Genomic DNA, 57,671 nt, shown 5'->3' with positions numbered 1-57,671 from the left:
ACACTGCCGATCCCTCCCTCGCGCCTGAATGCAAACGCGTCGGTCACGCTCGACGAGGCTGTGCTGACCGCGCTGGCCAAGCCGATCGAATACCGTTTCGCCAGCGCCGCGGAGTTCGGCACGCTGTTCGCGCAGGGCATCGTGGACAGCCTCGCGCTGACCGGGGATGCCACGCTCGGCGACGCCCTGCCGGGGCTGGCCATGGGCATGCCGATGGCAGGGCTGGCTGGCGCAGGCGGCCGGCTGGCCGCCCTGCGGCGCCAGCACACCGTACCGCCGGGTGGCACGTTCCCCGGCGGGCGCAGTGCCGCGCGGCCGATCTCTTCGGCGCACAAGCCACGGCTCCTGGTGGTGGACGACGAGGAGCGTATCCTGAGCGCGCTGAAGTCGGTGTTCCGCACCGACTACCACGTATTCGCAACCAGTGATTGCGAGCGCGCACTAGCGTTTATTGCCAAGTATCGCGTGAATGCCATCGTCAGCGACCAGCGCATGCCGGGCATGACCGGCGTCGAGCTGTTGCGTCGCGCGAAGGAGATCGCGCCTGGTTCGATGCGCATCCTGCTGACTGGCTATGCCGACCTCGCGGCGATCGTCGGCTCCATCAACGACGGCGAGATCTACCGTTTCGTCGCGAAGCCCTGGGACAACAACGAACTGCGCTCGATCGTGCGCGAGGCGGTCGCGGTGTCGATCGAACTGGCCGACCTTGCGCCCCCGCCGTCGGTACGGATGCAGCCCGACCGGGCCCTCCTGGTCGTCGACGAGAACGGCGAACTGTACCGTTCCACGCGCGAACTGATGGCCGACGTCGCGCCCGTACGGCAGGCGAGCGGCACGGAAGCCGCGCTTGGCGAGCTGGCTGCAGGCGACATCGCGGTCGTGCTGTTCGACATCGATGCCGGCAATCCCTCGGACAACGCGAACCTGATCAAGACGCTGAAGCAGGACCACCCGCAACTGCTGACGCTGGTCGTCACCGAGGCATCCGATTCGGAACTGATGATCGGCCTGATCAACGAGGCACAGATCTTCCGCTTCATCAACAAGCCGGTAGCACTGAAGAGCCTGCGCGGGCACCTGATCGCTGCGGTGGAGCGTGCGCAGCAGTTCGAGCAGGCCCCGCTGCTGGTCCGGCGCCAGGCACCTGAACCGTCCGCGGCACCGAGGCTGGCATTGCCGGGCCACTGGCTCGAGCACGTCCGCGCACTCGGCGAACGCCTGGGGCTGCAGCGGCGCAGGTCCTGACGCCGGCGGTCAGCCGCCGGCGAGCCAGTCGCGGCCGGTCAGGAAGTCGGTATGCAGCCGCGCCTCTTCGGTGCCAGGCTCGGGGTGATGGTCGTAGCGCCACTCGACCTTCGGCGGCATCGACATCAGGATCGATTCGGTGCGCCCGCCCGACTGCAGGCCGAACAGCGTGCCGCGGTCGAAGACCAGGTTGAACTCGACATAGCGGCCGCGACGCAATGCCTGCCAGCTGCGTTCCCGCTCGCCGTACGCCAGCCCGCGCCGCCGTTCGACGATCGGAAGGTAGGCGGCGGTGAAGCTGCTGCCGACCGACCGGGTCAGCGCGAACGCACCGTCGAAATCCGGCGCCGACAGATCGTCGAAGAACACTCCGCCGATCCCGCGCGGCTCGTTGCGGTGCTTGAGGAAGAAGTAGCGGTCGCACCACGCCTTGTACTCGGCATAGCGGCCCGCGCCGAACGGTGCAAGCGCATCGCTGCAGGTACGATGGAAATGCACCGCATCGGCCTCGAAGCCGTAGTAGGGCGTGAGGTCCATGCCGCCGCCGAACCACCAGACCGGCTCGCCCGTGGTGTCGCCCGCCACCGGGTTGGCGATGAAGAAGCGGACGTTCATATGCACCGTCGGCACATGAGGGTTGCGCGGATGCAGCACCAGCGACACGCCCATCGCCTCGAAGCCGCGCCCGGCCAGCTCCGGCCGACCAGCACTGGCCGACGGCGGCAGCCGGTCGCCCGTCACGTGCGAGAAGTTCACTCCGCCACGCTCGAACAGCGCGCCACCTTCGATCACGCAGGACAGACCGCCACCGCCACCCGGACGCTCCCAGCCATCCCGGCGGAACTCGCCGCCGTCGGCCTGCTCGAGTTCGGCAACGATACCGGCCTGCAGCCCGGTGAGGAAACTCTTGACCTGCACTGCATCGGCTGTCGACATGATGGTTACCCCTGCGTCGGGCCACCGGTGCGCCCTGCCGCACGGTGCCCGATATCCCGCCTGAACTGCGCGCCCGCGAAGCGGATACGTTCGACGGCTTCATAGGCGCGGCCCTGCGCCGCCCGGATGTTGTCGCCGAGCGCGGTGACGCAAAGCACCCGGCCGCCCGAGGTGACCACGGCGTCGCCCGACAGGGCAGTGCCGGCATGGAACACACGGCAGTCCGCCTGCGGTGCGGGCAGCCCGGTGATCGCGTCGCCGGCGCGCGGCGATTCGGGATAGCCGGCCGCAGCCATCACCACGCCAACGGCGACGCGCCGGTCCCACTCTGGCTCTGCCTGGTCGAGGCGACCGGCCAATGCGAGTTCGATCAGGTCGACCAGGTCGGTCTTCAGGCGCATCAGGATCGGCTGCGTCTCGGGATCGCCCAGCCGGCAGTTGAACTCGAGTACCTGCGGAGAACCGTCGGCGCCGATCATCAGGCCCGCGTACAGGAATCCGCTGAACGGGATGCCCTCGGCCGCGAGGCCGGCGATGGTCGGGTTGATCACTTCGCGCATCACCCGCGCATGCAGTTGCGGCGTGACCACCGGTGCGGGCGAGTACGCGCCCATGCCGCCGGTGTTCGGCCCGACGTCCCCGTCGCCCAGACGCTTGTGGTCCTGGCTGGTCGCCAGAGCCACCGCGCGCTCGCCATCGACCATCACGATGAAGCTCGCCTCTTCGCCGGCGAGAAAGCCTTCGATCACTACCCGGGCGCCGGCATTGCCGAGCGAGCGCCCGACCAGGAAGCGATCGATGGCCGCATGCGCCTCGGCGACGTCGGTGGCGACCACCACGCCCTTGCCTGCCGCCAGTCCGTCCGCCTTCACGACGATCGGCGCGCCGACCGAGTCGACATACGCATGGGCCGCCGCCGGATCGTCGAACGCGGCGTAGGGCGCGGTCGGGATCCGGTGGCGCTGCATGAATGCCTTCGCGAACTCCTTCGAGCTTTCGAGCTGCGCTGCCGCCGCGGTGGGCCCGAAGATGCGCAGGCCGGCGGCCCGAAACGCGTCGACCACGCCGTCGGCGAGCGGGGCCTCGGGACCGACCACGGTCAGGCCGATACCCTCGCGGCGAGCGAAATCGACCCACTCGGCGACCGAGTTGATCGGCACGTTGGTGACGCCTTCTTCGTGCGCGGTGCCGGCGTTGCCGGGTGCGACGAACACGCACTGCAGCCGCGGCGAGGCGGCGAGCTTCCAGGCCAGCGCATGCTCGCGGCCGCCACCGCCGATCACCAGCACCTTCATCGGGCCACCATGGTGGAGGGATAGACCCGGCACGGCGCACGTGCGGGGCGGGGAAGACAGCGGCGATCGTTCATCACGCGCAGGATCGTAACCGATTCGCCACGCGCAGACACGCGTCCTACCCGTGATTGCGGGCGACCGGGCCGCGGATCAGTGCCGGAAGTGGCGGATACCGGTGAACAGCATCGCGACGCCCTGATCGTCGGCCGCAGCGATCACCTCGGCGTCGCGCACGCTGCCGCCGGGCTGGATCACCGCTCGCGCGCCCGCCGCGACCAGCGCATCGAGGCCGTCCCGGAACGGGAAGAACGCATCGGACGCGACGCAGGAGCCTGTCAGATCGAGCCCCGCCTCGCCGGCCTTGTGCCGGGCGATACGCACGCTGTCGATACGGCTCATCTGGCCGGCACCGACACCGAGCGTCTGCGCGCCACCGGCGAACACGATCGCGTTCGACTTCACGAACTTCGCCACCTTCCAGGCGAACAGCAGGTCTGTCAGTTCGGCGGGCGTCGGCGCGCGCCGGGTGACCACCTTCAGCTGCGCGGCATCGTGGCAGGGCAGGTCGGTTCCCTGTACCAGCACGCCACCGCCGACGCGCTGCAGGTGCACGGTGTTGCGCACCGTGCCGTAGCCGGTCTCGAGCACGCGCAGCGAGGGCTTGGCTGCCAGCACTGCGAGCGCGGCCGGCAGCACCTCGGGCGCGATGACCACCTCGGCGAACTGGCCGGACACCGCCCGCGCCCCCGCTTCATCCAGCGCCCGGTTGAACGCGATGATGCCGCCGAATGCGGAGGTCGGGTCGGTCGCGAATGCGCGGCGGTAGGCCTCGGCCGTATCCGCACCCACCGCCACGCCGCAGGGGTTGGCATGCTTGACGATCACGCAGGCCACCGCGCCGGCGTCTGCCTCGAAGCCGCGCACGCATTCCCAGGCGGCATCGGCATCGGCGATGTTGTTGTAGGAAAGCTCCTTGCCCTGGCGCTGGACGGCGCCCGCGATGGTGCCGGCAGTCACCGACGCCGCGCTGCCGAGATCACGGTAGAACGCTGCCGCCTGGTGCGGGTTCTCGCCGTAGCGCAGCCGCGAGACGCGGCTGAACGAGAAATTGATCTGGGCGGGCCATGCATCCCCATCGCCCCCGGCCGCCACCCTGCCCAGGTAGTTGCTGATCGCGCCATCGTAGGCAGCGGTATGCGAGAAGGCCTTGCGGGCGAGTTCGAAGCGCGTGGCATCGGACAGCACGCCGGAGGCGGCCAGTTCGTCGAGCACGCAGGAATAGTCGCCGGGATCGGTGACGATACCGACATGCGGGTAGTTCTTGGCCGCCGCACGCACCATCGCCGGCCCGCCGATGTCGATGTTCTCGACCGCCTCGTCGAGCGTGACGCCGGGCCGCGCAGACACTTCGCGGAACGGATACAGGTTGACCACGACCAGCGAGATGGGCGAGATGCCCGCGCCGTCGATCGCGTCACGATGCGCCGGCAGGTCGAGGCGCGCGAGGATTGCGCCGTGCACCTTCGGATGCAGCGTCTTCACGCGCCCGTCGAGCATCTCGGGAAAGCCGGTGAGCTCCGCCACTTCGGTCACCGCCAGGCCGGACGCCCGCAGCGCCGCGGCGGTTCCGCCAGTGGACACGAGTTCGTAACCGAGGCTGGCAAGCCGGGCGGCGAACGCTTCCAGCCCGGTCTTGTCGGAGACGCTGAGCAGCGCGCGCCGCGGATAGTCGGAGCCAGCCACGTTACGGCCGGGCCCCGTCGAGCCCGTGTTCCTTCATCTTCTTGCGCAGCGTGTTCCGGTTCAGCCCGAGGATCTCGGCGGCACGACTCTGGTTGCCGTCGGCGAGTTGCAGCACCGATTCGATCATCGGCCGCTCTACGCAATGGATCACCATCTCGTAGATGGCATGCGGCTTCTGCCCGTCGAGATCACGGAAGTAGCTGTCGATCGCGCGCCGGACGGTACGGCTGAGTTCGCTTTCTTCCTTCATCGATGGATTTCCTCCTGGCGGACGCGATCGCGCCCGACGGACCTGCGGTGGTTGTTGTAGACCGGCCTGGACGCGGGTGCCGCCTGCCATGAACCGCACTGTTCTCGCGCCTGCAACAGCGCGCACCATGCCTGCACTGCCGCGCGCTGGACGGCGATGGTCGATGCCTGGTTGACCTGGTCGCGCAGCACTTCGCCCCCCGGCATGCCATGGACATACCAGCCGACATGCTTGCGGGCGAAGCGCACACCCGCCTGCTCGCCGTGAAAGGCGTGGATGTCGTCGAGGTGCGCCAGCACGATCGTGCTCCACTCGCGCGCATCCGGTGGCGGAAGGTGCCGCCCGGTCGCGAGGAAATGCGCGATCTCGCGGAACAACCATGGCCGGCCGAACGCGCCACGGCCGATCATCAGCCCATCGGCGCCTGTTGCATCGAGCACCGCGCGGGCACCCTCGGGATCGACGATGTCGCCGTTGGCGATCACCGGGATGCCTACAGCGGCTTTCACTTCTGCGATGGTCGCGTACTCGGCCTCGCCCTCGAATGCATCGGCACGCGTGCGCCCGTGCACCGTCAGCGCCTGGATACCGGACTGCTCGGCGATGCGGGCCACCGGAACGGCGTTGCGCGAAGCACGATCCCATCCAGTGCGAATCTTCAGGGTCACGGGTACCGGTACCGCAGCCACCACGGCTTCGAGGATGCGGGCCACGAGCGGCTCGTCGCGCAGCAGCGCGGAGCCCGCCGCGACATTGCACACCTTCTTCGCAGGGCAGCCCATGTTGATGTCGATCAGTTGCGCGCCGAGGTCGACGTTGCAGCGTGCCGCATCGGCCAGCCATTGCGGATCGGCGCCGGCGATCTGCGCGACGATCGGCCCGGTTTCACCGGAATGGTCACTGCGGCGCCGCGATTTCGCCGTCTCGCGCAGGCGGGGATCGGCCGACACCATCTCGGACACCGCGAGCCCCGCTCCCAGGCGGCGGCAAACGCTCCGGAACGGACGATCGGTGACCCCGGCCATCGGCGCGACGACGAGTGAAGGCGATATGTCGTGGGGACCGATGCGCATGGCGTCACAGGCTGGATGGAGCGTTCGGAAGCGGGAATCGCCAACGTGACCGGAAACTGCGCTGGAGGCGATCAAATGCCGGCCAGCGCACCGTCGACGAACCTCGGGGGAGGGGATTGTAATGACTGCGCGCTTCGATGCAAAGCCGCACGCGTCACGGCGGCCCGGCATCCCGCCGCATGCCCGCCTGTGGTAGCGGGTGGCGGCGCAGCCACGGCGCGCCGTCAGGACGCGCCGAAGACCAGCGTGTCGAGTGCGCGCCGGCGCACCGCGGGCAGTACATCGATGGCGGCGAGACCAAAGCCGCGCAAGGCCGCGGCGACGGGATTGTCGATTGCGGTCAAGCGCGCGATCGCATCGGTCGCGGCGACGGTCAAGCCGCGGTCGACCCGGCGCGAACGGGCGAAGGCAGCGAGCGAGCGCGCCAGGGCATCGCCTTGCGCGGTCACTGGCGGATCGCCGAGGGGCCACGCGGAGGCGAGCCCGAGTGCATCGCGCACGCCAAGGTTGAAGCCCTGCCCGGCCACCGGGTGCAGCATCTGCGAGGCATTGCCGATGGGCACCACGCGCGGATCGGCCGCGCGACCGGCGCGCCGCAGCGCCAGCGGCACGCGTACCGGCGCCGTCAGCCAGCGCATCGCGCCAAACCCGGGGCCGGCCGCCTGCTCGAGTGCCCGCGCCAGCGCGGCCGGACCCGCATCGAGCAGGTCCTGTGCAACCTCGGGCTCGACGATCCAGACGCAGGAGAAGTGCCCGGACCGGGGCAGCAGCGCCAGCGGCCCGCTTCCGGCGAACCGCTCGAACGCACGTCCGGGCGTAAAGCGCTCGCAGCCGACGTCGCCGACCAGAGCGACCTGTCGATACGCCCGCGCGATGCGGGACGGTGCGGCACCGCCATCGACGCCTTCGGCACCATCGGCCAGCACCACGCAGCGTGCACCGACGCGGTAACCGGCCTCGCCCTCGGGCGCGAGCACGAGTTCGACCGCCTCCGCGACGGGATCGACCGAGGCCACTGGTGTCTTCCACTTGATGGGAATCCCGGCGGCCTGAAGCGCATGGCTGCAGGCGAGCGCGAGGTCGCCGTAGTCGACGACGAAACCCAGCGCCGGCGTGTCGAGGTCTTCGCACGTGAATTCGATGCTGCCGAAGGCGCCCCGCTCGCTGACGCTCACGCGCGTGATCGGATCGGGACGCGCGATGCGCGCCCATACGCCCAGCCGTTCGAGGGCAAGCCGGGTGCCCCACGACAACGCCATCGCCCGCCGGTCGGGCTTGCCGGCGGCCGGTTCACGGGCGTCGAACACTTGCGCACGCACGCCGCGCGCGGCCAGCGCCAGCGCGGCGACCGCACCAACCGGCCCGGCGCCGACGATCGCCACCGGCGGCGGCAGCGCTGGCGTGGCCCCGGGCATTGCGGCAGACGGCTGAAGAGCCGGCGGCCATGTCCCACCCGGCAGGCGCGTACCGCCGGTCACGGCCGCTCGCGCATCCATGCCTCGATGTCGTCGATGCGCTTGGGCGCGTCGGCGGTGATCACCTCGTTGCCCGTGGCGGTAACCACGACGTCATCCTCGATGCGGATGCCGATGTTCCAGAAGGCCTCTGGAATCTTGTCTCCCGGGCGCACGTAGCAGCCGGGCTCGACCGTGGTCACCTGCCCCGGCTCGAGCAGTACCCACTGGCCGTCGCGCTTGTAGTCGCCTGCGTCGTGCACGTCGAGCCCGAGCCAGTGGCCGGTCCGGTGCATGTAGAACCGCTTGTAGTCGCCCGATTCCAGCACGCGCTCGACCGGCCCTTCACACAGCCCGAGGTCGACGAATCCGTCACACAGCGCCGACACGGCCGCGTCGTGCGGCGCCTGCCAGCTCGCGCCCGGGCGCACTGCGTCGATCGCCAGGCGCTGCGCCTCGAGGACGCATTCGTAGAGCGCGCGCTGCGCGCCGGTGAAGCGCCCGTCGACCGGGAAGGTGCGCGTGATGTCGGACGCATAGCCGTCGAGTTCGCAACCGGCATCGATCAGCAACAGGTCACCGGTGGCCAGCTTCGAAGCGTTCTCGACATAATGCAGCACGCAGGCATTCGCGCCGCCAGCCACGATCGACGTGTACGCAGGTGCCTGCGCCCCAGCGGTGCGGAAGGCATGCAGCAGTTCCGCTTCCACCTCGAATTCGAAGCGGCCAGGGCGCGCAGCGCGCATCGCCCGCCGATGGGCGTCGCACGAGATCGCTGCGGCGCGACGCATGATCGACAACTCCTGCGCATCCTTCACGACGCGCATCCGGTCGACCAGCACCCGCACCTCGCCGAGGGTGGCCGGGGCGGCGACACCCGTGCGGGCCATCGCCCGCACCTCGTTCAACCAGCCCGAGACGCGCGCGCTCCAGGCCGCGTCCTCGCCGATCGCGCAGTAGAGCGCCGGCTGGTCCGCGATCAGCCCGGGCATCCGCGCATCGAGTTCCGACACCGGATGTGCCTCGTCGAAACCAAACCGCTCGCAGGCAGCCTCCGGCCCGTGGCGCAAGCCGTCCCACAGTTCGCGCTCCGGGTCGCGGGCACGGCAGAACAGGATGTGCCTCGGCGATGCTCCACCCACGATAACGACCACCGCGTCCGGTTCCGGGAAGGCAGTGAGGTAGTAGAAGTAGCTGTCGAAGCGATACGGATAGTGCGTATCGCGGTTGCGCGCGCGCTCGGGCGCAGTCGAGAGCACGGCAACGCCCTCGCCGAAGCACCCGGCGAGGCGGGTACGGCGCTCACGCGCCGCACGCGCGAGTTCGGGCAGGGGGATCGGTTCGAACGGCGGCATGGAGGGTGTCAGAGCGAGAGGAGCTTCCATTATAGGGAGGGCGCAGCCTGCTGACCGGCCCGTAACCGTCGGTCGAGGTCGCCCAGCCGCTCGGGCGTACCGATGTCCATCCAGCCGCCACCGAAGTGCTCGGCCGACAGCGCTCCGCGCGCCCTCGAGTCGAAAAGCAGGGGCGCCAGCGCGGCGCGCGCACCCGGCACCACCCCATCGAACAGCCGCGGCCGATAGACGCCGATGCCGGCGAAGGTATGCTTCGGCGCGGTGGCGGCGCCCGGCGCGGTATCGTCGATGACGCGGCCGTGCAGCAGCCGGAAGTCTCCCGCGGGATGATGCACCGGGTTGTCGACCAGCAGCAGGTGTGCGTCGCAGGCCGGATCGGCAAGGGCCGCGCCTGCGCGCTCGATGAACGGGCCGAATGCAAGGTCGGTCCAGACGTCGCCGTTGACCACCAGGAACGGCTGCTCGCCCAGCAGCGGCCGGGCCAGCGCGATGCCACCAGCCGTCTCGAGCGCCGTGCCCTCGTGGGACCAGCGGATCTGCGCGCCCAGTCCGCCGCCATCGCCGAGCGCCGCCTCCAGCATCCCTCCGAGATGGGCCGTGTTGATGACCAGCCGGCGGCAGCCCGCCGCCACCAGCCCGTCGATCAGATGCACGATCAGCGGCCGCCCCCCAGCCTCCAGCAGCGGCTTGGGGAGATTGTCGGTGAGCGGCCGCATGCGCTCGCCGCGGCCGGCGGCGAGGATCATCGCGATCATCAGGGCGGTTCGTGCGCCGGACCGGTCTCGTCCAGCCAGCGCGCGAGTGGGGCCAGGTCACGGTAGCGCGCGCAGGTGCTGCGCAGGTAGCGGCGTACCCTGGGCATCGAATCGAGGTAGCCGCGCTTGCCGTCGCGCCACGCCAGGCGCGCGAAGATGCCGAGCACCTTCAGGTGGCGCTGCACGCCCATCCATTCGAAGTCGCGATGGAACTCGCCGAAATCGGCGTTTACCGGCAGCCCGCTGCGCCGGGCCTGGTCCCAGTAGCGCGCCAGCCAGTCGAGCAGCAGCGCCTCGTCCCAGTCGATGTAGGCATCCTTGAACAACGAGGCCAGGTCGTAGGTGATCGGTCCCTCGACCGCGTCCTGGAAGTCGAGGATGCCGGGATTGGGTTCGCTGCACATCAGGTTTCGCGAGTGGTAGTCGCGATGCACGAACACACGGGGCTGGGCAAGCGCCCGATCGAGCAAGCGGGCGCCAACGGTCGCGAGCGTAGCGGAGGCGGCAGCATCCGGCGACTGACCGAGATGGCGACCCAGATACCACTCCGGGAACAGGTCGAGTTCCCGACCGAGCAGCGCCCGGTCGTATGCGGGCAGCCGGCCGCGTACGTCGATACGCTGCATCGCGACCAGGGCCGCGATTGCATCGGCATGGAGCGCATCGACCCGTCCGGCATCACGCTGTACGAGCACGTCGAGGTAGGTCACCCGGCCAAGGTCTGTCAGCAGCAGAAAACCCTGATCGAGGTTCTGTGCGAGCACTGCGGGCGCATTGACGCGGGCCTCGGCAAGCATCGCGGCGACGTGGACGAAGGGGCGACAATCTTCGTGCGCCGGGGGGGCGTCCATCACGATCAGACTGCGCCCGTCGCGCGGGTCGGCGAGTCGGAAGTAGCGCCGGAAGCTGGCATCCGCGGACGCGGTCGCCAGTGACACCGGGGCACCGAGCCCGAGCGCGTCGCCCGCCCAGCGCGCGGCTGCAAGCTGCCGCTCGTCGGGGAGGGTCTCGGGGGGTACCGCCGCAGGCTTCAGTCCGGGTTCGTGCACGGCTCGATTATCGCGCAGCCGCCGGCCGACTGCCGGCGGCGCAGCCTCGCCCGCGTGCCGGAAGCCGGATTGCCTGCACCTCCGAATTATGCGAAGGTAGATCGACATCCAGAGTACCCCTTCCCTCCTTTCACTGACTGCGCATGCGCCGGTTTCCGCCGCGGCTCATCTGTGCGGCACTCCTCGCCACCGGTTCCGCCTCGGGCTTCGCCCAGTCGTCGGGTCAGTCGCCTGGAGTGGACCTGCGCATCGAGTCCGATCTTGTCCGTATCCCGATCGAAAACAAGGATCCGGTCCCGCTGTTCGTCGATGCCGACGTGATCCGCGGGCGTGGACGCGACGAAATCGAGGCTGAAGGCGACGCGATCCTGCGCAGGCGCGGGCAGGCCGTGTTCGCCGACTTCCTGCGGCACAACGCCGCCAGCGGCGACCTGACCGCGCAGGGCAACGTGGTACTCGTGCAACGCCGGAACGAAGTGCTCGGCCCCTTTCTGTTCCTCAACATCGACCGCTTGAGCGGGTTCATGGACAACCCCGTGTACAGGCTGCCCGAACTGGGCGGACGCGGTACGGCCGAGCGCATGTTCTTCGAAGGGGAGGATCGATTCCGGGCAGAGCGTGGCCGATACACGACCTGCGGACCGGAAAGCGAAGACTGGTACATCCGCGCCGACGAACTGCTGATCGACCAGGCCCGTAACGTGGGCATCGCGCGCAATGCCTCGCTGGTATTCCAGGGCGTCCCGATCTTCTATGCGCCGGCGCTGTCGTTCCCGCTGGCCAGCGAGCGCAAGTCGGGCTTCCTCGCGCCGACCTTCGCGCTGTCGGGCCGCAACGGTGCGGAACTGGGGACGCCCTACTACTGGGCCATCGCGCCCGACATGGACTACACGGTCACGCCACGACTGATGGCCAAGCGCGGCATGCAGGTGGGCAACGAATTCCGCTACCTCGGTACCGCTTACGCCGGGGAGGCGCGGGCTGAATTCCTGCCCAACGACCGGATCATGCAGGACAACCGGTACCTGCTGGCCTTTCGGCACACACAGCGGGTCGGGGCAGACCCTCTCGGCGGCAGCTGGACCGGCCTGGTCAACATGCAGAAGGTTTCGGATGACCTGTACTTCCGCGACATGGCCACGCGCATCGCGCTGACTTCGCTGACCAACCTGAACCGCGACGCGATACTCAGCCGCAACGATGCTTTCGGCACCCTCTTCTTCCGCGCCCAGCGCTTCCAGACGCTGCAGGATCCGCTGGCACCGATCACGCCTCCCTACGCGCGGTTGCCGCAGATTTCCTACGTCGGCAACCGGCTCGATGTGTTCGGCAGCGACCTCGGGCTGAACAGCGAGTACGTGAGTTTCAGCCACCCGACACTGCCCAACGGCCAGCGGCTGGTCGTCAACCCGAGCATCACGCTGCCTTTCCTCAGCACGTTCGGGTTCATCAAGCCGAAGGCCGCGCTGCACCACACGCGCTACGCGATGGATCCGCAGACGACCACCCTCGGCGACGCTACCCGGACGCTGCCGGTCTTCAGCCTCGACAGCGGCGTGGTCTTCGAGCGCGACTCGTCCATGTTCGGGCGCAACATCACGCAAACCCTGGAGCCACGGCTGTTCTATTCGTACATTCCGTTCCGCGACCAGTCCCGCCTGCCGGTGTTCGACAGCGCGTTGCCGGACCCCAACTTCGTCACGCTGTTCCAGGAAAATCTCTACTCCGGCAGCGACCGCATCGCCGATGCGAACCAGGTGACGGCCGGGCTGATCTCGCGCGTCATCGACCCGGACACCGGCTCGGAACGGCTCCGGCTCGGCGTCGCGCAGCGCTTCTACCTCGACAGCCTGCAGGTGACGTTACCCGGAGCGCCCGAGCGCGGTCGCTCGAAGTCCGACCTGATCGGTTCGGTCACCGGGCAGCTGTGGCGCGGCTGGACACTGGACGCCGGCCTGCAGTACAGCTCGACGCTGTCTACCGTCGAGCGCTCGGTGCTCGGCGTGCGTTTCATCCCGGAACCCGGCATGGTGTTCAACGCGTCCTACCGGTACTCGCGTACCCAGCTGGAGCAGATCGATCTGTCCACGCAGTGGCGGCTCGGCCGCGGCTGGTCGACGCTGGCGCGCTACAACTACTCGTTCCGCGATGGCACCATTCTGGAAGGGCTGGCGGGCTTCCAGTATGATGATGATTGCTGGAGCTTCCGGTTCGTCGCAAACCGCATCGCCGTCGCCACCCAGCAGGCGAATACCGCCTTCCTCTTCCAGGTCGAGCTCGGGGGGTTGTCGCGGGTAGGCTCCAATCCTTTCGAGCTGCTCAGGCGCAGCATTCCCGGTTACGTCGATTCCGAACTGAACCGGACCCAGCCGGTCACGACCGTCCCCTACCCGTTGCGCTGACGCGCGCGCACCACAGCTGCCACCCCCATGTCACGCCGCCTGCCGACACTCCTCTCCGCCCTGCTGCTGGCCGCCGTGCTGCTGGCCGCACCGGGCGCCGCCCCTGCCCAGGGGCCCATGCCCGCGCGCGTGCTGACCGTCGACCGCATCGTCGCGGTGGTGAACGACGAGGTAATCACCCAGTTCGACCTCACGCTGCGCACGAAGCTGGCCGTCGCGCAGTTGTCGCGCCAGGGCACGGCGCTCCCTCCCGCCGAGATACTCGAGCGGCAGGTACTCGAGCGCATGATCTCCGATCGAGTGCAGCTGCAGCTGGCGAGGGAAACCGGCATCCGGATCGACGACGGACAGCTCGAGAAGATCCTCTCCCGCATCGCAGCCGAGAACAAGATGACACTGCCGCAGTTCCGCGAGGCGATCGAGCGCGACGGCATGGCATTCACGCGCTTCAGGGAAGACCTGCGCGACGAAGTGCTGATCAGCCGGCTGCGCGAGCGCGAGGTCGACTCGCGCGTCGTCGTCACGGAATCGGAGATCGACAACTTCCTGAAGAACAGCGCAGCCCAGGGCAGCAACGACGAACTGAACCTGGCACACATCCTGGTGCGCGTGCCGGAAGGCGCGTCGCCGGAGCAACTGGCCGAACGCCGGGCTCGCGCCGAGCAAGCGCTCGGCCAGGTCAAGGCGGGCACCGACTTCGGACAGGTCGCTGCCGCGTTCTCGGACGCACCCGATGCACTGAAGGGCGGCGTGATGGGCGCGCGGCCGACCGATCGCTGGCCGACCCTGTTCGCGGATGCGGCACGAAGCCTGAAGGTCGGCGAAGTGAGCCCGGTGCTGCGCAGCCCGGCCGGGTTCCATATCATTCGCATCGTCGATCGCAGGGTCGGCGGCAACAGCGTGCTCGTCCAGCAGACGCGCGCGCGCCATATCCTGATCCGGGTGAACGAGCTCGTCCCGGAGGCCGACGCGAACCAGCGCCTGCGCGGGCTCAAGGAGCGCATCGAAAACGGTGCGCCGTTCGGCGAACTGGCCCGCCTGCATTCGGACGATGGCAGTGCCGCCCGAGGCGGCGAACTCGGCTGGATCTCCCCCGGGGACACCGTGCCCGCCTTCGAGCGCGCCATGGACCAACTGAAGGTGAACGAGGTGAGCGATCCCGTACGGAGCGATTTCGGCGTTCACCTCATCCAGGTGCTCGAGCGGCGCAGCGAAGACCTGTCCAACGAGCGACAGCGACTGGGAGCCCGGCAGGCCTTGCGCGCGCGCAAGGCCGACGAGACCTACCAGGAATGGGTGCGCCAGATACGCGATCGCGCATTCGTCAACCTGCGCCTCGAAGAGCGCTGACCGACCGGATGGCCGCATCCCCAGCGGGTCCGGGCGGGGCACCGCCAACGATCGCACTGACCTCCGGCGAGCCGGCGGGCATCGGCCCCGACCTGTGCGTAGCGCTTGCATTCGCGCCGCCGCCCGGCGCCCGCCTCGTGGTCTTCGGCGACCCGGAAGTCCTGAAGGCGCGCGGCCGGGCACTCGGCCGACCGGTGGCGGTGCGGGAGTGGCGGGCGGGCGAGGCGACCGATTCCACGCCGGCCGGAACGCTCGACGTGGCGGTCGTCCACGCCGCCGTGCCGGTCGAAGCGGGGCGGCTCGAGGCCGCCAATGCACACTATGTGCTGGAGACGATCACCGCCGCAGTGCGGGGCTGCCAGTCGGGCCATTTCGATGCGCTGGTCACCGCGCCGGTGCACAAGGGGGTGATCAATGACGCAGGATTGCCGTTCACCGGGCATACCGAAATGCTGGCCGAGCTCACCGGCACACCCCAGGTGGTGATGATGCTGGTCGGTGGTGGCCTTCGCGTCGCGCTGGCGACCACCCACCTGCCGCTGTCCGCCGTGCCAGGGGCGATCACCATCGCGTCGCTGACGCGCACGCTGCAGATCCTGCACGCGGCACTCCGGCGCGACTTCGGCATCGCGCGGCCGCGCATCCTGGTGTCGGGCCTGAACCCGCATGCCGGCGAGGGTGGACACCTGGGCCGCGAGGAAATCGACGTGATCACGCCGGTGATCGATGCGCTGCGGGCGGCAGGCACCGACGCACAAGGCCCGCTGCCCGCAGACACCCTGTTCAATCCCGACCGCCTGCAGGGATGCGATGCAGTCCTTGCGATGTTCCACGATCAGGGCCTGCCAGTGCTCAAGTACGCGAGCTTCGGCGCCGGCGTGAACGTCACGCTGGGCCTGCCGATCATCCGCACGTCCGTCGATCACGGTACGGCACTCGACCTCGCCGGCACCGGCCGCGCCCTGGACGGCAGCCTGCGCGAGGCAGTGGCGCTGGCCATCGATCTCGCACGGCACCGGAGGAGCACCTGACCCTGGAACAGCACCGCGCGCGGCGCCGTTTCGGCCAGAACTTCCTGGTCGACCGGCATGTGATCGAAGCGATCGTGCATGCGATCGATCCGCGGCCGGGCGATGCGCTGGTCGAGATCGGCCCCGGCATGGGCGCACTCACTGGTCTGCTCGCCGCGCGCATCAACGCGGCCGGGCCCGGCCATCCGCTGCACGTGATCGAACTGGACCGCGACCTCGCGCGCAGCCTGCACGAACGGCTGCCGGGCGCGCAGATCGAGGTACACGAAGCCGACGTGCTTGGCTTCGACTTCACGACACTGCCCGAACGGCTGCGTGTGGTCGGCAACCTGCCCTACAACATATCGAGCCCGATCCTGTTCAGGCTGTTCGACGTGGCGGCGAGGCTGCTCGACGTGCACGTGATGCTGCAGCGTGAGGTCGTGGAACGTATCGTGGCGACGCCCCAGGCCGGCGACTACGGACGCCTGTCGGTGATGATGCAGTACCGGTTCGAGGCCGAACCGGTACTGGAAGTCGGCCCGCAGGCCTTCCGCCCGGCGCCGAAGGTGGACTCCAGCGTGGTTCGGCTGGTCCCTCGCGCGACAGCCACGCTTGGCGCGCGCGACATCGGCGTGCTGTCGCGGGTGGTGCAGGCAGCCTTCGGTCAGCGCCGGAAGATGCTGCGCAACACGCTGCGTGGCTGGTTCGATGCCGAGAGACTGGAGGAACTCGGCATCGATCCGAAGGCACGCGCAGAGGATCTGCGGGTCGCCGACTTCGTCCGCCTGGCAAATGCCGCAGGGACCGGCGCACCGTCGGCCTGACCGCGGGCCACCGTCGTGCGGATGCGCGCGGGATGCTCAGCCGATCGAGCCGTGCTGGATGAACTCGATCTTGTAGCCGTCGGGATCCTCGACGAACGCGATGACCGTCGTGCCATGCTTCATCGGCCCGGCCTCGCGGGTGACCTTGCCACCACGCGCACGTACGCGGTCGCAGGCCTGTGCCGCGTCGTCGACCGAAACCGCGACATGGCCGTAGCCGGTACCGAGATCGTACTGCGCGGTATCCCAGTTGTGGGTCAGCTCGAGGACTGCGTGTTCGCGTTCGTCGCCATAGCCGACGAACACATTGGTGAAGCGGCCTTCGGGATAATCCTTCCGCCGCAGCAGCTTCATGCCGAGCACGTCGGTATAGAACGCGATCGAACGATCGAGGTCGCCGACACGGATCATCGTGTGCAGCAGTCGCATCTCAGATCTCCACCATCTCGAAGTCTTCCTTGCGGGCGCCGCACTCGGGACAGGTCCAGTTCGGCGGGACGTCGGCCCAGCGGGTGCCAGCGGCGATGCCTTCTTCGGGCGATCCCGCTTCCTCGTCGTAGATCCAGCCACACACGAGGCACATCCACTGCTTGAACGGGGTTCCGACTTCGGATTCTGCGGACATGTGTGTACTGACCTCGAGGAAGAAGGTTGAACGGCTGGCACCAGACCGGACACCCCGCCAGACGAGGGCCGCACGACGGTCGGGCGCGACGGAAACGGAACGGAAGGTAGCGAACGTCTACAATACAAGTTCGCATCCTGAGTGTACCCGAAGGCCCGTTCACCAATGTCCGACGCAGTGCCCGAAACGCCCCCGATCGTGCTCGTGTTCGCCGCCAATGATCCCAGCGGTGGCGCCGGCATCCAGGCCGACCTGCTGACCCTGTCGAGCATGGGCTGCCATCCGCTGCCGGTGATCACGGCACTGACGGTGCAGGACACGCGTGGCGTCGAGGACATGCTGGCGATAGACGCCGACTGGGTGGCCGACCAGGCGCGCTGCGTGCTCGAAGACATGCCGGTCAGCGCATTCAAGCTGGGGGTGCTGGGAAGCATCGAGACCATCGCGGCGATCGCGGAAGTCGTCGCCGACTATCCGAATATCCCGCTGATCCTCGACCCGGTCCTTGCCTCGGGCCGCGGCGACCCCTTCGCCAACGAAGAGATGATCGCGGCGATCCGTGAACTGCTGCTGCCACAGTGCACGATCATCACCCCGAACAGCTACGAAGCGCGCCGCCTCGCCGCCGACGACCGGGAAGATGAAGACCTCGATCTCGCGCGCTGCGCGAAGCGCCTGCTCGCCGCCGGATGCGAATACGTACTCATCACCGGCACCCACGAGAACACCGTGCAGGTCGTCAACCGCCTCTACGGCGAGCAGGGCGAGATCCGGACCGACGCATGGCAACGGCTGCCCGGCAGCTACCACGGATCGGGCTGCACGCTGGCTTCGGCACTGGCAGCCACGCTTGCGAATGGCCTGCCGGTCGAGGAAGCCGCGCGTGACGCCCAGGAGTACACGTGGCAGACGCTGAAGGCCGGGTTCCGTCCCGGCATGGGTCAGTTCGTCCCCGATCGCCTGTTCTGGGCCCGCGAGACCGACGAAGACGCGACAGCCGACGACACTGCGGGGGACACGGAGGGTGCAACCCGAGTCGATGCGACGGACGCCGCCGGTACCGGGGCAGTTGCGGACAATGCCGGCGGTGGCCTGCCACCGGCACGGGCCACGGCCCACTGAACGAGGCTGCGGCCACCACCATCCTGCAACAGACGACCGACAGGCGGGCACCGATGCCCTTGCACCTCCCAGGCCTCTATGCCGTCACCCCTGACGATCCATCGGCAACGGAACTGCTCGACCAGGTCGAGCGATCGCTGTCTGCCGGCGTACGCCTGCTGCAATACCGGGCCAAGTCGGCAGGCGATGGTGGGGTCCGGGCCCGGGCCGAGGCAGCGCGCGCGATAGCCGCCGCCTGCCGGGCTGCCGGCGCTCGGCTGATCGTCAACGACGATCCCGTGCTGGCGGCCGAGGTCGGGGCGGACGGAGTGCATCTGGGGCGCGACGATGGCACGGTCGCCGAGGCCCGGGCGCGCGTCGGCCGTGCACTGGTCGGCGTCAGTTGCTACGACTCGCTGGAGCGTGCCGTACAAGCGGAAAACGAGGGCGCAGACTACGTCGCCTTCGGGGCGATGTTCCCGTCGCGCGTGAAGCCGGCGGCGGTCCGTGCATCGCACGAACTGCTGAGTCAGGCGCGCGCACGGCTGCGGATACCGATCGTCGCGATCGGCGGCATCGACCTCGGCAATGCCGCCGGAGTGCTGCGCGCCGGCGCCGATGCAGTAGCGGTAATCAGCGCCCTCTACGCGGCACCCGACATCGGCACCGCCGTGCGCGATTTCAACGAACTGATCGAGAACGAACACCGGACGCGGCTGGCAGCGGCGCCGTCCGGAACCTGCCATCCCTGAACGGAGCCCAATGATGCGACCCAACAGCGACGCGCTGTTCGAGCGTTCCCAGAAACTGATCCCGGGCGGCGTGAACTCGCCAGTGCGCGCGTTCCGCTCCGTCGGCGGCACGCCGGTGTTCTTCGAGCGGGCGCTGGGTGCCCACGCCTGGGATGTCGACGGCAACCGCTACATCGACTACATCGGATCATGGGGCCCGGCGATCCTCGGCCATGCCGATCCGGTCGTGCTGGCCGCCGTCGAGCGCGCGGCGCGCAACGGATTGTCGTTCGGCGCACCGACGGCCGGCGAGCTGAAGCTGGCCGAGGCGCTTGTCCAGGCGGTCCCTTCGATCGAATCGGTGCGTCTGGTGTCCTCGGGCACCGAGGCGACGATGAGCGCGATCCGGGTCGCCCGCGGCTTCACCGGGCGCAGCCGCATCGTGAAGTTCGAAGGCTGTTACCACGGCCACGGTGACAGCCTGCTGGTCAAGGCTGGCTCGGGCGCACTGACGCTGGGCCAGCCGAGTTCGGCCGGCGTGCCGCCGGAACTGGCGCAGCACACGCTGGTTCTTCAGTACAACGACATCGACGAGGTACAGCGCACGTTCCGCGAGATCGGTGACACGATCGCCGCCGTCATCGTCGAGCCGATCGCCGGCAACATGAACATGGTGCTGCCAAAGCCCGGGTTCCTGCAGGCACTGCGTGAGGTCTGCACCCGCCACGGCTCGGTGCTGATCTTCGACGAGGTGATGACCGGCTTCCGCGTGGCCCCGGGCAGTGCGCAGGGTCTCTACGGGATCACGCCTGACCTCAGCACGTTCGGGAAGGTGATCGGCGGCGGCATGCCGCTGGGGGCGTTCGGGGGGCGGCCCGACGTGATGGCCTTCGTCGCACCGACCGGACCGGTCTACCAGGCGGGCACGCTGTCCGGCAACCCGGTCGCGGTAGCCGCCGGGCTCGCTACGCTGCAACAGGTGCTGGAGCCGGGCTTCCACGACCGTCTGGCGGCGACCACCCGGGCGGTCTGCGAAGCGTTCGTCGGCGCCGCGGAGGGAAGCGGAATCCCGCTGTCGGCGCAGTCGGTAGGCGGCATGTTCGGCCTCTACTTCCGCAGCGAGCCGCCGACGAACTTCGCCGAGGTGATGCAGTGCGACAGCGCGCGCTTCAACACCTTCTTCCACCAGATGCTGGGGCACGGGGTCTACCTGGCGCCTTCTGCCTACGAAGCAGGTTTCGTGTCGATCACCCACAGCGCCGAAGATATCGCTGCCACGGGTGCCGCTGCGCGCGAAGCGCTAGCGGCGATGGCGAAGCACTGACGCTGGCAGAAAACAGACGGGCCTCCCGAGGGAGGCCCGTTGCAGGCAGACGCCTCGGGGACGATCAGCGCACGCCGGTAAGCCCGGACACGTACTCGGCCAGCGCCTGCATCTCGCGGTCGGACAGCCGGCTGGCGATCGTGCGCATGACCTTGTTCATGTCGTTGCCGCGTTCGCCCGCACGGAATGCCCGCAACTGCGCAACGGTGTATTCGGCATGCTGGCCAGCCAGCCGCGGATACTGCGCCGGAATGCCTGCACCGTTGGGCGAGTGGCACCCGGAACAGGCCGGCAATCCGACGGCGGCGTTACCCGCGCGATACAGCTTCTGCCCGATCAGCGCCAGTTCCTTGTCGTTCGCCGGGCGCGGCTTGACCGGCTGCCGCGCATAGTAGGCGCCCAGGTCGAGCATGTCCTGCGGCGACAGCGCAGCGACCATGCCCTGCATGATCGCGTTCTTGCGCTCTCCGGACTTGAAGTTTGCCAGCTGCTTGGCGGTGTAGCCGGCGTGCTGGCCGGCCAGCGTCGGGTTGGCAGGCATGCCACTGTTGCCGTCGGCACCGTGGCAACCTGCGCAGACGCCCGAAGCGATCGTCTGGCCTTTCGCCGGATCACCCCTGGGTGCGGCTGGCGCCTCCGCCGCCGCTGCTGCAGCCTGGGCGGTACTGCCCGGAAAAACCGATGCCAGCGCTGCGCCTGCCATCAGCGCGGCGATCGCAAGATTCCTTGTCATTCGTGACTCCCTGCCGGACACTCATCAATCCGGTTTGCGTTAATTACCTGTAACTTTCGATTTTAACTTGACCGACCCTTCCGGCGCCAGTCGGATCGGCGAAAGCGATCCTGTCGATGTCCGTATTCAGCAAGACGGTGTTCCGCGAAAGCGCTGCCGAAATCGAAAAACTGCCCGCCGACGGTGGCCGCGAGGTCGCTTTCGTCGGCCGGTCGAATGCCGGAAAATCGAGCACCATCAATGCCCTGACGGGCATCGGACGGCTCGCCTTCGTGAGCAAGCAGCCCGGGCGGACCCAGTTGATCAACCTGTTCGAGGTCATCCCCGGACACCGGATCGTCGACCTGCCCGGCTACGGTTATGCAAAGGTCGCGAAGGACATCAAGCGCGACTGGGGCATTCTGCTCGAACGATACCTGCAGGAGCGCCAGGAACTGGCCGCACTGGTGGTGATCATGGACATCCGGCACCCGCTGACCCCGCTGGACATCCGGCTGATCGAGTGGATCGCTCCGCGCGGACTGCCGCTGCATATCGTGCTGTCGAAAGCCGACAAGCTGACCCGGCAGCAGCAGGCTCAGGTCGTGCGCGAAGTGACCGCTGCGCTGGCGCCCCTGGCACCGCTGCCGGTAAGCGTGCAGGCGCTATCGAGCCCGAAACGGCTGGGACTTGACACCCTCGCGTCGGCGGTCGCCGGCTTCCTCGGTATCGAGGAGAAATCGCCCGTGAGCAGCAGCGAACTGCGAGCGACCCGCAAGCCGGCGTCGGGGCCTGTACCGAAGCGACCACCGCGCCGCGCCTGAAGGGGCAGTCGGCAGCGCCAGCAAAAAAAGCCCCGGCGCGAGGGGGCTCGCGCCGGGGAAAACATGCCTTAAGGGGGTTAAGGCTCCCGCTCAGGGAGGGTGCGGGAGACGAACAGCGTCGTCGTGGATTGAGACCGTGGCCGCGGCTGGAAGTTCCCGCCGTGCTGCACATTGCCGCTGTAAGCCGCGGCGGGCAGAATCCCGGCTCCGCTCCCGTCGCCGCAACGAGGTCCGCAATATGTCCATCCCGAATCGTCCCGCGCCCGCCAACTCACCGGCTTTCCCGACGACGCGCATGCGCCGGATGCGGCACGACGCGTTCTCGCGCCGGCTCATGCGCGAGAACTGGCTGAGCACCGACGACCTCATCTATCCGGTCTTCGTGCACGACGGCCATGCGCCCGCACAGCCGGTCCCGTCGATGCCCGGCGTCGAGCGGATCAACGTCGAGGGGCTGCTGGCGGTTGCAGGCCGCTGCGTGGAGGCAGGCATCCCGATGATCGCCCTGTTCCCGGTGATCGAGACCGCGCTCAAGACGCCGGACGGACGCGAAGCGCTCAACCCGGCCGGCCTGGTGCCCCGCGCGGTCGCCGCGCTGAAGGCGCGCTTTCCGCAACTCGGCGTTATGACCGATGTTGCGCTCGACCCGTACACCAGCCACGGGCAGGACGGCCTGATCGACGAGTCTGGCTACGTGCTCAACGAGCAGACGGTCGCCGTACTGGTAGAGCAGGCGTACGTCCACGCACACGCCGGCGTCGACGTGGTCGCACCGTCGGACATGATGGACGGGCGGATCGGCGCGATCCGCCGCCGACTGGACGACGGCGGCCTCATCCACGCGCGCATCCTCGCCTACTCCGCCAAGTACGCGTCTTCGTTCTACGGGCCGTTCCGCGATGCGGTCGGCTCGGCGGCCACCCTCGGCGGCGGCTCGAAGTACACCTACCAGATGGATCCCGCGAACAGCGACGAGGCGCTGCGCGAGGTCGCCCTGGACCTCGCGGAAGGCGCCGATATGGTGATGGTGAAGCCGGGCATGCCCTACCTCGACATCGTGCGCCGGGTGAAGGAGACGTTCGGCGTGCCCACCGCCGTCTACCAGGTCAGCGGCGAGTACGCGATGCTGAAGGCGGCAAGCGCGAACGGGTGGCTCACCGAAAGGGCTGTCGCCATGGAAGCGCTGCTGTCCTTCAAGCGCGCCGGGGCAGATGCCATCCTGACCTATTTCGCGCTCGACGCGGCCCGCTGGATACGGGAAGGGGACTGAGCCGGCTCAGAGATCGAGCTCGGCCTCACGGCTGCGCCGTTCGCGCTCGATCCGCATCAGATAGCGCTGTATCTGCTGCTGAGCGGACTCCGGCAGGGCGACGAACATGAATCCGGCGCGCGTCGCGTCGGTGCCATTGCGCAGGCGCACGTCGTTCACGTTCCGCAGTTCGAGCTCGACCGAGAAGGAACTGCCGGCGCCGATCCGCACGCTGGCACCGGGGAAGCGAGTACCGATCGCGACCCGGTCGGCAGGCAACTGCACATAGGCGGAAATGCCGCCGATACTCAGATCGAGGCCCTGCAGTTCCAGCGTCTCGGTGTCGCGCAGCGGCAGGCGCACGTGGACTGGCTCGCTCGCACTGCTGCGCGCCCGGAAGAACTCGCGCCGCTGCAACTTGAGCAGTTCCGCCGGCAGCGGAATCGAGAAGGCAGGTGCACCGTCGTACTGAATATCGCGCACCTGCTTCACGCTGAACTGCACCTTGACCTTCTCCAGCGCGCTCACCAGCACGATCCGGTCGCTTTCCAGCAGTCTGGCGTTGGTCGCTTCGTCCGAACCGCGGTCGATGACGATACGCGCGCCGGGCACGTCGATATCGACGATCGCGGTCAACAGGAACTGGCGACCGCGGTTGAAGTAGGCGGTGACGATCTCACGGTTATCGCGGATCGCCGACAGGATCTGCCTGATCTGCGTCGGTGAGCGCACGAGGAACCGGCTGAGGTCCTGGTCCTGGCCCTCGCCGTTGCCGGAATTGACGGCGTCTTCAGCGCTCATGCTGGCTCCAGCTCCTGAGGGGACGGCGGCTCATCGCTCGATCCGAAACGGTTCCGGTGCCGCGGTGTCGTCCAGTTTCGACGCCAGGCTCGCCCGCCCGGCGCGTGCCATCGGCCTGCCCTCTGCCGACAGCCGGACGGGCTGGTGACGGTCGGCACCGATGAACTGCACCAGGTGCACGTCGGTTCCCTCGACGTTCAGCTCGAAACACGGCACGGTGGATGCCGCTCCGCCAATGAATACCCGACGCTGGGAGGGATCGTACGGTATCGCTTCCTTCAGCAGGAACCACTCAATCGCTTTCTCGTCGTCGGTGAACAGGTGCAGGTGGATGGTCGGATACTTGCCGATCGCCCCGGACAGCACCGGCCCCACCAGATGCGGCTGGAACCGCTCGAACAGGTCCATCAGGTCGAGCGCCTGCGAACGCAGCCAGTGAAGCTCCTCCCGTTGCCCTTCCTCGTCGAAGATGCGCTGATACTCCAGAAGCGCGGCTTCCAGCTCGGCGTTGGTCGGGAGGCAGTGCGCCTCGGTCAGTCCCAGCGTACGGGCCGCCTTCTTCTTGGCGAGGCCCCAGTCGTCGATACCGTCCTCGGCGATCAGGCGTGCAGCCAGTTGCGCGATCTGCTCGCGCAACTGGCGCTGCCTTGAATGGGTCTCTCGTGCCACGCGCTGCCCGATCTCAGAAAATCTGCGCTTTCACCTCGTCCTGCGGCCGGGCATCGGCGCCCGGTGCAGCACCCTCGACCTCGCGCGGAAGGTTCTCCTGGTAGAAGAACTCGCTGATGCCGCCTCCGCCCGCATCGCGCAGGCCAGTGGCAGGGTCGATACGTGCGGTGGCGATACCCTCCGGCGGGACCAGCGGCTGCTCGGGCACGCCCTTGAGTGCGACGGCCATGTAGCTGATCCACATCGGCAGAGCCGCCGTACCACCCGTCTCACCGTTACCGAGGGTACGCGGCGTCGAGAAACCGATCCAGCTGACCGCGACCAGCCCTGGCTGGTAGCCGGCAAACCATGCGTCGAGGAAGTCGTTCGTGGTGCCAGTCTTGCCCGCGAGGTCGCTGCGACCGAGGGACATCGCACGCGTTGCGGTCCCGGCACGCACGACATCCTGCATCAGGCTGGTCATCACGAACGCGTTGCGCTCGTCGATCACCCGCTCCGCGCCCCCGTTCGCGACGGCCGGCGCTGCTTCGAACAACACGGCCCCCTTGGCGTCTTCGATGCGCCGGATCAGGAACGGGGCAACGCGGTAACCGCCGTTGGCGAACACCGCGTAGCCGGCAGCCACCTGCAGTGGCGTCACGCCGCCCGCGCCGAGCGCCATCGTCAGGTAGGGTGGGTGCAGCTTCGGGTCGAAGCCGAACTTGGTGATGTAGTCCTGAGCATACTGTGTACCGATCGCTTGCAGCACGCGGATGGTCACCAGGTTCTTCGACCGCGCGAGTGCAGTACGAATCCGCATCGGACCGTCGTACTTGCCATCGTAGTTCTTGGGCTCCCAGGGCTCCGACCCCGTCTCCCGTGCGCCGAAGGTCAGCGGGGCATCGTTGACCACCGTCCCCGCCGTGAAGCCGCGCTCGAGCGCGGCCGAGTAGATGAACGGCTTGAAGCTCGACCCGGGCTGGCGGATCGCCTGGGTGACATGGTTGAACTGCGACCGGTTGAAGTCGAAACCACCGACCAGCGCCCGGATCGCGCCGTCGGACGGGTCCACCGCGACCAGCGACGCCTCGACCTGCGGCAGCTGGGTGATGCTCCAGTTCGACTTCTCGTCGCGCTGCAGGCGAACCACCGCCCCCGGCCGCAGCCGCTGCTTGAGCGGCGCCTGCTCGCCGATCGTACGCTGCGCGAAGCGCAAGCCCTCGCCGGCAACGGTGACCCGGCCCAGCCCGCGGCGGTAGACGACCGCCGACTTGTCGTCGATCTGCAGCACGACCGCCGGAAACAGGCCTTCGCTGTCCGGATCGTCCTGCAGCAGGTCTTCGAGCTGCTCGTCGGTGTAGTTCGCTGGCAGATCCACGAAGCGTTCCGGCCCGCGAAAGCCATGCCGCCGATCGTAGGCGACGACACCACGACGTACAGCCATATAGGCTGCCAGTTGGTGCTCGCTTACAACGGTCGTGTACACGCGCAGACCACGCGTATACGCTTCGTCCCGGAACCGTTCGTACATCACCTGGCGGACCATTTCGGCCACATAGTCTGCGTTGACCGTTGTTTCAGCGCCTTCGCGGCGCGCCGGCATCACGTACTTCTCGGCCTGCGCGAACTGGGTCGCGTCGATGTAGCCGAGCGCGTTCATCCGGCGGAGTACATACTGCTGGCGCAGCCTCGCGCGCTGCGGGTTGACCACCGGATTGAAGCGCGACGGCGCCTTGGGCAGCCCGGCGAGCATCGCCATCTCGGCCACCTCAAGTTGGTCGAGCGATTTGCCGAAATACACTTGTGCGGCCGTGGCAAATCCGTAGGCGCGCTGGCCCAGGAATATCTGGTTGATGTAGAGCTCTAGAATCTGATCCTTGGTCAGACTCGCTTCGATCTTGAAGGCAAGCAGTGCCTCGTGAAACTTCCGCGTGAACGTCTTTTCCCGGGACAGGAAGAAGTTCCGGGCCACCTGCATCGTGATCGTGCTCGCGCCCTGGCGCGCGCCGCCACCGGTAAAGTTCGAGGCAGCTGCGCGAATGACACCGAGGTAATCCACCCCGCCATGCTCATAGAAACGGTCATCCTCGGCTGCGAGAATAGCCTTCTTCATCAGGTCGGGTACGGCATCGATCTTCACCACCGCCCGGCGCTCTTCGCCGAACTCACCGATCAGCTTGCCATCCGCGCTGAACACGCGCAGCGGCACCTTCGGCCGGTAGTCGGTCAGCGCCTCAAGAGAGGGAAGATTGGGAAAGGCAACCGCCGCCGCAAATACCACCACGAGCACGGCAAGGCCGACCCCTCCGGCGGCAACGAGGGCAGCGATCAGCAACCAGCGTTTGAGCATCAGCGATTATAGACAGATGTCGTAGCCCGGATCAGACACGAAAAAGAGACAGCGTAGCGCCCAGGCAGCGATTACCGACTGAAAAAACGCTTTACAGTCCAAGTAGTTGTTGCTAGCCTTTAAACTCGTTTATGCAATCATGGCCTGAACCTTCCATGTTCAAAGGAAAACTTGACTTCAAATTCGACGCGCTGAGCAGGTTGCTCCGGCCCGCGTCCCCGCCGCTGATCGGCGTGGACATCAGCTCGTCCGCAGTCAAGTTCGTCGAACTGGAAGAGTCCGGACGCGGCCAGTACCGTCTCGAACGGTACGTGATCGAGCCGTTGTCGAAGGATTCGGTCGTCGACGGCAACATCGTGAATCTCGATCAGGTATCCGATTCGTTCAAGCGCGGCTGGAAGAAGCTCAACAGCCGGGTGCGCAATGTCGCTCTCGCCCTGCCTACCGCTGCGGTCATCACGAAGAAGATCGCCGTGCCTGCTGGCCAGCGCGAGGAGGAACTCGAACTGCAGGTCGAGACGGAGGCCAACCAGTACATCCCGTTCGCGCTCGACGAAGTCAATCTCGATTTCCAGGTGCTCGGCCCTTCGCCGACCAGCAAGGATGATGTCGAGGTGCTGATCGCCGCCTCGCGCAAGGAAAAGATCGAAGACCGCGTCGCCGCCGCCGAGGCGGCAGGCCTAAAGGCCGTCGTCGTGGACATCGAGTCCCACGCCACGCAGGCAGCGTTCGACCTGATCGCGCAGGGCCTGCCGGAAGGCGGCCACGACCAGACGATTGCAATCGTCGACGTCGGCACCAGCGTGATGAACGTGAACATCCTGCGCAACGGCGAGTCGGTGTACCTGCGCGAGCAACCGTTCGGCGGTCAGCAACTGACGCAGGAGATCCAGCGCCACTTCGGCCTGACCGCCGAGGAGGCAGAGGTGGCCAAGCGCAACGGCGGCCTTCCCGAGAATTACGAGTCGGAGGTACTCCAGCCATTCATGGACAACCTCGCACTCGAAGTATCACGGGTCCTTCAGTTCTTCTACACCTCCAGCAAGTACGGCAGCATCGACAAGCTGCTGCTGGCTGGCGGCTGCGCGGCAATCCCGGACCTGGACCAGGCAGTGAGCCGACGGACGCAGGTACCCACCGTCGTTGCGAACCCGTTCGCCGGAATGGTGGTTTCTTCGAAGATCCGTCCGCGGCAACTGCAGCTCGACTCGCCCTCCCTCATGATCGCCTGCGGCCTCGCCTTGCGCCGCTTCGACCCCACCTGACGCAGGACCCGCACCACGTCCGGGCCCGCGCCCGGGCACGGGCGAACGGACCTTCCCGATCGCCGTACTGCCGTCTCCGCCCTCCCCGAAACCGAAACCGCCGCCGACCGCCCAGATGATCCGCGTAAACCTGCTACCCCACCGCCAGATGAAACGCGCTGCGCAGAAGCGCGCGTTCATCATTGCCGCGGTCGCGATGATCGTGCTTGGCGCCGCGGTGGTCTTCCTTGTGCACGGTGTACTGGCCAGTCGGATCGAAGCGCAAAGCGCGCGCAACAAATTCCTCGACGAACAGATCGTGATCGTCAACAAGCAGATCGAGGATATCCGGCGCACACGCGAACAGACGGCGCAACTGCTCGCCCGCAAGCGCGTGGTGGAAACGCTGCAGTCGAATCGCGAGGAAGTGGTCCAGCTTTTCGACCAGATCGCCCGCCAGCTGCCCGACGGGGTGTATCTGCGCAACATCAAGCAGACCGGGACCAAGATCAACATCGCCGGTTATGCGCAGTCGAACGCGCGCGTGTCCACGCTGCTGCGGAACCTCGAATCGTCGCCGTGGCTCGAGAATGCCACCCTGATCGAGATCAAGGCCGCGACGGTGTTGTCCCAGCGGCTTAACGAATTCAGCCTGAACGTCGACGTCGCGCGCCGCAGGGCGGATGTTGCAGCGGCAGCAGCGCCCGGTGCGCCCGGGGCTCCGTCTGCCGCGCCGGGCGCTGCAGCGGCGAAGAAGTAGCGCTTCGCCCGACCCACGAACGTAACTCAACCGCACGCCGCCACCTCCCATGACACTCAACGAACTCAGACGCCTAGACCCGCAGAACATCGGGTCGTGGCCGATCGCGGTGCAGTTGGTGACCCTGCTGCTGCTGCTGTTGCTGGTGATCTTCCTCGGCTACTGGTTCGACTGGCGGAACCAGCTCTCCGAGATCAGCACACTGCGCGAGCGCGAGTCGACGCTGCGCACGACCTTCATCGAGAAGAAGCGGCAAGCAGTCAACCTGCCCGCGTACCAGAAGCAGCTTGAGGACATCGAACAGGCGTTCGGTGCCCTGCTGCGCCAACTGCCCAACCGCTCGGAAATGGACGCGCTGCTCACCGACATCAACCAGGCCGGCCTGGGTCGCGGACTGCAGTTCGAACTGTTCCGGCCGGCCACGCAGGAAACCATGTCCGAGTTCTATGCCGAGCTGCCGATCAGCATCCGGGTGACAGGCAACTACCACGAGATCGGTGCATTCGCGAGCGACCTCGCGCGGCTGCCGCGCATCGTGACACTTAACGATATCTCGGTGGCAAGTAGCCGCGAAGGTGCCCTGACGATGGACGCGGTCGCCAAGACCTTCCGTTATCTGGACGAAGAAGAACTCGCGAAACAACGCAAGGCAGCGCAAGCCGCCGCCGCGAAGAAATAATGAACGCCCTGCACAGATTCAGCCGCCAATTGGTCCCGCTGGCACTCGGCCTCGCGATGGTCGGATGCGGCTCCGAAAAATTCCAGGACCTCAAGCAGTTCGTCACCGACGCCGATACGGTCGCCGGCACGCGCGCCCGTATCGACCCGCTGCCCAAGGTCGAGGTGAACCAGCCATTCGTCTACAACCCGGCCGAACTGGAAGATCCGTTTCGCCCGCGCAAGATCGAACCCACCAAAGGTTCAAAGGGGGCGCTGCAACCCGACCTGAACCGACGGCGCGAGCCGCTCGAGTCCTTCCCGCTCGACAACCTCAAGATGGTCGGCTCGCTGCAGCAGGGGAAGACGCTGTTCGCACTGATCCGCACGCCCGACAGCAACCTGTTCCGCGTGCGCGTGAACAACTACATGGGCCAGAATTTCGGCCTGGTCATCGAGGTGGATGAGGCTGGCATGAAGCTGAAAGAACTCATTCAGGACGGCGCCGGCGAGTGGACCGAACGGATCACTTCGCTGTTCATGCAAGACGAAACGGAGACAAAAAAATGAATCGCTCGATCTCGCAGTGCGGGTCGGCCCGGACACTGGTGGACCATCGCTCGGTGCGCGGCTTGACCGCAGCGTGGAAGATGCTTGTCTCGGTTCTGGCCCTGGTCGTTGCCGGCTCCGCGCTCGCGCAGAACGCACCTGCAGCGCAAGCAGGCAATGCCATCCAGTCGGTCACCGCGGCGATCGCTCAGGGCGGCAACGTGCTGGTACGCATCACGCTGAAGGAAGCGCCGAGCGCCGCGCCGGCCGGATTCCAGATCTCCAACCCGTCGCGCCTGTCGTTCGACTTCCCGAACACTGCGAACGGCACTGGCAGGAACTCCCAGGACATCGGCCAGGGCGACCTGCGCAGCGTGAACCTGGTGCAGGTCGGCAACCGCACGCGTCTTGTGCTCAACATGACTCGTACGGTCCCGCACGAAGCGCGTGTCGAGGGCAACACGATCATCGTCGCATTGCAGGGCGCAGGCGGTATCGCCGCTGGCGTCGCACCCGCGCCGACGCGCTTCGCGGAAGACACGGGCGGCGGCCGGCAGCACCGCATCCTGAACATCGATTTCCGGCGCACCAGCGAAGGCGCCGGTAATGTCGTGATCGACCTCGCCGACAACAACACCGGCATCGACGTCAGGCAGCAGGGCCGCAACATCGTCGTCGAGTTCCAGCGCACGCAGATGCCGCAGCACCTGCAGCGGCGTCTGGACGTCACCGACTTCTCGACGCCGGTGCAGTTCATCAACGCGCAACAGGCTGGCGACATGGTCCGACTGGAGATCCAGCCGCGCGGCCAGTGGGAGCAGTCCGCATACCAGGCCGACAACCGCTTCATCCTCGAGGTGAAGCCGGTGATCGAGGACGCGACCCGGCTCGGTAGCGGTCAGCGCCGCTACACCGGGGACAAGCTGTCGCTGAACTTCCAGAACGTCGAAGTGCGTGCCGTTCTCCAGGTACTGGCCGACTTCACCGGCCTGAACATCATCACGAGCGACACGGTCAGCGGAAACCTCACGCTTCGTTTGAAGGACGTCCCCTGGGACCAGGCGATGGACATCATCCTCCAGGCGAAAGGCCTGGACCTGCGCAAGACCGGCAACGTGATGTGGATCGCGCCCCGCGATGAACTCGCGACACGCGACAAGCTCGAGGCAGAGTCACGGCAGCAGCTGGCCGAACTGGAACAGGTGCGCACCGAGACCTTCCAGCTCAACTACGCACGCGCCGAGGCGTTCCAGAAGATCCTCACGGATCCTCAGCAGCGCGTGCTGTCGCGACGCGGAAGCGCGGTCATCGATCCACGCACCAACACCCTGTTCATCCAGGACACCCCGAGCAAGCTCGACGAGATGCGCCGCCTGGTGCGGCAGATCGACGTGCCGGTGCGGCAGGTGATGATCGAGGCACGCGTAGTCGAGGCAGCAGACACGTTCTCCCGCAACCTCGGCGCACGGCTCGGCGTGTTCGACCGGCAGCCTGGCCACGCATTGGGCAACTCTTCACAGCGGCTGACCTTCGGCGGCAACCTGGAGAGCACTGGCTTCCTGACGAGCCAGATCGCCACGCCGATCCCGACCCTGACACAGAGTCTCGGCGTGAACCTGCCGGCCCAGACGATCGGCGGTGCCCGGCCAGGTGCGTTCTCGGTGGTCGTATTCAACGACAGCCTGTCGCGTTTCCTGAACCTGGAAGTGCAGGCACTGCAGGCCGAGGGGCGTGGCCGCATCGTGTCCAGCCCGCGCGTGATCACCGCCGACCAGATCGAAGCGACGATCGAGCAGGGCACGGAGATCCCGTTCCAGCAGGCCACCGCCAGCGGTGCGACTGCAGTGTCGTTCAAGAAGGCGACGCTGTCGCTGAAGGTACGGCCGCAGATCACCCCCGATGGCAACGTGATCATGACGCTCAACGTGAACAACGACAGCGTCGGACAGAACACCCAGTCCGGCCCGGCCATCAACACGCGCCAGATCAGCACGCAGGTGCTGGTCGAGAACGGCGGCACGGTGGTGATCGGCGGCATCTACACGCAGGACTCCCGGCAGACGGTCAACAAGGTTCCGGTGCTCGGCGACATTCCGTTCGTCGGTTTCCTGTTCCGCGACCGTACGATCGTCGACGACAAGCGCGAACTGCTGATCTTCGTCACCCCACGCGTGTTGAACGACCGGCTCTCCTCGCGTTAGCAGGTCGCCTCATCCGGAAACAGACGGGCGTGCAATGCACGCCCGTTTCGTTTTCGGCGCGCGGCAGGCGGCGTTGCAGCGCGCGCTACAATCGACACATGGAAGTCAACGAACCCTGCACCGACCTGCCGCAATCCGTCGACGCTGCGTGCGAAGACGCCTGCGCGCAGGCGCCGTGCGTGATCGAAGGCAGCGTTTTCCTGGTCGGCATGATGGGCGCGGGCAAGACCTCGGTCGGCCGGTTACTGGCCCAGCGACTGGGCAAGCGGTTCATCGACACCGACCAGGAGATCGAGGCGCGCTGCGGGGTCACCATCCCGGTCATCTTCGAGATCGAGGGCGAGGCAGGTTTCCGGCAGCGTGAACGCCAGGTGATCGACGAACTCACGATGCTTCCGGACATCGTCCTCGCGACCGGCGGTGGCGCCGTCCTGTCCGGAGAAAGCCGCAGCCGGTTGCATGAGCGCGGACTGGTCATCTACCTCAAGGCGTCCGCAGCCGAGATCTGGCATCGAACACGGCGCGACCGCAGCAGACCGCTGCTTGCGACCAGCGATCCCCAGCAGCGGATCGTCGACCTGCTGGCGGCACGCGAACCCCTCTACGTCGAGACCGCCCACGTGACGATCGAAAGCACGCACGAGAGCGTGAAGTCGATGGTCACGCGGCTGGTCGACCGGCTCAACGATCGGCTCAGGGGGGAGGCGGATACGGCCGCCAGCCTTGAAACCTGTGTCCCGGCCGCATCCGCCACGGAGTCACGATGATCGTCGAATCCCCCCGTCCAGGCCCGGGGACCGCTGCCGGGCCGATCGAAACCGTCGAAGTATGTCTCGCCGATCGCAGCTATCCGATCATCATCGGCCGCGGCGTGTCGACTGACAGCGCGCTGATCGGCACCCACCTGAAGCCCGGCCGGGCGGCGCTGGTCACCAGCGAGGTGGTCGGAGCGCTCTACCTCGCACCGGTCTGCGCCGCGCTCGCCGCTGCCGGCGTCGAGGCCGTGCCGATCGTGCTGCCCGACGGTGAGCAAAACAAGAACTGGCAGGTGCTCAACACCGTGTTCGACCACCTCATCGCACACCGCTGTGATCGCCGCACGCCGGTGATCGCTCTTGGCGGCGGGGTGATCGGAGACTTGGCCGGCTTCGCGGCCGCGACCTGGCAGCGCGGCGTACCGTTCGTGCAGATCCCGACCACCCTGCTGGCCCAGGTCGATTCGTCGGTCGGCGGCAAGACCGCGATCAACCACCCGCAGGGCAAGAACATGATCGGCGCGTTCCACCAGCCCGGGCTGGTGCTGGCCGATACCGCGCTGCTCGACACCCTGCCCGACCGCGAACTGTCCGCAGGGCTAGCGGAGGTGATCAAGTACGGACTGATTCGCGATACCGTCTTCCTCGACTGGCTCGAGCCGAACCTGCCTGGGCTGCTGGCGCGCGACCCCGCAGCGCTCGCGCATGCGGTGCGTCGCTCCTGCGAGCACAAGGCCGAGGTGGTCGCGGCCGACGAGCGCGAGGCCGGCCTGCGCGAAACGCTGAATCTGGGCCATACCTTTGGCCATGCGATCGAAACCGGTGTCGGATATGGCCAATGGCTGCATGGCGAAGCCGTCGCGGCCGGCACGGTGCTGGCCGCAGACATGTCCGCGCGCCTGGGCTGGCTGTCGGAGTCCGACGTTGGGCGGGTCAGGCGCCTGTTCTCGCTGGCGCAACTGCCGATCGAGGCGCCGACGATGCCGGCCGCCCGCTGGCTCGACCTGATGGGACACGACAAGAAGGTCCGCGGCGGGCGCATCCGGCTGGTGCTGCTGCACGGACTGGGCAACGCCTTGACGACTGGCGACTATGACCCGGCGGCGCTCGAGGCGACGCTCGCAGGAGCCGCCGCCCATGGCTGAGACGGGCCTGGCACCGTATGCGGCATCGAGCGGCCGGTCACGCGGACGGGTACACGCTGAACCGCCGCCCGCCGGGCGCGACGAGTTCCAGCGCGACCGTGACCGGATCATCCATTCGACCGCGTTCCGCCGCCTCGAATACAAGACCCAGGTCTTCGTCAACCATGAGGGCGACCTGTTCCGTACACGCCTGACGCACAGCCTCGAGGTGGCGCAGATCGCGCGCTCGATCGCGCGCAACCTCGGGTTGAACGAGGCACTCACCGAGGCGATTTCGCTCGCGCACGACCTCGGGCATACGCCCTTCGGCCACGCCGGACAGGACGCGCTGAACGCGTGCATGCGCGAGCACGGCGGCTTCGAGCACAACCTCCAGTCGTTGCGGGTGGTCGACCTGCTCGAGGAGCGGTACGCCGACTTCGACGGACTGAACCTCACCTTCGAGACCCGCGAAGGCATCCTCAAGCACTGTTCACGCCGCAATGCCGAGCAGCTTGGTCCGATCGGCGAACGCTTCCTGCGCGGCGAACAGCCGTCGCTGGAAGCGCAACTGGCCAACGTCGCCGACGAGCTTGCCTACAACAACCACGACGTGGACGATGGCCTGCGCTCCGGGCTGATAACCCTCGCGCAACTCGAAGGGGTGAGCATCTTCGCTCGCCATGTGGCCCAGGTGCGCGAGCGCCATCCAGGGCTCGACGGCCGGCGGCTGATCCACGAGACGATCCGCCGGATGATCAACACGCTGGTCATCGACCTCACCACCGAAAGCTGCCGGCTGATCGCGCTGCACGCGCCGGATTCGATCGACGCGGTGCGCGCCCTGCCGCCGCTGATCGGCTTCAGCCCGGCGGTCGCGGCGGAGCAGATGGAACTCAAGCAGTTCCTGCGCCACGCTCTGTACCGGCACTATCGGGTGGTGCGGATGAGCGGCAAGTCGCAGCGCATCCTGACCGAACTGTTCTCGGCCTTCATCGGCGACCACCGGCTGCTGCCGCCGCAGGACCAGGCCAGGGCCGGAGTCGACGCAGCCAGAGCGATCGCAGACTATATTGCAGGCATGACAGACCGCTACGCGATGCGCGAACACCGCCGCCTTTTCAGCGTCGACGAACACTGAGCCGGAAAGGCCGAGCCCGCACAACCTGCGCCCGCATTGCTGCAATGCGGCTCCGAGGTTACACTTGCGGGCTCGACCGGTCGAAGCTCGTACGCGCCCTGGTGGATGCGTCGAATGCCCCCGGTAGACCTTCCGAAAGCCGCGCCCGCCGCGGCTTTCGTCGCCTCTGGACGTACCTGCAGGGTGGCTGGTGCCGCACCCGGGGCTGCGTTCCCTTCCTGCACCGAGGTCGGCCATGAGTGATCACTCACAAATCCCGCAAGCACAGCGATCGGGCAGCTCCGACGACGCCCTGTTCCAAGGCCAGACGCAGCCGTTGTCCCGTCCGGGCCTCCCGGAAGCGCAGGGCCTGTACGATCCGGCGCGCGAGCACGATGCCTGCGGCGTCGGCTTCGTCGCGCACATCAAGGGAAAGAAGAGCCACTCGATCGTCGAGCAAGGCCTGCTGATCCTGAAGAACCTGACCCACCGCGGCGCGGTCGGAGCCGATCCGAAGGCGAGCGACGGCGCCGGCGTGCTGATTCAGATCCCGGATGCCTTCTTCCGCGAAGAGATGGCCAGGCAGGGTATCGAGCTGCCTGCACCCGGTGAGTACGGCGTCGGCTTCTGCTTCCTGCCGCGCGAACCGGCCAGCCGCTATGCCTGCGAGCGCGAGATCGAACGCGCGATCTGGGCCGAAGGCCAGGTGCTGCTGGGCTGGCGCGACGTGCCGGTCGACAGCTCCTTCCTGGGCGAGAGCGTGAAACCGATCGAGCCGATGATCCGCCAGGTGTTCATCGGCCGCGGCGCCGGCGTGACCGTCACCGATGCGCTCGAGCGCAAGCTGTACATCATCCGCAAGTCGTCCGGCCATGCGATCCAGGCACTGCAGCTCGCGCACGGCAAGGAGTTCTACGTGCCGTCGATGTCGGCGCGCACCATCGTCTACAAGGGCATGCTGCTGGCCGAAAGTCTGGCCGACTATTTCGTCGACCTGAAAGACCCGCGCGTCACCTCGGCGCTCGCCCTGGCGCACCAGCGGTTCTCCACCAACACCTTCCCGACCTGGGACCTCGCTCATCCGTTCCGGATGATCGCGCATAACGGCGAAATCAACACGCTGCGCGGCAACGTGAACTGGATCCGCGCACGCCAGGCGGCGATCAGCTCGCCGGTGCTCGGCGACGATCTCGAGAAGATCTGGCCGCTGATCTATGACGGACAGTCCGACTCGGCTTCGTTCGACAACGCGCTCGAACTGCTTGTGATGGGCGGCTATTCGCTCGCCCACGCGATGATGATGCTGATTCCCGAGGCCTGGGAAGGCCATACGCTGATGGACGCGGGTCGCCGGGCGTTCTACGAATATCACGCCGCAATGATGGAACCGTGGGACGGGCCGGCAGCGGTGGCGTTCACCGACGGCCGCCAGATCGGCGCAACGCTCGACCGCAACGGCCTGCGTCCGGCACGCTACATCGTCACCAGCGACGACCTGGTCGTGATGGCCTCCGAGACCGGCGTGCTGCCGATCCCGGAAGAGAAGATCGTCAAGAAGTGGCGCCTGCAGCCGGGCAAGATGTTCCTGATCGACACCGAGGCCGGCCGCATCATCGACGACGCCGAGCTCAAGTACACGCTGTCCTCGGCCAAGCCGTACCGCGAATGGATCGATCGCATCCGGATCAAGCTCGACGACCTCGAGGCCGGCGACAGCGCGCCCCAGGAACCCCGCGAGACGCTGCTCGACCGTCAGCAGGCCTTCGGCTACACCCAGGAAGACCTCAAGTTCCTGATGCAGCCGATGGCCGTGGTCGGCGAGGAAGCCGTCGGCTCGATGGGCAACGACTCCCCGCTGTCGGTGCTGTCGAACCGCCCGAAGCCGCTGTACCACTACTTCAAGCAGCTGTTCGCCCAGGTCACCAACCCACCGATCGACCCGATCCGCGAGCAGCTGGTGATGAGTCTGGTGTCGTTCATCGGCCCCAAGCCGAACCTGCTGGGTATCGACGAGACGAATCCGCCGATCCGGCTCGAAGTGAGCCAGCCGGTTCTCGACTTCGAACAGATGACCCTGATCCGCGGCATCGCGGCGGCGACCGAGAACAAGTTCCGTTCATATGAACTCGACATCTGCTACCCGATCGCCTGGGGCAAGGAAGCGATCGAGGCACGGCTCGCCAGCCTCGCGGCGGAAGCCGAGGATGCGGTCGTGTCGGGCTACAACATCCTGATCGTGTCGGATCGCAAGGTCGACCGCGACCAGGTCGCGATCCCGGCCCTGCTCGCCACCTCGGCGATCCACCAGCACCTGGTTGGCAAGGGCCTGCGTACCAGCGCGGGCCTGGTCGTCGAGACCGGCTCGGCACGCGAAACCCATCACTTCGCGCTGCTCGCCGGCTACGGCGCCGAGGCGGTGCACCCCTGGCTCGCGCTCGAAAGCGTGATGGCGATCGGCGCCGCCAGCGGCACCAGCGCGAAGGTCGCGGTCAAGAACTACGTGAAGGCGATCGGCAAGGGCCTGATGAAGGTCATGTCGAAGATGGGCATCTCGACCTACATGTCCTACACCGGCGCGCAGATCTTCGAGGCGGTCGGCCTTGCGCAGCCGCTGGTGCAGAAGTATTTCCGCGGCACCGCAAGCAATGTGTCGGGCATCGGCCTGTTCGAGGTGGCCGATGAAGCGATCCGCATGCACCGGGCGGCCTTCGGCAACGACCCGGTGCTCGCCAACGCCCTGGACGCCGGCGGCGAGTATGCCTTCCGCGTGCGCGGCGAAGAGCACATGTGGACGCCGGACGCGATCGCCAAGCTGCAGCATGCGGCACGGGCGTCGAGCTATTCGACGTTCAAGGAGTACGCGCAGATCATCAACGACCAGAGCCGGCGGCTGATGACGCTGCGCGGCCTGTTCGATTTCCGCTTCGACAGCCGCAAGCCGGTGCCGATCGAGGAAGTCGAGCCGGCGAAGGAAATCGTCAAGCGTTTCTCCACCGGTGCGATGTCGCTTGGCTCGATCTCGACCGAGGCACACGCCACGCTGGCGATCGCGATGAACCGCATCGGTGGCAAGTCGAACACCGGTGAGGGCGGCGAAGACCGCCGCCGCTACCAGGCAGTGAACGAAGGCGACACGCTGGCCAGCCGGCTGGGCGCCGACCGGGTCGCGATCGACCTGCCACTGCAGGCCGGCGACAGCCTGCGCTCGAAGATCAAGCAGGTCGCGTCCGGCCGCTTCGGCGTCACCGCCGAATACCTTTCATCGGCCGACCAGATCCAGATCAAGATGGCGCAGGGCGCGAAGCCCGGCGAAGGTGGCCAGCTGCCCGGGCACAAGGTGTCCGAGTACATCGCAGAGTTGCGCTTCTCGGTGCCCGGCGTCGGGTTGATCTCGCCGCCGCCGCACCACGACATCTATTCGATCGAAGACCTCGCGCAACTGATCCACGACCTGAAGAATGCCAACCCGCGCGCCTCGATCAGCGTCAAGCTGGTCTCCGAGCTGGGCGTGGGCACCGTTGCCGCCGGCGTGGCGAAGGCGAAGGCCGACCATGTGACCATCGCCGGCCATGACGGCGGCACCGGCGCGAGCCCGTGGTCGTCGATCAAGCACGCCGGCACGCCCTGGGAGCTGGGACTGGCCGAGACGCAGCAGACCCTCGTGCTGAACGACCTGCGCGGCCGCATCGCCGTGCAGGTCGACGGCCAGATGAAGACCGGCCGCGACGTGGTCATCGGCGCGATGCTCGGCGCCGACGAGTTCGGCTTCGCCACTGCACCGCTGGTGGCCGAAGGCTGCATCATGATGCGCAAGTGCCACCTGAACACCTGCCCGGTCGGCGTCGCCACCCAGGATCCGGAGCTGCGCAAGAAGTTCCAGGGCAAGCCGGAACACGTGATCAACTTCTTCTTCTACATCGCGGAGGAAATCCGCGAGCTGATGGCGCAGCTCGGCGTGCGCCATTTCAGCGAGCTGATCGGCCGCGCCGACCTGCTCGACATGAAGAAGGGCATCGAGCACTGGAAGGCCAAGGGCCTCGACTTTTCGCGCATCTTCCACCAACCGGCCGTCGCCGAATCGATCGCGCGCTGCCAGCGCGAAACACAGGACCACGGCATCGACGGTGCACTCGACCATCGCCTGATCGAACTGGCACTGCCTGCACTCGAGCGGCGCGAGAAGGTCACGATCGAGATGCCGATCCGCAACGGTAACCGTACCGCGGGTACGATGCTGTCGGGCGAGGTCGCGCGCCGCTACGGCCATGAAGGGCTGGACGACGATACGATCCACATCCGCTTCGCAGGGTCGGCCGGCCAGAGCCTGGGCGCATTCCTGGCCCGTGGCGTCACGATCAACCTGATCGGCGAAGGCAACGACTACGTCGGCAAGGGCCTGTCGGGCGGGCGCATCATCGTGCAGCCATCGTCGAAATTCACAGGCGAGCCGCACGAGAACATCATCGTCGGCAATACGGTGCTCTACGGGGCGATCGCTGGCGAGGGCTACTTCCGGGGCGTGGCTGGCGAGCGCTTCGCGGTGCGCAACTCGGGGGCCGACGCGGTGGTCGAAGGCGTCGGCGACCATGGCTGCGAGTACATGACCGGCGGTACGGTACTGGTGCTCGGCAAGACGGGCCGCAACTTCGGCGCCGGCATGAGCGGCGGGCTCGCCTACGTGCTCGACGAGGACGGTCAGTTCGCGGAACGCTGCAACCTGTCGATGGTCGCACTGGAGCCGCTGCTGCCGGAGTCGGAACAGGAAGCGAAACTCGCGCGTGGCCTCTGGCACCGCGGGCAGTCCGACGAGGCGATCGTCCTGGGAATGCTGGCCCGCCATGCGCAGCTCTCGGGCAGCGCACGCGCGAAGGCGATCCTCGCCGACTGGGCGAGCTGGCGTGTACGTTTCGTGAAGGTATTCCCGGGCGAGTATCGGCGAGCCCTGGGCGAGATGGCCGCCAGCGGCAGCCGGATGGCTGCTTAGTACAACCACCCTGCACCACCTGAACAGCAAGGACGGCAATGGGCAAGATCACCGGGTTCATGGAGTTCCAGCGGGTCGACGAGACGTACGAGGCCCCGCAGTCGCGCGTGAAGCACTATCGCGAGTTCGTGCTGCGGCTGACCGACGACGCAGCCAAGACACAGGGCGCGCGCTGCATGGATTGCGGCACGCCGTTCTGCATGAACGGCTGCCCGGTCAACAACATCATCCCCGACTGGAACGACCTGGTGTTCAACCAGGACTGGAAGCAGGCGCTCGACACGTTGCACTCGACGAACAACTTTCCCGAGTTCACGGGCCGGATCTGTCCAGCGCCGTGCGAGGCCGCCTGCACGCTGAACATCAACAATGACCCGGTCGGCATCAAGTCGATCGAGCACGCGATCATCGACAAAGGCTGGGAGAACGGCTGGGTCGTGCCGCTGCCGCCGACGCACCGCACGGGCCGCAAGGTCGCGGTCGTCGGATCCGGCCCGGCGGGGCTCGCCTGCGCGCAGCAGCTCGCGCGCGCCGGCCATTCCGTCACCGTATTCGAGAAGAGCGACCGCATCGGCGGGCTGCTGCGCTACGGCATTCCCGACTTCAAGATGGAGAAGTCGCACATCGACCGTCGCGTCGAGCAGATGGCGGCCGAAGGCGTCGAGTTCCGCACTGGCGTGCTGGTAGGCAAGGTCGAGGCGGCCGGCGTGAGCGCATCGTCGACACAGACGGTCTCGCCGGAACAGCTGACATCGGAATTCGATGCGGTCGTGCTGGCCGGGGGAGCGGAAGTGCCACGCGACCTGCCGGTACCAGGCCGCAACCTGCGCGGAATCCACTATGCGATGGAGTTCCTGCCTCAGCAGAACAAGGTGGTCGCGGGCGACCAGGTCGCCGGGCAGCTGATGGCGACCGGCAAGCACGTGGTGGTGATCGGGGGAGGCGATACCGGGTCCGACTGCGTCGGTACCTCGAACCGCCATGGCGCCAGCGCAGTCACCCAGTTCGAACTGCTGCCGCAGCCGCCCGAGGAGGAGGACAAGCCGCTGGTGTGGCCGTACTGGCCGATCCGGCTGCGCACCTCGTCCTCGCACGAAGAAGGTTGCGAGCGCGACTGGGCCGTGACCACCAAGTCGTTCAAGGACGACGGGCACGGCAACGTCGCGGCGCTGATCGGCGCCCGGGTCGAGTGGGCGAAGGACGAGGCCACCGGCCAGATGAAGATGCGCGAGGTGCCTGGCTCCGAGTTCGAAGTGAAGGCCGACCTGGTACTGTTCGCCATGGGCTTCACCGGCCCGGTAGCGAGCGTGCTCGATACCTTCGGGGTCGCGCGCGATGCCCGCGGCAACGCAAAGGCAACCACCGAGGGCGCAGCCAGCTACACGACCAGTTCGCCGAAGGTGTTCGCGGCAGGCGACATGCGGCGCGGGCAGTCACTGGTCGTATGGGCGATCCGGGAGGGGCGGCAGTGCGCCCGCGCCGTCGACGAGTTCCTGATGGGCAGCTCCGAACTGCCGCGCTGACGGCACATCCGGCACTCCCCCTATACTCGGGTTTGCCCGGGCCGGGCTCCACCGGCCCAGACACGACAGGAACCCTACATGTCCCCACTTCGTAACGACAGGCTGCTGCGCGCGCTGATGCGCCAGCCGGTCGACCAGACGCCGGTCTGGGTGATGCGGCAAGCTGGCCGCTACCTGCCCGAGTACAACCAGACGCGCGCCCGCGCCGGCAGCTTCGTGGCGCTCATGAAGTCGCCCTCGATGGCCGCCGAAGTGACGCTGCAGCCGCTGGACCGGTTCGACCTCGATGCGGCGATTGTCTTTTCCGACATCCTGACCGTCCCCGACGCGATGGGTCTCGGCCTGTACTTCGCCGAGGGCGAAGGGCCGCGTTTCGAGCGCCCGCTGCGCGACGCAAAGTCGATCGAATCGCTGCGTCTGCCCGATCCGGACACCGACCTGCGCTACGTGATGGACGCGATCTCGGAATGTCGCCGTGGCATCGACGGCAAGGTGCCTCTGATCGGCTTCTCCGGCAGCCCGTTCACGCTGGCCTGCTACATGATCGAAGGCGGCGGCAGCGACGATTTCGCACGGGTCAAGCAGTTGATGTACACCGATCCGAAGCTGATGCACCAGCTGCTCGACACCAATGCACGTGCGATCAGCATCTACCTGGACGCGCAGATCGCGGCCGGCGCGCAGGCTGTCATGCTGTTCGACACCTGGGGAGGCACGCTGTCGGCCGAACGCTATCGTGAGTTTTCGCTGCGCTACCTGCAGCAGATCGTCGGCTCGATCCGGCGCGAGGCCGAGGGCCGCCAGGTCCCGGTGATCGTGTTCACGAAGGGCGGTGCCGTCTGGCTGGAATCGATCGCGGCTATTGGTGCCGATGCGGTCGGCGTCGACTGGACGATCGACATCGGCGAAGCCCGCCGCCGCGTCGGCGGCACGGTGGCGATCCAGGGCAATCTCGACCCGCTGGTGATGCTGACCAACCGCGAGACGATCGAGGACGAGGTCGAGAAGATCCTCGCCAGCTACGGCAACGGGTCGGGCCATGTATTCAACCTCGGGCACGGCATCACGCGGTTCACGCCACCCGAGAATGTCGGCTTCCTGGTCGATGCAGTGCACCAGCGCAGCCGTCGTTTCCACGCGGCCGGTTGATCGGACAGGCCTGCGGATTCGTGCTGGACAGAATCTGCAGGATATGGCTTATGCACAGATCGCCGCAAACCTGTTCACCGGCCCAATTCTCGACAGCCTGTGAAAAGGCTTCTGCAAGCATCTGATTACAAACGGTTCTGCTGCTCGTTGGCGATCGGACTGCCGGATTCCGGGGGCGGAAGACCCTTGACAGACGGCTTTGGCGAAAATTATCGACAAAGTTATCCACAGCCCCAGCTCTGTCCGTCAGCCTCCGCCTGACCCCGGTCAGCGCTACGTTCGCGTCGCGCTGGACGTGCCCCTCGACCGGCTGTTCGACTACCGCAACGTGGACGCATCTCCGCACGATATCGGTCGGCGGGTGCAGGTGCCGTTCGGGCGCACCCGGGCCATCGGGATCATCACCGGGTTCACGGAGGCATCCGACGTGCCGGACGCGCAGGTAAAGCCGATCGGCCCCGTGGACCGGACGCTGCCGCCGATCCCGGCGGACGTGATCGACACCGTGCGCTTCGCCAGCATCTACTACCAGCACCCCTTCGGTGCCGCGCTGTTCTCCGCCCTCCCGCCAGCCGTCCCTGCGACCGCCCTGGCGCGCAAGTCCCGACCGCAGGCGTGGACACTGACCGAGCAGGGGCGCGCGCGGCAGGCTGCCCCGCCGGGCCGTCCGGCACCGAAGCAGCAGGCCCTGCTCGACCGGCTCGCTGCGGCACCTGTCGTGGCAGAGGCATCGCTGCATCCTGCGGATGGCCGCGACCCGGCCCTCGCGGGACTGCTGCGCCGATTCGCCGAAGCCGGATGGATAGAGCCGGCCGGCGATCCCGCGCGACGCGCGCCGGACGCGAACGCGGACGCCGCGGCGGCGGCGCAGCCGGAGCCGGGATTCTCGCTGAGCTCCGGGCAGGCGGCCGCCATCGCCGCGCTGCACGACAGCCTCGGCACATTCGGCGTGCATCTGCTGTTCGGCGTCACCGGCAGCGGCAAGACGACGGTCTACGCGCGCACGATGGAGAAGGTCCTGGCCCGAGGACAGCAGGTGCTGCTGCTCGTGCCCGAGATCAACCTGACCCCGCAGCTCGGCGCCGCACTGGCTGGCGACCTCCACGGTGCCCGCATCGCGGTACTGCACAGCGGCTTGCCCGCAGCCGAGCGTGCGCGGCGCTGGCTGGCGGCGGCCAATGGCAGCGCCGACGTGGTGGTCGGCACCCGACTGGCAGCGTTCGCGCCCATGCCCCGGCTCGGGCTGGTGGTCGTCGATGAAGAACACGACGCCTCGTTCAAGCAGGAGGAAGGCCTGCGCTACCACGCACGCGACGTGCTGGTCTGGCGCGCCCGCTCGCGCGGCATCCCGGTGGTGCTGGGCAGCGCCACCCCGGTGCTCGAGACGCTGCACAACGCGCAGTCAGGGCGCTACCGGCTGTTGCGGCTGGACGAGCGGCCGACCGGTCCGATGCCGTCGATCGAAATCATCGACCTGCGCCGCTACCCGAAGATGGCCGCGCACAAGCCCGAGCCATCCGAGCCACTGCTGAAGGCGCTGGCCGCGCAGATCGACCGCGGCGAACAGGGGCTGGTGCTGATCAACCGGCGCGGCTACTCGCCGGTGCTCAGATGCAACGGATGCGGCTGGGCGGCCGGCTGCGACCGCTGCAGTGCCCGTCTGGTGCTGCACCAGCGGCAGCGTACGCTGCGTTGCCATCATTGCGGGCAGTCGCAGCGGCCACCGCAGTTCTGCCCCACCTGCGGCAATCCCGACCTGACCGCGCTCGGCCTCGGTACCGAGCGCCTCGAGGAAACGCTCGCCCGCCTGCTGCCCGGCGCCCGGCTGATGCGTGTCGATCGCGATACGGTACGCAGTGCTGCGGCCTGGGAGGCGGCGCGCGAACGCATCCAGCGCCGCGAAGTGGACCTGCTGGTCGGCACCCAGATGCTGGCCAAGGGACACGATTTCCCGCGGCTCACACTGGTCGGAGTGATCGACAGCGACCAGGCGCTCTACAGCAGCGACTTCCGTGCCCCGGAGCGGCTGTTCGCGCTGCTTACCCAGGTGGCTGGCCGCGCTGGCCGCGCCGAGCTTCCGGGACGGGTACTGATCGAGACGTCGATCCCGCAGCATCCGCTGTTCGAGGCCCTGGCCCGCCACGACTACGCGCGATTCGCCAGCCAGTTGCTGGACGAACGACGGCTGATGCGGCTGCCGCCGTTCTCGTCGCAGGCGATCCTGCGCGCCGACGCGGTCGCCCTCGCCGATGCGATCGAGTTCCTGACTGCAGCGGCGTCGCTGGCTGCCGGCCTCGACCCGGCGGTCACCGTGTACGACCCGGTGCCGGCACTACTGGTGCGCAGGGCCGGGCGGGAGCGGGCGCAGCTGCTGGTGCAATCGACTCAGCGTGGCCGCTTCCAGCGCTTCCTCGCGGCCTGGCGGCAGGCGCTCTCGGCGCAGCGCGCGTCGAAGGTGCACTGGATCCTCGACGTCGATCCGCTCGAGCTGTGACGGGCGCGCTGCGCACTGCGAAACAGGCCCCTGAACGATCGCCGCGCAAAGTAAACTACCGGCCCTGATGCCGAATGACATTGGCGATACGAAAGATGGCCCCGTCCGACCTTAAATCCACCTGCATCGCACTGCTGGAGCAGGCGCTCGCCGCCGTCGCCCCCGGCAGCGGCGTCGCGGTGCAGCTCGAGCGGCCGAAGCAGCGCAGCCATGGCGACTACGCCTGCAACCTGGCGATGCAGCTGGCGAAGCCGCTCGGTCGCCCGCCACGCGAGATCGCGGCGCAGCTGATCGCAGCTCTTCCGGCATCCGGCGCCCTCGAGAAGGCCGAGATCGCCGGCCCGGGGTTCATCAACCTCACCGTGTCGCGCGCGGCACGACGGGCTGTCGTCCACGTGGTGCGCGGCGAGGGCGCGGCCTACGGCCGGCGCTCGCCCTCGCAGCGGCAGCGGGTACAGGTCGAGTTCGTATCGGCAAACCCCACCGGGCCGCTGCATGTCGGCCACGGCCGCGGCGCCGCCTATGGCGCGAGCCTGGCCAACGTGCTCGAAGCCGCAGGCTGCGACGTGAGCCGCGAGTACTACGTGAACGACGCAGGCCGGCAGATGGACATCCTCGCGCTGTCCACCTGGCTGCGTTATCTCGACCACGCCGGCCAGTCCATCGAGTTTCCGCCCAACGGTTACCAGGGCGACTACGTGCGCGAGATGGCGCGGTCGCTGGCCGCCGCGCATGGCGACACCTTCGTCCGTCCGGCTGCCACGGTCGTCGAGGGCACGCCCGGCCTGCCGCAGGCCGGCGACGATGACCCGGCCTCGAAGGCGCGGCGCGAGACCCATCTCGATGCGCTGATCGACGCAGCGAAGCGGCTGCTCGGCGACGGCTATGCCGTGCTGCACCGGCACGCACTCGAAACCCAGCTCGGCGACTGCCGTGACGATCTCGACGGCTTCGGCGTCACCTTCGACCGCTGGTATTCGGAGCGATCTCTGTTCGATGGCGGCGCAGTCGCACGCGCGGTCGAACGTCTGCAGGCAGCCGGGCATCTGTATCGCGAGAACGGCGCCCTGTGGTTCCGCTCGACTGCCTTTGGCGACGAGAAGGATCGGGTGGTCCAGCGCGACAACGGTGCGTTCACCTATTTCGCCTCCGACATCGCCTACCACCTCGACAAGTTCGAGCGCGGCTTCGACCGCGTGATCGACGTGTGGGGCGCCGACCACCACGGCTACATCCCGCGCGTGATGGGCGCGCTGCGCGCGAGCGGCGCCGATGCAGACCGGCTGACCGTCGCGCTTGTGCAGTTCGCGGTGCTCTACCGCAACGGCGAGAAGGTCTCGATGTCGACCCGCTCCGGCCAGTTCGTCACGCTGCGCGAACTGCGCGGCGAGGTCGGCAACGATGCGGCGCGCTTCTTCTACGTGCTGCGCAAGAGCGACCAGCACCTCGACTTCGACCTCGACCTCGCCAAGTCGCGCTCGAACGAGAATCCCGTCTATTACATCCAGTATGCCCATGCGCGCATCTGCAGCGTGTTCGAGGCGTGGACGGGCGAGGCGGAACAGGCCGGCCTGCATGCGCTCGACGGCGTGGACCTCTCGCCGATCGAGCACCCGCACGAACTGGCGCTGATCGACCGGCTCTCCGCGTGGCCCGAAGTGCTCGAAGGCGCGGCCGGCGAACTCGCGGTGCACGGCATCGCGTTCTACCTGAAAGACCTCGCGGGCGACTTCCACAGCTACTACAACGCCGAGAAGGTCCTGGTCGACGACGCGTCGCTGCGACTGGCCCGGCTGGCGCTGCTCGACGCGGTGCGTACCGTGCTCGCCGCCGCCCTGGCACTGCTCGGCGTCTCCGCGCCGGCGCGCATGTAGCCCTTCACATGTCCACCCTGCCTGAACTGCCACGATGAGCCGCGACTACAAGAAAACCGAGCCCAGGGGCCGGAGCGGAACCATGATCCTGGGCGTGTTCATCGGCCTCGTGCTCGGGCTTGTGGCGGCGCTGGCGATCGCCTTTTACCTGAACCGCGCAGCCAATCCGTTCGCTGCCCGCGACAAGCCGGCGGCGACGGTGCAGGCACCAGACAAGGCTGCCCCGGTGGAGCCAGGCAAGGCCGCCGTCCCCGGGGCGGTCGCCGCGCCGGAGTCGGGCAAGGCCGCCGCAGACGCCAAGCCGCGCTTCGATTTCTACACGATCCTCCCCGGCGTCGAGCAGCCGGCGACCGACCAGGACCTGCGCAACCGTGGCGCCGATGCGAAGGCGTCCACGCAGGAGCGCTTCTTCCTTCAGGCCGGCGCCTTCCAGAACGCGCAGGATGCGGACAACCTGAAGGCACGGCTCGCGCTGATGGGGCTCGAGGCAGCCATCCAGACAGCCAATCTCGGCGACAAGGGCATCTGGCATCGTGTCCGCCTCGGGCCGTATGATGATGCCGACGCGCTCGCCCGCGTCCGCGGCCAGCTCGCCGCCAACGGCATCGAGGCCGCGTCCATCAAGGTTCGCGAGCAGAAACCGTAACGGCGTTGTCTGCCCCAGGCGTGTTCCACCGGAGATTCGATCATGTTCAAACCCCTGATCCATGCAGTCCTGCTGGCTGCCTTCGTCAGCCTCGGTGCTCCCGCGGTTGCCCAGCCACTGGTCGCGGGCAAGGACTACCGTGTGCTGCAGCCGACGCAGCCGGTCGATAACCCGAAGCGGATCGAGGTCATCGAGTTCTTCTGGTACGGATGCCCGCACTGCTTCGACCTGCAGCCGGCGATGAAGGCCTGGCTCAAGAAGAAGTCGCCGGACATCGAAGTCCGCCGCGTGCCCGCCGTGTTCCGCGAGAGCTGGATCCCGCATACGCGGCTGTTCTACACGCTCGAGGCGATGGGTCAACTCGACCGCCTGCACGACGACGTATTCACGGCGATCCATGAACAGAAAGTCGACCTCGGCGACCTCGCGAAGATGCAGGCGTGGGTCGGCAAGCGTGGCGTGGACCCGAAACAGTTCGCCGAGGTCTACGGTTCGTTCGGCGTCGACAGCCGCGTGCAGCGCGCGATCCAGATGAGCAAGGCCTACCAGCTTTCGGGAACGCCTTCGCTGGTGGTCAACGGGCGCTACCTCACTTCCCCCTCGATGACCCAGGGCCACGAGCGCACGTTCCAGGTAATCGAGCAGATCGCAGCACAGATCCGCAGCGGCGCCCTGCCGGCGAAGTGATTCCGAGGCGGTGATGCATGGCGGCGCCGGGCGTTCGTTCGCCACCGCGCTGCGCCCACCTTCCTGCAGGCCGCGGCTCAGCACACTGCGCGTCGGCCAGCGGCTCAGCCGAAGAAGCCTGCCGCGAGCAGTTCCTCGGTCAGTGCCCGATAGTCGCGCGCGCCCGGGCTGGACGGCGAGTGGCTGAACACGTCCTTGCCGTGCATCGGGCTCTCGGCGATCGCGACGTTCTCGGCGATACGCGTGTTGCAGAGACTGGCGCCGTAACGCCGCGCGAGCTCTTCCCGGACCCCGGCGGCCAGTTTGCGCCTTGCGTCGTAGCGGGTGATCACGACCCGGCGCAGGAACTTGCGGTTGAGCCGCTGCTCGAGTACGTTCAGCGCGGCGTCGAGCCGGTGCACGCCCTGCAGCGAAAGGTAATCGGCCGACACCGGGATCAGTACACTGTCGGCTGCGATCAGCGCATTGAGCGTGAGCACGCCCAGCATCGGGCAGCAATCGATGAACACCGGGCCGCGGTGCTGCGTCTCTTCGATCATCGCCGCAATGCCCTGGCGCAGCTTGCCCGAGATGCCCGCGTCGGAGGCATGCAGCGCATCCACCTTCGAAAGGTCGGGCGCTCCCGGCAGCAGCCGCACACCCTGGGCTGTCTCGCGCAGCATGCCGGCCAGCGGCTTGTTCTCCGCGAAGAAGGAATGGCAGCTGTCCCCCTTCGCAAATGCGCGCTGGCCGAACGCAAGCGTCAGGTGGGCCTGCGGATCGAGGTCGATCGCCACCGTCGCAAGGCCCCGCTGCGCCACCGACGTCGATACGTTGAGCGTCGTCGTGGTCTTGCCGACGCCACCCTTCTGGTTGAAGACCGCGATGACGCTCAAGGGATGGACCGCATCAGGCTCGGGCGCGCTGCAGCGTCGACGCGAGGAACACCTCGATGGCCTGCTCGACCGTCGCCGGACCGTCCGCGCAAGGTGCCAGGGCAGTCGATGCAGGGTAGAAATGGCCGACACCCGGTATACGGTGCGCGGTGACCGGCAGCCCGACCGCACCTGCATGCTCGACCAGTGCCGGCGCCTGCTCGCGTACATAATCGAGGTCGTTCTCGCCCCACAGCGCAAGCACCGGCGGCTCGCCCGGCAGGCCTCTGACATGGCGCTCGAGTTCGTCGAGGCCCAGGTAACCGGACAGGCAGACCACCGCGGCGGCTTCGGCCTGGCGCGCGAAGACCGCGTGCAGCGCCGAGCGGCCGCCAGCGGAGAAACCGCCGACCGCGATACGCGACGGATCCAGCGCCAGACGCACGGCATTGGCCCGGACCCAACCGATCGCGGCGGTGAAGTCGACTGCAGCCGCCTCGACGCCGTTGGCGACCATTTCGCTCGTCGCCGGGGGCAGGTTCATCTGCCGGCGCACCACGTCGAGCCGCGAACGCGGCACGCTGTCGGGGTTCACCAGTACCGGGATCGTGCCCGGATCGGGATCTTCCGGGATCAGCCGGTAATCGATCGAGAAACAGACATAGCCGCGCTCGGCGAACCGGCGGCAGTATTCGGCGATCGGGGTGTTCTTCGGGCCGTCCTCCTGCACCGTGTCGTCTTCCTTCGAACCCCGATGGAAGGCACCACCGAAGGCGAGGATCAATGCCGGCCGACCGCCCGATGCCCGCAGCGTGACCGGCGGATGGTAGATGTCGAGCCGCAGGGGCCGCTGGCGCGGATCGTCACTGGTGAAGCCCACGCCCCCGCGCGAGTACTCCACGTCGCGTGTGACCTCGCAGCCTGCCCCGTTTTCCCTGCTCGACTGCCCGTCCATCCGCCCCCCGGAAACGAAAATCGGTCGACCCTTCACCTGCGTGCGCAGCGGGCTCGGATCATCTGCAATGCGATGGTATCGCCACACTCCGATTCTCCAAGCCGCGTCGGTCGATCGTCAATCCTTTCCCGCTTCCAGTGCCGTCGACGCGAACGGACATCGGCCGCGCCGGCCGGGTTAGCATGCGATCGCGAACGGACTCATCCGCAGGCCCGCGTCGAAGGAGGCAGCGCCATGAACAGACTGAACCCCATCCTGCACGGCCTGCTGCTGGTGGTCGCCCTCGCTGGCGGCCCGGCGCTGGCCCAGCCGTTTCCGTCGAAGCCGATCCGGTTGATCGTCGGCTATCCGCCGGGCGGCGGCATCGACTTCACCGCGCGCGTGATACAGACGCCGCTGCAGGACGCGCTGAAGCAGTCGCTGGTGATCGACTACCGGCCGGGCGCGGGTGGCACGATCGCCGCCGCCGATCTGACCCGTGCCAATGCCGATGGCTACACGCTGCTGGTCGCCAACACCGGTCCGTTCGCGATCGCGCCCTACCTGCAGGCGAAGATGCCATACGACCCGGTGAAGCAGTTCACCTGGATCGGGCAGATCAGCCAGGGCAGCTACATCGCGGCCACGCGCGCCGACCATCCGGCGAAGGACCTGCGCGAGTTCATCGCCTGGGCAAAGGCCAACGCCGGCAAGGCCAACTTCGCCTCCGGCGGTGCCGGTACCTCGACCCACCTGAACGGCGAACTGATGAATGCCGCGACCGGCCTGGCACTGACCCATGTGCCCTACAAGGGAAGTGCACCGGCGATCGCCGAACTGTTGGGTGGCCAGACCCAGATCATGATCGACGCCGGCAGCGCGCTGCTGCCGATGATCCGCGCCGGCAAGCTGCGCGCGCTCGCGGTGACCGGTCCGAAGCGGGATCCGCAGCTCCCGGACGCGCCGTCGGTGCGCGAGCTCGGGCTGGGCGCGATGGAATCGGTGGGCTTCCAGGGGCTGGTCGGGCCGGCCGGCATTCCGAAGGACGTGGTGGCACTGCTGTCCGCCGCACTGATCCGCGCGATCGACCAGCCCGAGGTGCGCGGCAAGTTCGCCGGGGTCGGTGCCGAGGTCAGCCCGCTGGGCGCCGAGGCGTTCGGTGCATTCGTGCGCGCCGAGAACGAGAAGTGGGCGAAGCTGATCCGCGCGCGCAGGCTGCAGCTCGACTGACGCTGCAGCCTGCGCGGGGGCCCGGGCTCAGCCCGCGAGCTGCTGGCGCAGCCAGCGCCAGGCCGCCGGCCCCCATTCGCGCTCGTTGCGCGCCGCGATGTGGCCGTCGTTCGCATAGATGCGGGCCACGCGTCCGGTCGCCGGGCCACTCTCCAGGAGCAGGTAGATGTTGCCGATCGGGGTGAGATGGTCGACCTTGCCGTTGACCAGGTACATCGGCATGGTCAGTCGGTCGAGCAGGCCCTGGTCCTTCAGCGACCAGCGCAGGAACTCCTCGCGCTGCGCGGCCTCGGTCATCGGCTTCACCGGCGGCCGCGTGCCGCGCGGCCCGAACCAGTTGGTACGCGCACGCTCTTCCGCAGCGCGCCGCGCCTCGGCCCGTTCCTCGTCGGTGCCCCAGTAGCCGGCACCGCCCGGCGCGCAGGAGATCAGTGCCTTGATGCGTGCGTCGTGCGCGGCGAGGCGGATCACCCACAGACCGCCGCGGCTCACACCGAATGCACCCAGCCGCTCGCCGTCGATCTCGGGCCGCGACTGCAGCAGATCGAGTGCCGCCTGCCAGGCCACGACCGACTCGGGCGCATGCGGGAAGCTGGTCTGCCCCGTTCCGGGCGCATCGACCACCAGCGACGCGATGCCCTCGGCCATCGCACCGTCGGCGTACTTCTCGCGGTCTTCCTTGTACATGTCGCCGCCGCACATGACGAGTACCGCCGGCACCTTGTTCGTGGCCGAGGCATGCTTCGGGATGCGCAGGTGGCCGGTGGCATGCATGCCGTCGCGCGACACGCGCACCACCTCGGGCGGATGCTCGCCGAGCGCGGCCGCACGTTCGAAGCAGCGCAGGTAGTCCTCGTATGACTTCGTCTTGATCGCGCTCATCGTCGGCGGACAGATCGTCGAACCGGACCAGTACGGCGACGGGAAGCGCGCGATGCTGTGGTAGGTCTTGGCATGCAGGAAACCGCTGCGCGCGCCCGCACGGTCACCGCGCGCCAGTGCCGCTTCCGCTTCCGCTTCGTAGCGCGCGGCCACCGCGCTCCAGGTCGGCACCCAGTCCTCGTCCTCGGTGCTCTTCAGCACCTTCACGGTCTCCAGCATCGGCCCGATATCGTCCACCAGGTTGAACCAGCGGCGATAGAACCCCCCGGTAGCCACCACGAACGGGTCCTCGTCCCCGCGCACCGGCAGCGCGGCCATCTGGGCAGCCTTGTCCACAGCACTCATGTTCGTTCCTCCTTGTTTTCAACGACGGTGGGTTGCGACCGTGACGGCCTGCCGGGGATGATAACGGCGCAGCATCGGCCGTCGCCATCGTCAGCGCGACGGACGTCCCGGATCGCGCACGGTCGGGGCCGGCAGGCCGAAGCGGGTCCAGTCGATCCGGCGCGAAGCAAGCATCGCTGCGGCCAGCGCGGAGAACATCAGCAGGGTGCCGCACAGCAGGGCGGTGTCCTCCAGTTGCAGCACGGAGTACAACACGCCGTGCAGGGCGGCGAATCCCGCCCCGAAGCCGGCCGCGGCGCGCCGGCCGCCCAGTACCGGCGACAGGTAGGCCGTCACCAGCAGCACGCAGGCGACCGCCGCGGTGGCATAGGCCGCTGCAAACGGCAGGTGCTCGGACAGCGCGAGCAGCAGCAGGAAGAAGATCGCCAGCGCTGTGCCGACGAAGCCGTACTGCATCGGATGGATGGGCACCCCGCGCAGCGCCTCGAACAGCCAGAACGCGCCGAAAGTAAGCACGACGAACAGCACGCCGTACTTGGTCGCACGGGTCGCCTGGGCATAGATGTCCACCGGGTCGACCAGGCGCACGCCGAACGCGTCGCCCGGCGTCGCAGGCGCCCGGGCGGCACTGCCCGCCAGCGGCTCGATCGGGACCAGTGCGCTGCGAGCGCGGGTCGCGATGGCCGGAACGCTCCAGCGTGCGCTGAAGCCCTCCTGGGCGACCTCGCGATCGATCGGCAGGAAGCGGCCGCCGAAGCTCGGATGCGGCCAGTTTGAACGCAGGGCTACCCTCGTCTCGCCGCCCAGCGGCACGATCGACAGTTCGCGCATGCCGGCCAGGTCGCTGCGCAGCCTGAACTCGATCGGTGCGCCGGTCGCGAGCAGCTTCGGATCGACGCGGGCGCGCACCGCCGGCCCCTCGAACGGCGGCGCGGCGCGTGGCTCGAACGCATGGCGCTCACCGGCCATGTCGATCGAGGGCGTAGACACGAAGCCGCGCAGGTCGGACACCGAGAACACGACATAGGGTTCGCCCGGGACGATGGCCACGGTCGTGCCCGCTGCCGCCGGCGGCGGCTCCGGCAGGGCTACGGGTTCGAAGCGTCCGGTCAGCTCCAGCGTTTTCGTGCGCCACACCGGCACCTCGTGGATGCCGCGCCGGCGCAGTTCCACCTCGACATCGCCGTCGACGACCAGTTCGGCCGGGAACGCGAGCACGAAGCGCTCGACCCTGCGCGTGGCCACTGCGGGGTCGGCATCGCGCCGCGCAGAGGAGACGGTCGTGGTCGTCTCGACATATGGCAGCACGAGCACCGGACCGGCGACCACCTGCGGGCCGGCATGGGTTGCAGCGATGTCGTCCTGCACCTGCATGCGCCAGGCAGCGCGGCCGGCGATCGTGGCCTCGATCAGCGACAGCGGCACCAGCAGCAGGAGCACAAGCAGGCCGATGGTGGCAGCCTTGAGGAACAGGACGCGGTTCATCGCGCGCCCCCGCCGGCTGCGGCTGCGATGCTTCGCTGCGCCGTGCAGGCGCCAGCCGGCTCGCGGCCGAACAGCGCGCGACAGTGGCGATACCAGTCGCTCTGGAACACGCCGTCCGGGTCCCAGGCCTCCTTCAGCCGGAGGAACGCACGGAACTGCGGGTAGCAGGCCTCCACCTGCGCACGCGTCGCGAACCGGTGGCAGGTCAGGTAATAGCTGCCGCCGCGTTCGGTCGCACGATCGATCAGCCGGCGGAACGCAGCCGCGGCGGCCTCGATCCCCGCCGGCGTGTGGTCGACATGCAGGTTGAAGATCACGCAGGCGTAGTCCAGCTTCGCCCAGGCGAGGAAGGACTCGGTGTCGCGGCGGACCAGTCGCACCGTGCCGTACACGACCTGCGTGCCATGCGCGCGGAACTCGAACGCGCAGGCCCGCATGAAGTCGGCCAGCCGCGACCGCGGCACGTACAGCTCGGTGATCATCTCCGAACCCCGGCAACCGGCATGACGGTCGATCTCGCGGTGGTAGCCATCGACATAGCGACTCATCTGGTGCCGGTCGGAGTCGTAGTGCTGCCCGGACGTCCCGAGGTAGAACCCGGCGTACTCGTCGAACGCCTTCGCCTTGTCGACATGCGCGAGCAGCAGCAGGCGCTTCCAGTCGGCCTCGGACAGTTCGCGCTGCGCACGCCCCACGTGTGGCGATGCAGCCTCGCCCGCCGACAGCGGCCGGTAGCCGGAGAACACGCCCCGGGTGAGGAAGCCGTCGCTGGCCGGGTCGATCGCGAACTGCCAGTCGCCATACAGGCAGCCCTGCGCGCGCCGAGCGTCGAACGCCTCCATCAGTCCGTCGACCTCGACGATCTCCACGTCACGCTGCAGCCGGCAGCGGCGCACCAGCCGCAGCGTGACCGAGCCGACGATGCCGAACAGCCCGTAGCCACCGATAGCCAGCCGGAACAGATCCGGCTGCTCGCTGCGGTTCACGCGGCGCAGCTGGCCATCGGCGGTCACCAGCGTGAACGATTCGATGTCGGACACGAACGGCGCGAAGTCCAGGCCGCGGCCGTGGATGTTGGCAGACAGGGCACCGCCGATCGACAGCCGGTCGGCACCGGTCTGCTTCTGCCGGAACGTCCACGGCGCGACGTCCCCGCCAGCCGCTACGGGCTGCAGGCGATCGAGCGCCTGCAGCAGCTCCGGCCATTGCATGCCCGCCTCGACCTCGATCAGCCCGCGCTGTACATCGAACTGCAGCACGCGGTTGCAGCTGGACAGGTCGACCAGCCAGCCGGCATCGCCGAACTGCTGCCCGCCCATCGCATGGCGTCCGCCGCAGACCGAGACCGGGACGCCGATACGCCGTGCGCGCGCCACCGTGGCCGCCACTTCGAACAGGTTGCGCGGATGGAAGGTGCGCAGCACCGCTGCCGGATTCAACCCCGAGTGCCGGTCGTTGACCCGGTGGCAGTGGGGGAAGGCGGTGCTGCTGGTATTCAGGACGGGCAGGCTGTACATCGAGGCCCTCTCGCTGGTGGAAGGAGCCGCGATGCTCGGGGCAGGAAGGCCACTATCCAACCGCTTCGAAAAAAGGATCACAATGCGATACCGTCCGGACATCGCCTCGATCCCCCCCACCTTCGCCGCCGCCACGCCATGGCCAGCACCGACCCGATACTCGCCGCGCTGAAGCCGCTGCTCAAGGCGCGCGGCATCACCTACAAGGCGCTCGGCGCCGAGCTCGGCCTGTCCGAGCCGAGCATCAAGCGGATGCTCGCCGGGCATACGATGACGCTGGCACGACTCAACCGCATCCTCGAGGTTCTGGGTACCGACCTGTTCGAGCTCGCGCGCCTCGCGCAGCGCGAACGCACGCTGCCGCGCGAACTGACCCTGCAGCAGGAAGAGGCGCTGGCGAAGGATGCGCGGCTGCTCACCGTGTTCCACCTGCTGCTGAACGAATGGACGGTCGCCGAGATCTCCGGGCAGTTCGCGCTCGCCGGGCCGGAGCTGGTACGCCTGCTCGCCCGGCTCGCACGAATCGACCTGATCGACCTCGGGCCGGGCGACCGCGTACGGCTGAAGGTCGCACGCAACCTGCAGTGGCGGCGCAACGGCCCGGTGCGCCGCGCCTACGAGGCGAAGGTGCTGCAGGAGTTCCTGCTGAACGGCCTCGGCGCACCCGACATGCACCTGCGCTTCGAGGTACGCGAGGTGTCGCGCGCATCGCTCGCGCTGATGCAGCGCAAGCTCGACCGGCTCGCCGCCGAGTTCAACGAGACCGCGGAACTGGAAGCGACCCTTCCCCGGCGCGAACGACTGAGCGTGGGCATCGCGCTGGTCTGCCGCCCGTGGACCTTCTCCGCGACCGCGGCGCTGCGGCGGAGCTGAGCCGATGGCACGCGTACATCCGGAGGGCTGGCGGGAACTGGCGAACGCCGGGGCTGCCGAGCGGGAACTGCAGACGCTCGGCCAGTTGGCCGGCGGACTGCCGGACGATTACACCGTCTACCATGGCGTGCACTGGACGCGCATCGAGCAGAAAGGCCACGCGATCTTCGGCGAGATCGACTTCGCCATCGTCGGCCCGACCGGCAAGCTGCTGCTGGTCGAGCAGAAGACCGGCTTCCTGCAGGAGTCCGCTGACGGGCTGGTGAAGCGCTATGCCAGCGGCGAGAAGCACGTCGCCTTCCAGATGGCGCGCTCGACCGATGCACTGCATGCGCGGCTGCGCCAGTTCTGCAAGGGCGAGACCACGTACGTCGACGCGGTGCTGTACTGCCCCGACTACACGGTGAAGGATCCCGGCACGGCGGGCATCGATCCTTCGCGCATCATCGACGCGAAGCGCAAGGACCGGCTGGTGGCGACCATCCTCGGCCTGCTGCCACCCGCGGGGCCCGGCAACGAGGTGCTGCCCTCGCGCGACAAGGTACACCGCTTCCTCGGCGACATCCTGCAGCTGGTGCCGGAGGTGAATGCCTTCGTGAGCGAGGCCGAGACGCTCTATACCCGGCTCTCCGGCGGCCTTGCGCACTGGGCACGCAGGATCGACTGCGATCC

The 57,671-nt window shown here is 67.8% G+C and carries 48 protein-coding genes (2 of these 48 only partly in view); 28 read left to right on the top strand and 20 right to left on the bottom strand.

Going from position 1 to position 57,671, the window contains the following annotated elements:
• On the top strand, positions 1–1,248 hold the 3' portion of the coding sequence (locus ING98_05325; protein MCA3101275.1) for a protein kinase. The gene continues 678 nt to the left of window position 1, outside the view; 1,248 of the gene's 1,926 nt are visible here — the last part of the coding sequence; its start codon lies off the left edge, out of view; it ends in the stop codon at positions 1,246–1,248.
• Positions 1,249–1,257: 9 nt separating this feature from the next.
• On the opposite strand, the gene hemF is transcribed toward ING98_05325, so the two are convergent.
• The 9 genes from hemF to ING98_05280 form a co-directional block, all read right to left on the bottom strand.
• Positions 1,258–2,184, bottom strand: coding sequence for an oxygen-dependent coproporphyrinogen oxidase (hemF, locus tag ING98_05320; protein ID MCA3101274.1), 927 nt, complete (start codon positions 2,182–2,184; stop codon positions 1,258–1,260).
• 5 nt (positions 2,185–2,189) lie between these two features.
• Entirely contained in the window at positions 2,190–3,479 is a 1,290-nt protein-coding gene (gene purD / locus ING98_05315; GenBank protein MCA3101273.1) for a phosphoribosylamine--glycine ligase, read from the bottom strand.
• Between the two features lie 150 nt (positions 3,480–3,629).
• The gene (gene purH, locus ING98_05310; protein MCA3101272.1) at positions 3,630–5,222 is read right to left on the bottom strand and encodes a bifunctional phosphoribosylaminoimidazolecarboxamide formyltransferase/IMP cyclohydrolase; all 1,593 of its coding nucleotides are present in this window, start codon (positions 5,220–5,222) and stop codon (positions 3,630–3,632) included.
• A gap of 1 nt (position 5,223) precedes the next feature.
• Positions 5,224–5,472 carry a Fis family transcriptional regulator gene (locus tag ING98_05305; protein MCA3101271.1) on the bottom strand — a complete coding sequence of 83 codons (249 nt, stop codon included), beginning with the start codon at positions 5,470–5,472 and terminating at the stop codon, positions 5,224–5,226.
• On the bottom strand, positions 5,469–6,545 hold the full coding sequence (gene dusB / locus ING98_05300) for a tRNA dihydrouridine synthase DusB (protein ID MCA3101270.1): 1,077 nt from the start codon (positions 6,543–6,545) through the stop codon (positions 5,469–5,471). The genes ING98_05305 and dusB overlap by 4 nt, the downstream gene beginning before the upstream one ends.
• 224 nt (positions 6,546–6,769) lie before the next feature.
• A complete protein-coding gene (locus ING98_05295) occupies positions 6,770–8,041 on the bottom strand; it encodes an FAD-dependent monooxygenase (protein ID MCA3101269.1) in 1,272 nt (423 codons plus the stop codon).
• Entirely contained in the window at positions 8,020–9,354 is a 1,335-nt protein-coding gene (locus tag ING98_05290) for an aminopeptidase P N-terminal domain-containing protein (protein ID MCA3101268.1), read from the bottom strand. Before ING98_05290 ends, ING98_05295 begins: the two co-directional genes overlap by 22 nt.
• Positions 9,355–9,383: 29 nt before the next feature.
• The gene (locus ING98_05285; protein MCA3101267.1) at positions 9,384–10,109 is read right to left on the bottom strand and encodes a nucleotidyltransferase family protein; all 726 of its coding nucleotides are present in this window, start codon (positions 10,107–10,109) and stop codon (positions 9,384–9,386) included.
• Entirely contained in the window at positions 10,109–11,266 is a 1,158-nt protein-coding gene (locus ING98_05280; protein MCA3101266.1) for a phosphotransferase, read from the bottom strand. The genes ING98_05285 and ING98_05280 overlap by 1 nt, the downstream gene beginning before the upstream one ends.
• 35 nt (positions 11,267–11,301) lie before the next feature.
• Between ING98_05280 and ING98_05275 the strand changes: the two genes are divergently transcribed.
• From ING98_05275 to rsmA, 4 genes are read left to right on the top strand one after another with little or no spacing between them, the layout of a single operon-like run.
• On the top strand, positions 11,302–13,560 hold the full coding sequence (locus ING98_05275; GenBank protein MCA3101265.1) for an LPS-assembly protein LptD: 2,259 nt from the start codon (positions 11,302–11,304) through the stop codon (positions 13,558–13,560).
• A gap of 27 nt (positions 13,561–13,587) precedes the next feature.
• On the top strand, positions 13,588–14,910 hold the full coding sequence (locus ING98_05270) for a peptidylprolyl isomerase (protein MCA3101264.1): 1,323 nt from the start codon (positions 13,588–13,590) through the stop codon (positions 14,908–14,910).
• Positions 14,911–14,918: 8 nt separating this feature from the next.
• On the top strand, positions 14,919–15,941 hold the full coding sequence (gene pdxA, locus ING98_05265; GenBank protein ID MCA3101263.1) for a 4-hydroxythreonine-4-phosphate dehydrogenase PdxA: 1,023 nt from the start codon (positions 14,919–14,921) through the stop codon (positions 15,939–15,941).
• A gap of 2 nt (positions 15,942–15,943) precedes the next feature.
• On the top strand, positions 15,944–16,747 hold the full coding sequence (gene rsmA, locus ING98_05260; GenBank protein MCA3101262.1) for a 16S rRNA (adenine(1518)-N(6)/adenine(1519)-N(6))-dimethyltransferase RsmA: 804 nt from the start codon (positions 15,944–15,946) through the stop codon (positions 16,745–16,747).
• Between the two features lie 36 nt (positions 16,748–16,783).
• On the opposite strand, the gene gloA is transcribed toward rsmA, so the two are convergent.
• Positions 16,784–17,176, bottom strand: a complete 393-nt coding sequence (gene gloA / locus ING98_05255; GenBank protein MCA3101261.1) for a lactoylglutathione lyase — start codon at positions 17,174–17,176, stop codon at positions 16,784–16,786.
• Between the two features lies 1 nt (position 17,177).
• Positions 17,178–17,372: a rubredoxin gene (locus ING98_05250; GenBank protein MCA3101260.1), complete on the bottom strand. Its 195-nt coding sequence runs from the start codon at positions 17,370–17,372 to the stop codon at positions 17,178–17,180.
• 165 nt (positions 17,373–17,537) lie between these two features.
• Here ING98_05250 and ING98_05245 point away from each other — a divergent pair, with 165 nt between their 5' ends.
• Genes ING98_05245 through hemL form a run of 3 tightly spaced genes read left to right on the top strand, consistent with a single transcriptional unit; the run spans position 17,538 to position 20,528 of the window.
• A complete protein-coding gene (locus ING98_05245) occupies positions 17,538–18,494 on the top strand; it encodes a hydroxymethylpyrimidine/phosphomethylpyrimidine kinase (protein MCA3101259.1) in 957 nt (318 codons plus the stop codon).
• Positions 18,495–18,547: 53 nt separating this feature from the next.
• The gene (locus ING98_05240; GenBank protein ID MCA3101258.1) at positions 18,548–19,225 is read left to right on the top strand and encodes a thiamine phosphate synthase; all 678 of its coding nucleotides are present in this window, start codon (positions 18,548–18,550) and stop codon (positions 19,223–19,225) included.
• Positions 19,226–19,238: 13 nt separating this feature from the next.
• On the top strand, positions 19,239–20,528 hold the full coding sequence (gene hemL, locus ING98_05235; protein ID MCA3101257.1) for a glutamate-1-semialdehyde 2,1-aminomutase: 1,290 nt from the start codon (positions 19,239–19,241) through the stop codon (positions 20,526–20,528).
• Positions 20,529–20,592: 64 nt separating this feature from the next.
• On the opposite strand, the gene ING98_05230 is transcribed toward hemL, so the two are convergent.
• Entirely contained in the window at positions 20,593–21,231 is a 639-nt protein-coding gene (locus ING98_05230; protein MCA3101256.1) for a cytochrome c4, read from the bottom strand.
• 146 nt (positions 21,232–21,377) lie between these two features.
• Between ING98_05230 and ING98_05225 the strand changes: the two genes are divergently transcribed.
• Together ING98_05225 and hemB are read left to right on the top strand one after the other, a co-directional pair.
• Complete coding sequence (locus tag ING98_05225; GenBank protein ID MCA3101255.1) at positions 21,378–22,064, top strand: YihA family ribosome biogenesis GTP-binding protein; 687 nt, start codon at positions 21,378–21,380, stop codon at positions 22,062–22,064.
• A 238-nt stretch (positions 22,065–22,302) separates the two neighbouring features.
• Positions 22,303–23,334, top strand: a complete 1,032-nt coding sequence (gene hemB, locus ING98_05220; protein ID MCA3101254.1) for a porphobilinogen synthase — start codon at positions 22,303–22,305, stop codon at positions 23,332–23,334.
• Between the two features lie 6 nt (positions 23,335–23,340).
• Here hemB and ING98_05215 read toward each other — a convergent pair whose 3' ends face one another.
• From ING98_05215 to ING98_05205, 3 genes are read right to left on the bottom strand one after another with little or no spacing between them, the layout of a single operon-like run.
• Positions 23,341–24,114 carry a flagellar brake protein gene (locus tag ING98_05215; protein ID MCA3101253.1) on the bottom strand — a complete coding sequence of 258 codons (774 nt, stop codon included), beginning with the start codon at positions 24,112–24,114 and terminating at the stop codon, positions 23,341–23,343.
• A 30-nt stretch (positions 24,115–24,144) separates the two neighbouring features.
• Positions 24,145–24,750 (bottom strand): hypothetical protein, encoded by a 606-nt coding sequence (locus ING98_05210; protein ID MCA3101252.1) that lies wholly within the window; start codon positions 24,748–24,750, stop codon positions 24,145–24,147.
• A 46-nt stretch (positions 24,751–24,796) separates the two neighbouring features.
• Positions 24,797–27,112 (bottom strand): penicillin-binding protein 1A, encoded by a 2,316-nt coding sequence (locus tag ING98_05205; protein ID MCA3101251.1) that lies wholly within the window; start codon positions 27,110–27,112, stop codon positions 24,797–24,799.
• Positions 27,113–27,267: 155 nt separating this feature from the next.
• Here ING98_05205 and ING98_05200 point away from each other — a divergent pair, with 155 nt between their 5' ends.
• The 15 genes from ING98_05200 to ING98_05130 all read left to right on the top strand — a co-directional run bounded on the left by ING98_05200 (position 27,268) and on the right by ING98_05130 (position 48,879).
• Positions 27,268–28,377 carry a pilus assembly protein PilM gene (locus ING98_05200; GenBank protein MCA3101250.1) on the top strand — a complete coding sequence of 370 codons (1,110 nt, stop codon included), beginning with the start codon at positions 27,268–27,270 and terminating at the stop codon, positions 28,375–28,377.
• A gap of 115 nt (positions 28,378–28,492) precedes the next feature.
• Positions 28,493–29,116: a PilN domain-containing protein gene (locus tag ING98_05195; GenBank protein MCA3101249.1), complete on the top strand. Its 624-nt coding sequence runs from the start codon at positions 28,493–28,495 to the stop codon at positions 29,114–29,116.
• Between the two features lie 49 nt (positions 29,117–29,165).
• Positions 29,166–29,795: a type 4a pilus biogenesis protein PilO gene (locus tag ING98_05190; protein ID MCA3101248.1), complete on the top strand. Its 630-nt coding sequence runs from the start codon at positions 29,166–29,168 to the stop codon at positions 29,793–29,795.
• A complete protein-coding gene (locus ING98_05185) occupies positions 29,795–30,343 on the top strand; it encodes a pilus assembly protein PilP (GenBank protein MCA3101247.1) in 549 nt (182 codons plus the stop codon). Before ING98_05190 ends, ING98_05185 begins: the two co-directional genes overlap by 1 nt.
• A gap of 80 nt (positions 30,344–30,423) precedes the next feature.
• Positions 30,424–32,523 carry a type IV pilus secretin PilQ gene (locus tag ING98_05180; protein ID MCA3101246.1) on the top strand — a complete coding sequence of 700 codons (2,100 nt, stop codon included), beginning with the start codon at positions 30,424–30,426 and terminating at the stop codon, positions 32,521–32,523.
• 98 nt (positions 32,524–32,621) lie between these two features.
• The gene (locus ING98_05175) at positions 32,622–33,290 is read left to right on the top strand and encodes a shikimate kinase (protein ID MCA3101245.1); all 669 of its coding nucleotides are present in this window, start codon (positions 32,622–32,624) and stop codon (positions 33,288–33,290) included.
• A 44-nt stretch (positions 33,291–33,334) separates the two neighbouring features.
• Complete coding sequence (gene aroB, locus ING98_05170) at positions 33,335–34,423, top strand: 3-dehydroquinate synthase (GenBank protein ID MCA3101244.1); 1,089 nt, start codon at positions 33,335–33,337, stop codon at positions 34,421–34,423.
• Positions 34,416–35,543: a deoxyguanosinetriphosphate triphosphohydrolase gene (locus tag ING98_05165; protein MCA3101243.1), complete on the top strand. Its 1,128-nt coding sequence runs from the start codon at positions 34,416–34,418 to the stop codon at positions 35,541–35,543. The genes aroB and ING98_05165 overlap by 8 nt, the downstream gene beginning before the upstream one ends.
• Before the next feature lie 235 nt (positions 35,544–35,778).
• On the top strand, positions 35,779–40,506 hold the full coding sequence (locus ING98_05160; GenBank protein ID MCA3101242.1) for a glutamate synthase subunit alpha: 4,728 nt from the start codon (positions 35,779–35,781) through the stop codon (positions 40,504–40,506).
• Between the two features lie 38 nt (positions 40,507–40,544).
• Positions 40,545–42,029, top strand: a complete 1,485-nt coding sequence (locus ING98_05155; GenBank protein MCA3101241.1) for a glutamate synthase subunit beta — start codon at positions 40,545–40,547, stop codon at positions 42,027–42,029.
• Between the two features lie 78 nt (positions 42,030–42,107).
• A complete protein-coding gene (locus tag ING98_05150) occupies positions 42,108–43,178 on the top strand; it encodes a uroporphyrinogen decarboxylase (protein MCA3101240.1) in 1,071 nt (356 codons plus the stop codon).
• Between the two features lie 223 nt (positions 43,179–43,401).
• The gene (locus ING98_05145) at positions 43,402–45,672 is read left to right on the top strand and encodes a primosomal protein N' (GenBank protein MCA3101239.1); all 2,271 of its coding nucleotides are present in this window, start codon (positions 43,402–43,404) and stop codon (positions 45,670–45,672) included.
• Positions 45,673–45,767: 95 nt separating this feature from the next.
• Positions 45,768–47,546 (top strand): arginine--tRNA ligase, encoded by a 1,779-nt coding sequence (locus tag ING98_05140; GenBank protein ID MCA3101238.1) that lies wholly within the window; start codon positions 45,768–45,770, stop codon positions 47,544–47,546.
• Positions 47,547–47,628: 82 nt separating this feature from the next.
• Entirely contained in the window at positions 47,629–48,192 is a 564-nt protein-coding gene (locus tag ING98_05135) for an SPOR domain-containing protein (protein ID MCA3101237.1), read from the top strand.
• 42 nt (positions 48,193–48,234) lie between these two features.
• The gene (locus ING98_05130; protein MCA3101236.1) at positions 48,235–48,879 is read left to right on the top strand and encodes a thiol:disulfide interchange protein DsbA/DsbL; all 645 of its coding nucleotides are present in this window, start codon (positions 48,235–48,237) and stop codon (positions 48,877–48,879) included.
• 104 nt (positions 48,880–48,983) lie between these two features.
• Here the strand turns inward: ING98_05130 and ING98_05125 are convergent, their stop codons facing one another.
• Together ING98_05125 and ING98_05120 are read right to left on the bottom strand one after the other, a co-directional pair.
• Positions 48,984–49,754 carry a ParA family protein gene (locus ING98_05125; GenBank protein ID MCA3101235.1) on the bottom strand — a complete coding sequence of 257 codons (771 nt, stop codon included), beginning with the start codon at positions 49,752–49,754 and terminating at the stop codon, positions 48,984–48,986.
• Positions 49,755–49,767: 13 nt separating this feature from the next.
• Positions 49,768–50,613 (bottom strand): alpha/beta hydrolase, encoded by an 846-nt coding sequence (locus tag ING98_05120; protein MCA3101234.1) that lies wholly within the window; start codon positions 50,611–50,613, stop codon positions 49,768–49,770.
• A gap of 309 nt (positions 50,614–50,922) precedes the next feature.
• Here ING98_05120 and ING98_05115 point away from each other — a divergent pair, with 309 nt between their 5' ends.
• A complete protein-coding gene (locus ING98_05115; GenBank protein ID MCA3101233.1) occupies positions 50,923–51,897 on the top strand; it encodes a tripartite tricarboxylate transporter substrate binding protein in 975 nt (324 codons plus the stop codon).
• Positions 51,898–51,924: 27 nt separating this feature from the next.
• Here ING98_05115 and ING98_05110 read toward each other — a convergent pair whose 3' ends face one another.
• The 3 genes from ING98_05110 to ING98_05100 all read right to left on the bottom strand — a co-directional run bounded on the left by ING98_05110 (position 51,925) and on the right by ING98_05100 (position 56,126).
• A complete protein-coding gene (locus tag ING98_05110; protein MCA3101232.1) occupies positions 51,925–53,124 on the bottom strand; it encodes an alpha/beta hydrolase in 1,200 nt (399 codons plus the stop codon).
• 90 nt (positions 53,125–53,214) lie between these two features.
• Entirely contained in the window at positions 53,215–54,609 is a 1,395-nt protein-coding gene (locus tag ING98_05105; GenBank protein ID MCA3101231.1) for an inner membrane CreD family protein, read from the bottom strand.
• The gene (locus ING98_05100; protein MCA3101230.1) at positions 54,606–56,126 is read right to left on the bottom strand and encodes an FAD-binding oxidoreductase; all 1,521 of its coding nucleotides are present in this window, start codon (positions 56,124–56,126) and stop codon (positions 54,606–54,608) included. Before ING98_05100 ends, ING98_05105 begins: the two co-directional genes overlap by 4 nt.
• A gap of 138 nt (positions 56,127–56,264) precedes the next feature.
• Between ING98_05100 and ING98_05095 the strand changes: the two genes are divergently transcribed.
• Both ING98_05095 and ING98_05090 read left to right on the top strand, forming a co-directional pair.
• A complete protein-coding gene (locus tag ING98_05095; protein ID MCA3101229.1) occupies positions 56,265–56,999 on the top strand; it encodes a helix-turn-helix transcriptional regulator in 735 nt (244 codons plus the stop codon).
• A 4-nt stretch (positions 57,000–57,003) separates the two neighbouring features.
• Positions 57,004–57,671, top strand: partial view of an ATP-binding domain-containing protein gene (locus ING98_05090; GenBank protein MCA3101228.1) — the beginning only. Its footprint extends 1,024 nt past the window's final position; the window shows 668 of its 1,692 coding nt (coding positions 1–668); the start codon lies at positions 57,004–57,006; the stop codon falls past the right edge of the window.

This window comes from Rhodocyclaceae bacterium, assembly GCA_020248265.1.
Lineage (GTDB): Bacteria > Pseudomonadota > Gammaproteobacteria > Burkholderiales > CAIKXV01 > CAIKXV01.
This window is presented reverse-complemented; position numbering and strand designations above follow the sequence as displayed.

What these genes read in the sequence shown, in the direction of transcription:
- hemF (MCA3101274.1), bottom strand. Translation starts at nt 2,184, where the DNA reads ATGTCGACAGCCGATGCAGTGCAGGTCAAGAGTTTCCTCACCGGGCTG.
- purD (MCA3101273.1), bottom strand. Translation starts at nt 3,479, where the DNA reads ATGAAGGTGCTGGTGATCGGCGGTGGCGGCCGCGAGCATGCGCTGGCC.
- ING98_05305 (MCA3101271.1), bottom strand. Translation starts at nt 5,472, where the DNA reads ATGAAGGAAGAAAGCGAACTCAGCCGTACCGTCCGGCGCGCGATCGAC.
- dusB (MCA3101270.1), bottom strand. Translation starts at nt 6,545, where the DNA reads ATGCGCATCGGTCCCCACGACATATCGCCTTCACTCGTCGTCGCGCCG.
- ING98_05295 (MCA3101269.1), bottom strand. Translation starts at nt 8,041, where the DNA reads ATGGATGCGCGAGCGGCCGTGACCGGCGGTACGCGCCTGCCGGGTGGG.
- ING98_05290 (MCA3101268.1), bottom strand. Translation starts at nt 9,354, where the DNA reads ATGCCGCCGTTCGAACCGATCCCCCTGCCCGAACTCGCGCGTGCGGCG.
- ING98_05285 (MCA3101267.1), bottom strand. Translation starts at nt 10,109, where the DNA reads ATGATCGCGATGATCCTCGCCGCCGGCCGCGGCGAGCGCATGCGGCCG.
- ING98_05280 (MCA3101266.1), bottom strand. Translation starts at nt 11,266, where the DNA reads ATGTCGATCTACCTTCGCATAATTCGGAGGTGCAGGCAATCCGGCTTC.
- ING98_05275 (MCA3101265.1), top strand. Translation starts at nt 11,302, where the DNA reads ATGCGCCGGTTTCCGCCGCGGCTCATCTGTGCGGCACTCCTCGCCACC.
- ING98_05270 (MCA3101264.1), top strand. Translation starts at nt 13,588, where the DNA reads ATGTCACGCCGCCTGCCGACACTCCTCTCCGCCCTGCTGCTGGCCGCC.
- pdxA (MCA3101263.1), top strand. Translation starts at nt 14,919, where the DNA reads ATGGCCGCATCCCCAGCGGGTCCGGGCGGGGCACCGCCAACGATCGCA.
- gloA (MCA3101261.1), bottom strand. Translation starts at nt 17,176, where the DNA reads ATGCGACTGCTGCACACGATGATCCGTGTCGGCGACCTCGATCGTTCG.
- ING98_05250 (MCA3101260.1), bottom strand. Translation starts at nt 17,372, where the DNA reads ATGTCCGCAGAATCCGAAGTCGGAACCCCGTTCAAGCAGTGGATGTGC.
- ING98_05245 (MCA3101259.1), top strand. Translation starts at nt 17,538, where the DNA reads ATGTCCGACGCAGTGCCCGAAACGCCCCCGATCGTGCTCGTGTTCGCC.
- ING98_05240 (MCA3101258.1), top strand. Translation starts at nt 18,548, where the DNA reads ATGCCCTTGCACCTCCCAGGCCTCTATGCCGTCACCCCTGACGATCCA.
- hemL (MCA3101257.1), top strand. Translation starts at nt 19,239, where the DNA reads ATGCGACCCAACAGCGACGCGCTGTTCGAGCGTTCCCAGAAACTGATC.
- ING98_05230 (MCA3101256.1), bottom strand. Translation starts at nt 21,231, where the DNA reads ATGGCAGGCGCAGCGCTGGCATCGGTTTTTCCGGGCAGTACCGCCCAG.
- ING98_05225 (MCA3101255.1), top strand. Translation starts at nt 21,378, where the DNA reads ATGTCCGTATTCAGCAAGACGGTGTTCCGCGAAAGCGCTGCCGAAATC.
- hemB (MCA3101254.1), top strand. Translation starts at nt 22,303, where the DNA reads ATGTCCATCCCGAATCGTCCCGCGCCCGCCAACTCACCGGCTTTCCCG.
- ING98_05215 (MCA3101253.1), bottom strand. Translation starts at nt 24,114, where the DNA reads ATGAGCGCTGAAGACGCCGTCAATTCCGGCAACGGCGAGGGCCAGGAC.
- ING98_05205 (MCA3101251.1), bottom strand. Translation starts at nt 27,112, where the DNA reads ATGCTCAAACGCTGGTTGCTGATCGCTGCCCTCGTTGCCGCCGGAGGG.
- ING98_05200 (MCA3101250.1), top strand. Translation starts at nt 27,268, where the DNA reads ATGTTCAAAGGAAAACTTGACTTCAAATTCGACGCGCTGAGCAGGTTG.
- ING98_05195 (MCA3101249.1), top strand. Translation starts at nt 28,493, where the DNA reads ATGATCCGCGTAAACCTGCTACCCCACCGCCAGATGAAACGCGCTGCG.
- ING98_05190 (MCA3101248.1), top strand. Translation starts at nt 29,166, where the DNA reads ATGACACTCAACGAACTCAGACGCCTAGACCCGCAGAACATCGGGTCG.
- ING98_05185 (MCA3101247.1), top strand. Translation starts at nt 29,795, where the DNA reads ATGAACGCCCTGCACAGATTCAGCCGCCAATTGGTCCCGCTGGCACTC.
- ING98_05180 (MCA3101246.1), top strand. Translation starts at nt 30,424, where the DNA reads ATGCTTGTCTCGGTTCTGGCCCTGGTCGTTGCCGGCTCCGCGCTCGCG.
- ING98_05175 (MCA3101245.1), top strand. Translation starts at nt 32,622, where the DNA reads ATGGAAGTCAACGAACCCTGCACCGACCTGCCGCAATCCGTCGACGCT.
- ING98_05165 (MCA3101243.1), top strand. Translation starts at nt 34,416, where the DNA reads ATGGCTGAGACGGGCCTGGCACCGTATGCGGCATCGAGCGGCCGGTCA.
- ING98_05160 (MCA3101242.1), top strand. Translation starts at nt 35,779, where the DNA reads ATGAGTGATCACTCACAAATCCCGCAAGCACAGCGATCGGGCAGCTCC.
- ING98_05155 (MCA3101241.1), top strand. Translation starts at nt 40,545, where the DNA reads ATGGGCAAGATCACCGGGTTCATGGAGTTCCAGCGGGTCGACGAGACG.
- ING98_05150 (MCA3101240.1), top strand. Translation starts at nt 42,108, where the DNA reads ATGTCCCCACTTCGTAACGACAGGCTGCTGCGCGCGCTGATGCGCCAG.
- ING98_05140 (MCA3101238.1), top strand. Translation starts at nt 45,768, where the DNA reads ATGGCCCCGTCCGACCTTAAATCCACCTGCATCGCACTGCTGGAGCAG.
- ING98_05135 (MCA3101237.1), top strand. Translation starts at nt 47,629, where the DNA reads ATGATCCTGGGCGTGTTCATCGGCCTCGTGCTCGGGCTTGTGGCGGCG.
- ING98_05130 (MCA3101236.1), top strand. Translation starts at nt 48,235, where the DNA reads ATGTTCAAACCCCTGATCCATGCAGTCCTGCTGGCTGCCTTCGTCAGC.
- ING98_05115 (MCA3101233.1), top strand. Translation starts at nt 50,923, where the DNA reads ATGAACAGACTGAACCCCATCCTGCACGGCCTGCTGCTGGTGGTCGCC.
- ING98_05110 (MCA3101232.1), bottom strand. Translation starts at nt 53,124, where the DNA reads ATGAGTGCTGTGGACAAGGCTGCCCAGATGGCCGCGCTGCCGGTGCGC.
- ING98_05105 (MCA3101231.1), bottom strand. Translation starts at nt 54,609, where the DNA reads ATGAACCGCGTCCTGTTCCTCAAGGCTGCCACCATCGGCCTGCTTGTG.
- ING98_05100 (MCA3101230.1), bottom strand. Translation starts at nt 56,126, where the DNA reads ATGTACAGCCTGCCCGTCCTGAATACCAGCAGCACCGCCTTCCCCCAC.
- ING98_05095 (MCA3101229.1), top strand. Translation starts at nt 56,265, where the DNA reads ATGGCCAGCACCGACCCGATACTCGCCGCGCTGAAGCCGCTGCTCAAG.